The sequence below is a fragment of the Falsiruegeria litorea R37 genome, from assembly GCF_900172225.1.
Lineage (GTDB): Bacteria > Pseudomonadota > Alphaproteobacteria > Rhodobacterales > Rhodobacteraceae > Falsiruegeria > Falsiruegeria litorea.
This window is the reverse complement of record NZ_FWFO01000004.1, coordinates 166,595-222,779: the sequence shown is the minus strand read 5'-3', so window position 1 is coordinate 222,779 and position 56,185 is coordinate 166,595. Positions and strand designations below refer to the sequence as shown.

Below are 56,185 nucleotides of genomic sequence, written 5' to 3'. Positions count from 1 at the left end.
CCTAAGATCAAACTCTATGAAGAAGGATTTAACGATGGCCCAAGTGAGAATAAACACGACCAACTGGGTCGCAAAAAGACCGGGGAGCGGCTTTCCGGCATTGTTGAGAGCATTAGCGAACCACTGGTGATCGCTGTAGACGGCGCATGGGGCAGTGGGAAAACGCACTTTCTCAAATGCTGGGTTGGCGAACACATAAAGTCTAAGCATGGGCGCGATACTCAAACAGTTTACTTCGACGCATTCAAAAACGATTTTCTAGACGACCCTCTAATTGCGTTGACTGCCGAAATTATTGAAAGCAGCAAGCGCACTACCACTCCAACACCTACCAAAATAATCTCCAAGATCCGCGAGTCTGCTCCTAAAGTTGGGCGCAGCTTGTTTCGAGTCGGCGTCGCAGTAGCAACTGCGGGGGTTGTTCAAAACGCGGACGAAATTGGTGATGCAGCTGCAGCCACAATCGGGGGGGAAGTTTCAAGTACCGCAGATGAATTTTGGAAGAGAGAAGATGATAAACGCCAAGCGATGTCGGCTTTTCGAGAGGGCTTGATCGAGCTTACACATACCAGGACGGTCAAGGAGGAAGAAAGCAAAGCAGGCGAGCGGTTCCGAAAGCTCATTATCGTCGTAGATGAACTTGATCGCTGTCGTCCTGACTATGCGCTAGCCCTCCTGGAAGTCATCAAACACGTATTCAATGTGGAAGGAATTCACTTTGTGCTGGGAGTTAACTTAAGTGAATTACAAAACAGCGTTAGGGCACGTTATGGCGCTAGTATTGACGCCGAAACCTACTTGCAAAAATTCATCACGCTTTCGATGGACATAGAAGGCCAGTCTGATCGCACGCAGTTGCAACAAAACTGGCAACGATACTACGATTACTGCTGTGAGAAGATGGAGTTTCCAGAAGGTTCCGAAATCTTGCTGGAACGTCTGAAAGAGCACTTGGAATGTGTAAAATTGGAGCGGACAGTTACATTGCGCGACGTAGAAAGAACGCTAACCGCCATTGCTACTTCGCCCAGTCTCTCCAGTGCCTTCAACTCGGGCTATGCGATAGTTCTCTCAGCTCTCACCGTCTTGAAAGCCCTTAGACCAAATGATTACAAAAAACTACGCTATGCTGCAACATCAGCCCGCTGGCTCAAACACTTTGAATTTCAAAGGCTTGATGATCGCTTCCTCGAAACCTTTGAAATAATTGAGACTTTTGTCGTGGATCGAAATTTACTCACCCAAGAGCAGGAGCAAAGAGGTTTTGCCCTGTTCGACAACTTCCCGCCACTAAACTCTCGAAACTTTCTACGCAAGCTTTCTGACGATCATCTCGAAGCGTTTGATCCATTGCAGTTTTGACGAACCTACTCTCCAAGTTTTGGGGCGTAAGACAGATCAGGAGAGCTTTATCCACGATTGCCCCGCCCCCAACGTTCAGCTACACCACCGCCCAACCTGAATTCCCCACCCCAAAGGACGCACCATGGCTGCCTATCAATACGTCTACCACATGCAGGGGGTCTCTAAGACCTATCCCGGTGGCAAGAAATGCTTTGAAAACATTCACCTGTCGTTCCTGCCCGGCGTGAAAATCGGTGTCGTCGGCGTCAACGGCGCGGGTAAATCGACCCTGATGAAGATCATGGCCGGCCTCGACAAGGACTACACCGGCGAAGCCTGGTCCGCTGAGGGGGCCAAAGTGGGCTACCTGCCGCAGGAACCCCAGCTCGACGAGAACCTCAGCGTGCGCGAAAACGTCATGCTCGGCGTCGCCGAAAAGAAGGCCAAAGTCGACCGTTTCAACGCCATCGCGATTGAGATGGCCGAGAACTACACCGATGAGTTGATGGAGGAGATGACCACCCTTCAGGACGCCATCGACAGCGAAAACCTGTGGGATCTGGACGCCCAAATTGATGTCTCGATGGAGGCGCTGCGCTGCCCCCCCGACGATGCCGACATCAAGAACCTCTCGGGTGGTGAGAAGCGCCGCGTGGCGCTCTGCAAGCTGCTGCTTGAAGCGCCCGACATGCTGCTGCTGGACGAACCGACCAACCACCTGGACGCCGAGACCATCGCCTGGTTGCAGCAGCACCTCATTGATTACAAAGGCACAATCCTGATCGTCACCCACGACCGTTACTTCCTGGACGACATCACCGGCTGGATCCTGGAACTCGACCGTGGCCGCGGCATCCCTTACGAGGGCAACTATTCCGCCTGGCTGGAACAGAAAGCCAAGCGTCTGGAGCAGGAAGCCCGCGAAGACAAATCCAAGCAGAAAACGCTGGAACGCGAGCTGGAATGGATGCGTCAGGGCGCCAAGGCGCGGCAGGCGAAGTCCAAGGCCCGGATCAACGCCTATAACGATCTGGCCCAGCAGTCCGAACGCGAGAAACTCACCCGCGCGCAGATCGTCATCCCCAACGGCCCCCGTCTGGGCGGCAAGGTGATCGAGGTCGACAACATCGCCAAACACTATGGCGACAAACAACTGGTCGAAGGCCTGTCCTTTGCCCTGCCCCCCGGCGGCATTGTCGGCGTCATCGGCCCCAACGGTGCGGGTAAATCGACCCTGTTCCGCATGCTGACCGGTCAGGAACAGCCCGACGAGGGCACAGTGACCTACGGCGACACGGTCAAGCTGTCGTATGTGGACCAGTCGCGTGATGACCTGAACGACAAGGACACCGTGTGGGAATCGATCTCGGGCGGGGCTGAAATCATCGAGCTTGGGGATGCACAGGTGAACTCCCGCGCCTATTGCTCGTCCTTCAACTTCAAGGGCGGCGACCAGCAGAAACCGCTGAACCTGCTGTCGGGCGGTGAACGCAACCGCGTCCACATGGCGCGTCTTCTGAAAGAGGGCGGCAACGTGCTGCTCCTTGACGAACCGACCAACGATCTTGACGTCGAAACCCTGCGCGCGCTGGAAGACGCGCTCGTTGATTTCGCCGGTTGCGCCGTGGTCATCTCGCACGACCGTTTCTTCCTCGACCGGATCTGTACCCACATTCTGGCGTTCGAAGGCGACGCGCATGTGGAGTGGTTCGAGGGCAACTTCGAGGACTACGAAGAAGACAAGAAACGCCGTCTGGGGCCGGACGCCCTGGAGCCGAAGCGGTTGAAGCACAAGAAGTTTGTGCGGTAAAGGAACCTAATTCAGTTTTTATTGCTAGAAATTTCTGTTACCAACGCCGATAATTGGCATTGGTAACAGAATGAGTTTCAGCGTGCTTGATAGAAACAACCTTGAAACAAAGATATTTGATAACTACCTGCACTTTCACAGGCAAATAGACGAAATAGATTACGCGGGAGAACGACCTCACTTAACCTGCGAAGACGTTCTGGATGCGCACTACTTAATCTGCAATCATTTTTACAAGAAAGGCGAAGGGCTAGGTGGATTTGGCCCGAAGGACTTTGGCTTACTATCTTCCGCCGTATCTCGACAAGTCTCCTCCGCTTTCGGGAGCTTTGTTTACGATGATCTTTGGGACATTGCCTCTTCACTTATCTTCGGCTTAATAAACGATCACCCCTTTCATGATGCAAACAAAAGAACAGCCTTTTTGAGTTCCGTTTTCTTCATGATGGAGAACAACTATGTGCCCAAAGTGGACATTATAGAGGTCGAGGACTTCACAGTAGAAATTGCCGAGTTTCATCATCTAAACAATCGACACATGACGATTGAAGAGATTGCGCCTCGCTTCAAAACCATGTTTAGAAGACAGGATAAGCGAATATCTTACGTTGTAACGTTTAATGAGCTTCAAGGCCTGCTAAAGGAACGCGACTGTTCTATCGGAGACCCACGGCACAACCTCATAAACGTATTCAAAGGCAACGACCGAGTTGCTCAAATTGGGTTCCCTGGATGGAGCAAGGAAGTTTCTCGAAACGCAATATCCACGGTAAGAAAAAGTACTGGATTGACAGCAGAAAACGGCTTTGATGCCCAAGTGTTTTTCAAAGGTGCAGACCCATTGAGCGAGCTCATAGGTGAGTATGAAGAACCTTTACGGCGTCTCGCGTACCGATAGCTGCTAGTCTTGCGTTGGAATGCAACACAAGACCCGCGCCTGACCTTGGGGAAGTGCAAAGCGCCTTCCCGGGGGGAAGGTCAGGCGCGGGTCGTGCCACTTTGTGACACGACCTTTTGGGGCAAGACGCGAGCAATCAGAACATCTGACACCTCGCGCATGTCGCGAACTCACCTGCTAAGACCCACAACCCTAGGTGGGCGGCCCCTCGCTGATGGGTTTAACCAATTTAGCGAAAATGCGCCGAACCTACGGGTTTGCCCCAGTTTGAACACAATTCTAGATAACCTATGATTGTACCATACGGTGAATCGTGCACACTCGATGAACGAATGTGCCGACATGCGCAGCAGGAGGTGAGCGTTTGGCTTGGGTTGGTTTGATCTCGGGGTTCTTTGGCGGGCTGTTGGCCGCTGTCCTGGGCTATACCGTCTTTGCCCTGCCGCTGTGGCTGTCGCTGGCGCTTTATCCACTGGTCGGATCGCTCGCGCTCTTTGCCACCATCGGCGTGCTTTTGATGCGTGGACGCACGGACCCACCGCCTCCTCCGGCCGTTCTGACGGCCGAGCTGGAAACGGCGTAAACCTTTAGCGCCCCGTGACCCACCCTTCGATCTGACCGGCCCGCATCGCGCCCGCTTGCCGTTTGCGCTCTTTGCCGCGCTCGAACGCAACCATCGTCGGGATGCCCTTGATCCGATAGCGACCGCCTGTCGATTGGTGCTTTTGCGTGTTCACCTTGACCAGCCGCGCCCGCCCGCTGAGCTTTTTGGCGGCCTTGGAATATTCCGGCGCCATCATCTTGCACGGGCCACACCACGGCGCCCAGAAATCCACAACCAGCGGCAGGTCGTCGTTCTTGCTGGCCTTTTCCAGAACCGCGGGAGACACCTCAACCGCGTCCGCAGGCACCAGCGCCTTAGAACATTTGCCACATTTCGCCCCGGCCCGGAGCTTTGCCTCGGGCACGCGGTTCAATTGCCCGCAGCTCAGGCAGGTCAATGTCTTGTCGCCCATAGATCAGCCCTCAACCGGGCGCGGTTGGCCCTTTTCGTCGATGGCCACGAAGGTAAACACCGCCTCGGTCACTTTCTCTCGGTCGCCATAGCGATCGCGTAGCACCCATGCCTCGATCTCGATCGCAAGCGACGTGCGCCCCACCCGCGCCAGATGGCAATAAATGCACAGCACGTCGCCCACGTGCACAGGCCGGATGAACTTCATCGCGTCCACGGCCACGGTCGCGACCCGCCCATGCGCCTTGTCACCCGCCATGATCCCGGCCGCGATGTCCATCTGGCTGAGCACCCATCCGCCAAAGATGTCCCCGTTCACATTCACGTCCTTGGGCATGGCAAGGGTGCGTAGGGTCAAGTCACCCTTTGGTTCGATCTCATCGGTCATGTCGTGTTCCTTTTGGCGCTGCGGCATGTACAGTAGACCGGGAAAGACGCACAACTGCAACGCAGATCACGAAACCGTCACGCGGGTTTCGTCCATGACGCGCGCTGCTTAGATGTGGGATCATGACACGCGCCCAACAGATCCTCTCACCCCTTGTGCTGTTGCTTGTTTTTGCCGGCCTATCAACCGTGCTCGACCTGCCCAAACAATTGGGGGCGCACCCCAGGTGGTCGACCAAGGTGATCTGGATCGGGGTTCCCGCTGGCTTGGTGCTCCATGCCCTCGGTGCATCAATCAGCACCTCTCCTGTCATCAGGCTGATCAGCTTTCCGGCGCTGACGGGGATTGGTTACACCATTGCCACGGTTGGCAAGAACCGCTTCGCCGCCTCCTACGCCGAGGACACCTTCGCCGGGCACATGTGGTACTTTGGCTGGATCGCCACCTGCGCTTTTGCTGCCGCAGCCCTGATATCACTTTTACGATATTGGCAGCAAAACCGTTGACCTGACCGACCAGACCTTCAAAATTGGGCATATATGCATTCAGAACGAGGTCGGCCATGTTTTCACGACGCAGCTTTCTTGCCGCAACCGCCGCAGCCGGCGCCCTGCCTCAGGTTGCCATGTCTCAGAGTTCCGCTGTTTTCGATCCCACCCCACAAGAGGTTCGGATCAAGAAGGGTTATGAACCCGGTCGATTGCTGATCTTGCCACGTTCGTTCTATCTGTATTTCGTCACCGATGAACGTAAGGCCATTCGCTATGGCTGCGGTGTTGGGAAAGCCGGGCTGGAGTTTACCGGCACCGCCACAATTGACGTCAAAAAAGAATGGCCCACATGGCGCCCGACGCAAGAGATGATCGAGCGCTCGCCCAAGACCTATGCCAAGTTTGCGAACAACAAGTATGTGCAGCCAGGTGGCCCTGATAATCCGCTAGGCGCGCGCGCGCTTTATCTGTTCCAGAATGGGGTCGACACTTATTTCAGGATCCACGGAACGACTCAGCCCGAGACCATCGGACAAGCGGCGTCAAATGGCTGCATCCGAATGATGAACGAACACGTCAGGGATCTGTATGCACGTGTCCCCTTGGGCACAGTTGTGACTGTTCTCTGATAAACATGCCCCAAAATCACTCGGCGGCGGGTCGTACTCTAAGCCGCCGAACCTGTTGCAAAGGGTAGTTTCTTCTTGAAAATGCCCCCTAATCGCTCCACATTCCGGATGCGACGTTACGCTATCGACCCTACTGCTCCTACACCGGCACAGTCTTCGATCTTGCACTGACTTAGCCGGGTTGCCGCATTCCGTGGGCAGCACAAAACAGGAGAATACGACGATGGCAAATGGCACCGTCAAATGGTTCAACACCACCAAAGGCTACGGCTTTATTGCACCAGAAGATGGTGGACGCGATGTGTTCGTGCACATTTCGGCTGTTGAGCGCGCAGGCCTGACCGGCCTGGCTGACAACCAGAAAGTTACTTTCGACATCGAGCCCGGCCGTGACGGCCGTGAAGCGGCTGTAAACATCGCAGTTGTTTGAGCTCTTATATTGAAGGGCGGGTCAGTTGACGACCCGCCCTTTACGGACCTGACCAGTTCACATCCACGGCTTCGCGGATATTAAGTAGGCCGTTGGGCAAGGGCCGCATCAGTTTGCGAGCAACGCCCTCATCTTCTGACAGCCAAGTTTGCACGTCATCGACAGGCAGGATGACCCCCATCCGGTGATGAATGGGCTTTACATCCGCATTTGGGTCACAGGTGACCGCTGCGGCCTGCGGAACCTGCAGCCCGCCCGGAGCGGTCCAGACATCGGTGATGGCCGCAAAATACAGCGGTTGCCCATCCTTGGCCGACAAACGCCAAGGCGTTTTGCGCCGCTTCTCACCGGTCCACTCGTACCAACCATCGACCGGAATGACGGCCCGTCCGACCCCATCAAAGGCTGATTTATCAAACACGGTTTCCGAACGCGCATTGATGATCGTTTCCATCACCGGTCGCCCGCGTGCATTGACCCGGCCAACCGGGATCATGCCCCACCGCATGCGGGTCAAACCCTGCGCGGTCAGCACAACGATTTCTTGACCCGGCTGAATATTCTGGCGAGGCGGTTCGTCCTCCAGATCGCCAGCCGGTTTACCCAACCGTTCAGCAACCTCGGCCATCGGCGTGGTCAGGAAAAATCGCCCCGGCATCCTATCCCCCTTTTAGGTGTTGGGATAAGCCTGACGGATCGGATCACCTTATGGCAAGTCAGTTTGCGGCTTTGGCAAGTTCCAGCACCTGAGGTCCCAATCCTTCGACGATCAAGTTCACACCTTCAGGGTTCGGATGAATGCCGTCCGCCTGCATCCATTGTTGCACTGCAGACGGATCGTCGTTCACTGGAAAGCCCTGGAAAAAGCTTTCGGCCCGCAAAACCCCGAACTCGTCCGCCAATTCAATGTAAGCGTTGTCGAATTCCGCTTTGTATTCAGGGCCATAGTTGCCCGGCGCCTGCATGCCGACCAGCAGCACCTGCACATCCGCATCGCGCGCAGCGGTCAAGATCGTGGTCAGGTTTTGTCGAACAGCTGCCGGGTCAATCCCGCGCAGCATGTCGTTGCCGCCAAGCGTCACGATCATCGCGTCCACCTCGGGCGTCAGGGTCCAGGCGACACGCGCGGCCCCACCGGCGGTGGTGTCGCCAGAAACGCCCGCGTTCACCAGCTCTACGTCGACCCCTTGCTTGTCCAGCCATTCCTGCATCTGAGGCACAAACCCCTGTCCCTGCGGCAGGCCATATCCTTGGGTCAGGCTGTCCCCCAAAGCGGCGATCACCACCGGTTCTGCCGTTGCCGGAAAACCGCACAAGACAAAAAGCCCAGCAATCAGAACCTTGCGCATTTCGCAGTAAACTCCATATCCCAATGAACACCCGACAACAGGACAGCTTACATGACTCAGCCCATTCTCACCCTCCAAGATGCGAGTTTGTCGCTGGATGGCAATGCCGGACGTGTAGATATTCTGCACGGGATCTCGCTTGAAGTCTCGAAAGGCGAGACTTTGGGTATGATCGGGCCGTCCGGATCGGGCAAATCCTCGCTGCTGATGCTGATCGGCGGATTGGAGCAGGCGACAGGCGGCAAAATCACCGCTTTGGGCAAGACCTTGACCGACATGTCCGAGGATCAACTCGCCACCTTTCGCCGGGCACATATGGGCGTGGTGTTTCAGAACTTTCACCTGATCCCGACAATGACGGCGTTGGAAAATGTCGCCACCCCGCTTGAGCTGGCTGGGCATCGCGACGCATTCGACCGGGCCGAGGCCGAATTGGAGGCGGTGGGGCTTGCCCATCGAACCCATCACTACCCGACCCAGATGTCGGGCGGCGAACAACAACGCGTGGCGCTCGCCCGCGCCATCGCGCCACGTCCCGACATCCTGCTGGCGGATGAGCCGACCGGCAATCTGGACGGCACCAACGGCAATGCGATCATGGATCTGCTGTTCGACCTGCGAGACCGCCACGGCGCGACCTTGGTCCTTGTCACGCACTCGCGCGCCTTGGCGGCGCGGTGCGACCGGGTGATCCGCCTGCGTGACGGGCGCATTGACGAAAGCGCCGCACAAGAGGCCGCTGAATGAGCCTGCGTCTGGCGTCCCGCTTTGCGGCCCGAGAACTGCGTGGCGGACTGCGCGGCTTTCGCATCTTCCTGGCCTGCCTCGCTCTTGGGGTTGCAGCCATCGCCGCCGTTGGGTCGATCCGCGCGGGCATCACCGAGGGGTTGACGCGTGAAGGGTCTGCCATTCTGGGTGGCGATGCCCAGATGGAATTCACCTATCGCTTTGCATCCGAGCTCGAACGGGCCTGGATGGCCGAAAACGCCAACCAAGTGTCCGAGGTGACCGATTTCCGGTCCATGGCTGTGGTGGACAACAACGGTGTGACCGAACGCGGGCTGACGCAGGTTAAGTCAGTCGATGAGCTTTATCCGCTGGTGGGCGCTGTACAGCTTTCCCCCGAAATGCCGCTGGCCACTGCCTTTGACGGGGCCGAGGGACTTCCCGGAGCGGTCATGGACCGCGTGCTGATGGACCGTTTGGGGCTGACCCCCGGCGCTACCTTCCGTCTGGGTACACAGGACTTTGTCCTGATGGCGGAACTCACCCGCGAACCCGACGGGGCCGCAGACGGCTTTGGCCTGGGACCCAGAACCCTGCTGCGCACCGCAGACCTGCAAAATTCAGGGCTGCTCGCGCCGGGATCACTGTATTCAACCAAATACCGCATGGACCTGCCGGATGAGGCCGATCTGATTGCCCTATCCGAACAGGCGAAGGACGCCTTTACAACATCCGGAATGCGTTGGACGGACGCCCGCAACGGCGCGCCCGGCGTGGCTGAGTTTGTGAACCGGTTGGGCGCGTTTCTTATCCTGGTGGGTCTCGCAGGTCTCGCCGTCGGTGGTGTCGGCGTGTCAGCTGCCGTGCGATCCTATCTCGCAGGCAAGACCAGCACGATTGCCACCTTCCGCACGCTGGGTGCAGACCGGGCCACGATCTTTCAAACCTATTTCCTGCAGATCGGCGCCCTGTCGATCCTCGGCATCGCGATGGGTCTGGTTCTCGGGGGGCTAGTCCCCGTCCTGCTCGCCCCTATCATCGAAGCACGCCTGCCCATCCCCGCCGCTTTTGCGATCTATCCCGGCCCACTGGCCGAGGCCGCGCTGTACGGTATGTTGACGGCCTTTGTCTTCACCCTCTGGCCTCTGTCCCGCACGGCCGAGATCGGTCCAGCCGCGCTTTACCGTGATGCGCTGAGCCGCGCACGTCTGCTGCCCCGGATTGGCTATGTCTTGACCACCCTGGGCGGTTTGGGATTGCTCATCGGTCTTGCGGCCTGGTTCAGCGGTTCCGCGGAGTTGACGCTCTGGGCCGCAGGCGGGTTGATCGGCACCTTGTTACTGCTGTCTCTCTCTGCCGTTGGATTGCGGAAACTGGCCCGCGTCAGCGCCCGCTCGGCCCGTGGCAAACCCGCCCTCAGGTGGGCATTCGCCGCCATCTCGGACCCGCGCGAAGGGGCCGCCTCAGTCGTGTTGTCACTGGGTCTTGGCCTGTCTGTTCTGGCCGCTGTCGGACAGATTGACGGCAACTTGCGCAATGCCATTTCCGGCAACCTGCCCGATATCGCGCCGTCGTATTTCTTTGTCGACATCCAGAAAGACCAAATGCCAGGTTACATGGAGCGGTTGGAAAACGACCCCGCCGTCAGCAAGATCGAAAGCGCCCCGATGCTGCGCGGCGTGATCACCCAGATCAACGACGAATCCGCCATCGAGGTCGCTGGTGATCACTGGGTCATCGAAGGCGACCGTGGTATCACCTATGCCGCCGACATGCCGGGCAACACCCGCCTACTGGAAGGCGAATGGTGGCCCGAGAATTACACTGGCCCGCCCCAGATCAGCTTTGCCGCCGAAGAGGGCGAAGAGCTTGGTCTGTCGCTTGGCGACAAACTTACCGTCAATATCCTGGGCCGCGATATCCAGGCGACGATCACCTCGTTCCGCGAAGTTGATTTCTCGACCGCCGGGATCGGCTTTGTGATGACAATGAACCCCTCGGCCGTTGCCGGTGCTCCGCACAGTTTCATCTCGACCGTTTACGCCGAAGAAGAGGCCGAAACGCAAATCCTGCGTGATTTGGCCGAGGCCTATCCCAATATCACCGCGATCCGTGTCAAGGATGCCATCGACCGGGTCTCGGATGTTCTGGCCGGCTTGGCAGCGGCCACGTCCTATGGCGCGGGCGCATCCCTGCTCACCGGCTTCCTGGTCCTGATCGGAGCCGCCGCTGCGGGCGAGGCCGCACGCACGTACGAGGCGTCGATCCTGAAAACTCTGGGCGCGACACGCGCGCGGGTGTTGTCCAGCTTTGCGCTACGTTCCGCCTTCTTAGGTGCCGCAGCAGGCTGCATCGCGCTTTTGGCAGGCGTATTGGGCGGATGGGCTGTCAGCAACTATGTGCTTGAGACGGATTTCACCGTGATCTGGCCCTCGGCCGTAGCCATCGTATCGGGCGGCGTGTTCGCCACCTTGCTTGCAGGGCTTGCCTTTGCCTGGCGGCCCCTGTCCGTTAGCCCGGCCCAAAATTTGCGGGCGCGCGAGTGATCAGCGCCCGCAGGTAACCGGTTGCAAGATCTTGAGCAGATCGGCGTTGTCGCAAACCAGCGCATCCAGCGTGATCTCATCCAGCGAGGCATAAAATGCCTGTGCCGCATCACTCAGCGCCACGCGCAGGCGGCAGGCGTCCGTCAGCGGGCAAGTGTTGTCGACATCGGCAAAACACTCGGCAATCGGAAGGTTGCCTTCGATGTGGCGGAACACTTCTCCAATGCGGATCTGATCCGCAGTGCGTGCGAGGCTCATGCCACCATTGCGGCCGCGCTGCGTGCTCAGGAAGTTCAACTGGCTGAGCTGGTTGATGACCTGCGCCAGATGGTTCTCCGAGATATTGCAGACCTCGGCAATCTCGGATTTGGTCACCAGCCGGTCAGTGTGCGCGGCGCAATACATCAACAACCGCACGGCAATGTTGGTTCTCTTGGTGATACGCATGACAACGCCTCCTCGGTCCTTGGCTGCGTCCTGTATTGCACATCCCGCAAAAAAGCGGTTTGACATACATCAATGGAGCTTTGTGACGGGATCGCAGATGACCGCCCCCTATTTCTTTGGCTACGGCAGCCTCGTGAACCGCGCCACGCATGATTACCTCGACCCACAGCCCGCCCGGCTGCGCGGTTGGCGACGGGCCTGGCGGCATACCGACCTGCGCCCGGTGGCCTTTCTGACGGCTATCCCGTGTGAGGCGTCCGAGATTGACGGGCTGATCGCACATGTGCCGGACAATGACTGGGCGGCACTGGATGACCGGGAATGGGCCTATGATCGCCATTCTGCCACGCAGTCCATCAGCCACGATCTGACACACCCCGCAGACATCGCCGTTTACGCCGTCCCGGTTGAACGACAGTCAGCGCCGGATACGCGCCACCCGATTCTGCTCAGCTATCTGGACGTCGTTGTACAAGGCTACCACCAGATGTTCGGCTTGACCGGCGTCGCTGATTTTTTTGCCACGACTGATGGTTGGGACGCACCTATTCTCGATGACCGCGCTGCGCCCCGCTATCCGCGCCACCAGAGCTTGACCTCAGATGAATCCGCTTTGGTGGATCACCACCTGTCGCAGCTGAACGCCAATCTCATCCAGACGACATAAGAAAAGGCGGCGCTTGTCTCGCACCGCCCCTTGTTCTTTTTGTTCCAAATACGGCCGCCGGAGGCGGATTTAACCGCGGGCCTTGATCACCTGCAGCAGCGGCAGCAGAGCTGCCATCTCCGGCCCGCGCTCCTGCCCGGTCAACGCCTTGCGCAGCGGCATGAACAGCCCCTTGCCCTTGCGACCTGTGGCTTCTTTTACGGCTTTGGTCCAGCTGCCCCAGGTTTCGCCGTCCACGTCGGCAGGCAACAGAGCCATGGCTTCGGCAATGAAGTCGCTATCTTCGTCGTCGATCAGCGGCTCGGCGCCATCCCGACACAGGTCCCACCAGGCGCCCAGATCCCCCAACGTGGTGATGTTGCCACGTGCCATCAGCCAAAATGCCTCGGCCAGGTCAGCCGGAACGCCAACGCCTGCCACGGTCGCAGCCACGGCGTCCAACGGCAGTGTCTGTAGGTAGTGCGCGGTCAGCGGGTACAGATCCTGCTCGTCGAACTTGGTCGGCGCAGCACCGAACCGGTTGATGTCGAACCCGTCGATCAACTCGGCCATATCGGTACGCAATTCCACCGGGTCGGACGACCCCAGACGCGCCATCAACGACAACAGCGCCATCGGCTGCACGCCCGCCTCGCGCAGGTCGCGCAGAGCCAGTGTACCCAGACGTTTCGACAGCGCCTCGCCCTGCGGGCCAGTCAGCAGCGAATGATGCGCAAAGCGCGGGCAGTCGCCGCCAAGCGCCTTGATGATCTGGATCTGGGTCGCGGTGTTGGTCACGTGATCAGACCCACGCACAACATCCGTCACGCCCATTTCCGTGTCATCGACAACCGACGCCAAGGTGTAGAGCAATTGCCCGTCGCCTCGAATCAGAACCGGGTCCGATACGCTGGAGGCGTCGATCGAGATGTCGCCCAAAATGCCGTCGGTCCATTCGATCCGTTCGTGATCCAGCTTGAAGCGCCAGACACCATTGCCACGCTCGGCGCGCAGAGCATCCTTTTCGGCATCCGACAGGTTCAGCGCGGCGCGGTCATAGACCGGCGGCTTGCCCATGTTCAGTTGCTTCTTGCGCTTCAGGTCCAGCTCGGTCGGTGTCTCGAACGCCTCATAGAACCGGCCCATTTCACGCAACTTGTCAGCCGCAGCGTTGTATTGTTCCAACCGCTCGGACTGCCGCTCGACCCGGTCCCAGTGCAGGCCCAGCCATTCCAGATCCTGCTTGATGCCATCGACGTATTCTTCTTTCGACCGTTCCGGGTCGGTGTCGTCGATGCGCAGGATAAAGGTACCGCCCGCCTTGCGAGCGATCAGATAGTTCATCAGCGCGGTGCGCAGGTTGCCCACATGGATGTAACCGGTGGGCGAAGGGGCAAAACGGGTGGTGGTCATGACGATCTCCTGTTGCCGCGTCCCTTGTCACAGGCCCGCGGTTTTGTCCAGTAGAGGGCACGGTGACTGTGCCGCCCGCGGCCGTATTTGAACCAAGAAGAAGGCTCAGGTCGGCTCGACCGGCCAATGGGTCGCCAGATCTTTCAGCCCTGCGCGGATGAGTTCACCCAGAACATCCAGGTCGATATCCGCCAGTTTGTTCACATAGAGACAGGATTTGCCGATCTTGTGCTTACCAAGACGCGCCAGGATGTCCCCAAAATCCGCATAGCCCGGCATGATGTAGATCGAAAGGGCCGCTTTGCGCGGCGCAAATCCGGTGGCCAGAAAATCGCCTTCGCGGCCTGACTTGTAACGATAGTGATACCGCCCGTATCCTACGATGGATTCGCCCCACATCACCGGTTGAAACCCGGTGACCTCGCGAAACAGCTGATCCAATCGCACGGCGTCGGCCGCCTTTGACACGGGCAGCACCCCGGCAAGATAAGCGGCGACATCTGCGTCTGTGGGCTGGGTCTTGTTGGCGCTCATGGCGTCACTTTAGGCGCCATCAAACCGCCAAGCCAGAAAAAGCACACGCGAAGGTGATGGTCTTGTCACGGAACCGGACTAGCTTTGGCGATATTGGACCCGCACGTTGAAAGACCAACAAGGAGTGACCCGATGACCCTGAACATGACCCGCCGCGCCGCACTGACCGGTGCCGCCGCCCTTCCGCTTGCTGCCGCTGCTTCGCCTTTGCTGGCAGGTGGACATGGTGGCAAGGCCCCGGCCCCACTGGCACACAGCTTTAAACTGGGCGACATGTCCGTTACAACCTTGCTGGATGGCAGCGCCATGCGCGAAGGTCCAAAGGATCTGTTCGCCAAGGCCGCATCAGACGAGGAGTTTGCAAATCTGTCCGCCGAAAACTTCGTCCCCTCGGACAGCGTGCAGTTCTATTTCACACCAACCGTGATCGACACTGGCAGCGAACTTGTGCTGTTCGACACCGGCCTGGGCCAAGGCGGTATTGCCAAAGCAATGGCACAGGCCGGCGTTTCCGCAGACGCCATCGACGTTGTTGTGATCACCCACATGCACCCCGACCACATCGGCGGCATGATGACCGACGGTGCGCCGACCTTCCCCAATGCCCGCTATGTGACCGCCGCGGCCGAATACAACTTCTGGTCCAAGATGGAGGCCGGAAACCGCGTTGGGGACATGGTGGCCAAACTGGTCACGCCGTTGGCCGAGAAAATGACGTTCCTCAACGACGGCGACAGCGTCGTGTCCGGCGTGACTGCGGTGGCCAGCCATGGCCACACGCCCGGTCACACCTGCTATATGCTGGAAAGCGGCGGGCGGCAGCTGGTGCTGACGGCGGATCTGGCCAACCATTATGTCTGGAGCTTTGCGCGCCCCGACTGGGCCTTCAGCTTTGATGCCTCGCCCGAGGATGCCGCCGCCTCGCGCCGTCGTGTTCTGGGCATGCTGGCCGCCGACAAGATCCCGATGATCGGCTATCACATGCCCTTCCCTGCCGCAGGATTCGTCGAAACCCGCGACGAGGGCTTCCGTTATGTGCCGGTCAGCTATCAGTTGATGGGCTGATGTTCATGCGGTGGCCTGCCAGTTGGGCCACCGCGCCACTACGAATGCCACGTTCGCGCCAGAACGTTCAGCCAGTTTCGGTGACAGATCTTATGGATTAGTTCTGTACCAAACCCCGCGTCCTTCATCGCGGACCTGAGCACGTCCAGACCGCCTGCATCCCCAATTGCCTCGGGCACTGTGGCGCCGTCAAAATCAGACCCAAGCGCGACCCCATCTTCTCCGAGAAAACCCAACAAATGCTCCAAATGCCGGATCATCTGAGACACTGGTGTATCGGCAACCATGCGACCGTCTGCCCGCAGCATCGCCGTGGCGTAGTTGAGACCAACCACCCCGCCGCTTTCCGCAATCGCAGCGAGCTGTTTGTCGGTCAGATTGCGCGAATGGGGGCAGATCGCATGGGCGTTTGAATGGGTCGCTACGATTGGCGCACCCGTGGTAGCTGCCAAATCCCAAAACCCGGCTTCATTCAGATGTGACACATCAAGCATGATCCCAAGCGAGTTGCAGCGACGTACCAGATCGCGCCCCGCCCCTGTTAGTCCACCTCCGATGTCAGATGTTGAAGGGAACCGAAACGGCACCCCCTCGCCAAAGATGGTGGGTCTGCTCCAAACCAGCCCCAATGAGCGCAAACCAGCCGCATACAGCGCATCAAGTTGAGCCAAGTCCGGGCCGATGGCCTCTGCCCCTTCCATATGCAGGATCGCCGCCATCGTTCCGCCAGCAACGCTGTCGTTTATCTGCGCGACGCTGGTGCAAATGTTGATCAGGCCATAGGCCTCGAGCGTTTTCAGAATTTCGACCTGCTGCCATGCGATTGTCTCAGCCTCGGCCTGCTGCAACGGGCTTGGCAATGGCAGGTCATACTCTGCGCCTTGCATCAGATCGAGGATGCTACCGCCAAGATCACCAGAAGAGACAAAAACAGCGAAGAACCCTGCGCCCAATCCTCCGGCCTCGGCCTTGAGCACGTCGATGTGGCCATCCCAACCATGCGCGAACGCCTCTTGATAACTTGACGGTGACTTCGACAACATCCGGCTGAGAACATCGTTGTGACCGTCGAAAATGTAAGGGCGCTGAAGCTGCATGGCGGACCGAAAACCTCTGGGTTGTTCTTTGACTGCCACGTTGCCGACGGAGGCATTCAAGATCAATGGCATCCAGCAGAAAGTCTGGCTTTTTCAGCCAGACCAGCTCAAGGCCTAGTACCCTGGATCAGGGGCGACACGAGTGCCATCCGTGAACCGCGACAGGCGAAATTCCCACGGATCGACCAGCGGGGCAGCCCCCGTGACCACATCGGCCATCAGACGGCCAGCGCCGGGGCCTATGCCGAAGCCATGGCCGGAAAAACCGGTCGCGATGTGCATACCTGGCAGATCATCAACCTTTGAAATGACAGGGATCGCATCAGGGGTCACATCAATCATGCCGGCCCAGCTTTGCACGATCTCAGCCTTTTCCAGCGCGGGGAACGCCTTGCAGGCACTGGCCCAGGCTTTGCGCAGTGCTTTGTCTGACGGCTCCGGGTCCAGGATGCGGCATTGCTCGAACGGCGTCACATCCGACGGTTGCCAACGGCGATCCTGGCGTGCCTCCTCCAGCCAACGTTTGGAAAGGCGGAACCTGAGCGAGCGCCACTCTTGCCGAAAGGCAGGCAGAAAGGACCACGCCAGCCACAGGCTGTCCGGCACCAGGTCCACAGTGTTTTCGTGTCCCGATGCAATGGTGTATCCACCATCCTCCCGTTTGCGGATCGCAAATTTGTCGGACCACAAGGCGACGTCGGGGCCGTCTTTGACCGGCGAGGTGCGCATGACCGTGTTCAGCACCTTGAGCTGTGGCAGATCGATCCCCGCATTCCCGGCAAACAGTCGCGACCATGCCCCACCGGCCAACACGACCTGATCACAGGCCACACGCCCACGTTCTGTCATCACCCCGGCCATCTGACCGCCCTGGACATCCACCGATCGCACGGCACAGCCCGTCAGGATCGAGGCCCCTCGATCCCGCGCACCTTCTGCAATCGCGGGCGCCGCCCATTGGGGTTCGGCCCGACCATCGCCAGGCATGTACAGCCCCCCGGCCAAGCGCATCTGATGACCGGCCAGCACATCGTCCAGATCAACGCCCTGTGCAATCCGGTCGCCCACTTGCAGGCCTGCCACATGCCCGGCCCACCGTTCCAAACCGGCGAGATCTCGCTTTCCCGACGCACCGAATATGATGCCCGATTGAGTATATCCCGTCTTCCGACCCAATCGCTCGTCCAGCTCATGCCACATCCGAATGGCTTCGACCATCAGGGGGATCTCACGCGGGTCGCGCATCCCCAATCTCACCCAACCCCAGTTGCGCGAGCTCTGTTCGGCCCCGATTTGCCCCTTTTCGCACAGCAGGACCGAGACGCCCCGCTCGGCCAATTCCAATGCAGTCGACACGCCAATGATACCGCCGCCGATCACGACGACGTCGACCTTTTTGGGCAGAGCAAGGTCCGAGTAGAATTCTGTCAGGCGGGGTCCGGGCATGGTTGGAAAATCACTTCTGGCAACTCAGGAGATATGGAGTGCACGACCCGCCCGGGACAAGACCCAGGTGCATCTTTCGCTCTACTGTGGTTTTGTGGACTCAGTCTGGCACAGCACCACGGTCCCGCCAGCGATTGGCGATGGGATAGCGGCGATCCAACCAGAACGCGCGACGGCTAAGGCGTGCCCCCGGTGCGGACTGAAACCGCTTGTACTCACTGATGTAGAGCAGATGCTCGACCTTGCGGGCCACATCCGCGTCGAACCCAGCCGCGACGCAATCGGCGATCGACCCATCCTGATCGACCAGAACATCCAGAATCGCATCCAGCACCGGATAGTCAGGCAAGCTGTCGCTGTCCTTTTGATCTTCGCGCAGTTCGGCGCTTGGGGGTTTGTCGATGATCGAAGGCGAAATCACCTCGCCATCTGGTCCGAACATCCAAGCACGGTGGGTTTCGTTGCGCCATCGGCAAGTATCGAACACACGTGTTTTATACAGGTCCTTGATGGGGTTATAACCACCGTTCATGTCGCCATAGATGGTCGCATAACCCACTGCGACTTCGGATTTATTGCCGGTGGTCAGCAGCATCTCTCCAAATTTGTTCGAGATCGCCATCAACAGCAGTCCGCGCAGCCGGGATTGGATGTTCTCTTCGGTCAGCCCCGGCGCGGTTCCGGAAAAAAGAGGTGCCAGAGTATCGGTGATTGCCGCACGCCCTGCCGCAATCGGAACAGTGTCATATCGCACACCCAAAGCGTCCACCACAGCGCGCGCATCCCCCAACGAGGCCTGGCTGGTATATTCCGATGGAAGCATTACACAGCGCACGCTGTCTGCGCCAAGCGCATCGACTGCAATCGCTGCAACCAAAGCGGAATCAACCCCGCCCGACAGCCCCAGAACCACCTTGGAAAACCCGGTTTTGCGCATGTAATCGCGCAAGGCCTCGACCATGACGCGATAATCCTGTTCGATCTCGGGCGGGTGGCTTGCCCTGGCTCCATCAACCACGCGCCAGCCGTCCGCCTGCCGCTCCAGGTCAATATGGCTGACCTCCTCGTCGAACACCGGCATCTGCCATGCCAGGGCCCCGCCCGGGTTGAGTGCGAAACTGCCCCCGTCGAAAACCTGGTCGTCCTGCCCGCCAACCATGTTCAGATAGATCAGCGGCAGCCCCGTTTCGACCACCCGCGACACCATATGACTGAGCCGCACGTCGTGCTTGCCGCGGTAGTATGGCGAGCCATTGGGCACCAACAGGAACTCGGCCCCGGTCTCTTCCAGGGTTTCGGCAACATCCTCGTGCCAGGCATCCTCGCAGATGGGCGAGCCAATGCGCACACCATCAACCGAAAATGGCCCCATGATCGGACCCTCTTCGAATACACGCTTTTCGTCGAACACCGCCTCATTCGGCAAATGGTGCTTTTGCACAACGGCGCTGACCTCACCGTTTTGCAGGACAACATAGGCGTTAAACAGCCGACCCTCGATCACCCACGGCGCACCGATCGCGATGGCTGGCCCATCCGAGCAGTCCCTGGCCAAAGCGTGTACCTGATCCATTGCAGCCTGTTGAAAAGCGGGTTTCAGCACAAGATCCTGCGGATTGTATCCGGCGATGAACATCTCAGGCAGGGCCAGTAGGTTGGCCCCTGCCGCGCGTGCTTGCAGCCAAGCTTGGCGCGCTTTGGCGGCATTTCCTGCCAGATCGCCAACAGTCGGGTTGAACTGGGCAAGTGTAACACGGAAGCGGTCGGTCATCTGGCTCTCGTTTTCGCTGATGTTTCCAGCGATGTAGCAGATCGCGGGCGCATGAAAACCCATCTGCGGCAAAAGGCGTTGCTCATGATCGCGACCTGACATAATTTTACGTTGTCAGCCACACGGTTGGCCACAGATAGGGCAGGCAGAACACTCATGAACCAGATCCGCATCGCAACAATCGGTGTATCCGCTTTGACCGTGACCACAGCCGTTTGGGCGCAGGACTCGCAGGTTCTGACCACCCAAGATGCCATCGGCGGCGTGTACGAGGGCACCTTTCGCGGCGGGTTGCAGCATGGCAGCGGCACCTATCGTCTGCCCAATGGATATGAATACACCGGCCAATGGGTCGATGGAGAGATCAAGGGCAGCGGTGTTGCACGCTTCCCCAACGGTTCGGTCTATGAAGGTGAGTTTTCCAAGGGCAAACCCGAGGGCCTGGGCCTTATCACCTTCTCGGACGGCGGCACCTATGAGGGTGAATGGAAAGACGGTGTGATCAATGGCCAAGGCGTCGCCGTCTACGCCAATGGCGTGCGCTACGAGGGCAGCTTTCTGAACGCGCAGCACCACGGCAAGGGCGTGATGCAAAGCCCCGGCGGCTATATCTATGACGGCGATTGGGTCGAAGGGCAAAAGCAAGGGATCGGCAAGGTCACCTATCCCGATGGCGGTACGTATGAGGGCGAGATTCTGAATGGCCAGCGGCATGGCCAAGGCACGCTGACGCTGTCTGATGGGCTAGTCTATGTGGGTCTTTGGGCGGACGGGCAGATCAGTGGCCAAGGCAAACTGACCCAACCCAACGGCGATGTCTACGAGGGTGATCTGGTCGCCGGGCGTCGCGAAGGCAACGGCAAGGTCATCTACGCCAACGGAGACGTCTACGAAGGCCAGTTTGCCGACGACCGCCGCGAAGGGACCGGAACCTTCACCGGCACAGATGGCTATGTCTACACCGGCAATTGGGTGGCCGGACAGATCGAGGGCCAGGGCCGCGTGACCTATCCTGATGGATCAATGTACGAAGGCAACTTCCGCGCAGATCTGGCCGACGGGATAGGCAAGATCACATACACCAATGGCTCGACTTACGAAGGGGATTGGGTCGCAGGCGTGATCGAGGGCACAGGCACCGCAACCTATGCAAATGGCATCGTCTACAAAGGCGAATTCAAGAACGCCAAAAACGATGGCAAGGGCGTCATGACCTATGCCGACGGCTATCGCTATGACGGCGATTGGAAAGACGGGGTGCGCCACGGCCAAGGCACCGCAACCTACCCCGATGGTTCGGTCTATACCGGGCAGTTCTTCAACGGACAGCGCGAAGGCACCGGCGAAATCGTGATGGCCAGCGGCTTCAAGTATGAAGGGGCCTGGTCCGGCGGCAAGATCAGCGGCTATGGCGTCGCGACCTATGTTACTGGCGACGTGTACGAGGGCAATTTTCTGAACGGCAAACGCCAGGGCAAGGGCATCATGCGCTATGCCAGCGGGCAAGAGAAGCAGGGCGACTGGGAAAACGGCGTAATCAAAACCGACGGCGCCTCGGACGGGTGACCCTCAAGCGAGGCTGAGACGCAGTAGACGCCCACGCAGCGTCAACACCGCCACAAACACCAACACCAGCAGCGCCGTTGTCAGGATGGTGGTATCCAGTCCGATCAGATCGACGGATGCCCCCATAGCAAACGTGCCCAAAGTGGCCAGCCCCCAGAAGGCCGTCTGCTCGACCGAGATCAGAACACCGCGCGCCCTGGACGGGCAATTGTGGATGTATTTGCCATAGACCATCGCCTTGCCAACCTTGACACTGCCAAGAACCATCACGACGAGGCACAGAGCTGCAAAACTGCCCACCAGCGTCAGCGTGGTCAGCATCACGGCATACCCGCCCCACACCACCAGCGAAACCAAACCTGGCTTCAGAATGCGCCTGGAATAGCGGCCCGCCATGGCGGTGGCCGAGATTGCCCCGATCCAACTGGCGATGTTCACCAGCGCAATCAGATCACCATATTCGGGAAAGCGCTCCCGCAGGGTCAGCGGCCACAGGATGTAGCCTGTTGGCACGATCAGCAGCCCCAACATGGCGCTGGACAGCAGGATGTCAAAGTTCTCGGGGCATGCGCGATAATGCTGCCAGACCCGCGACCAAGGTGGCCCCTCTCCCGCGGCATGGACCTGCAGTTGTTCGCTGTTTTGACGCAGATGTTTGCGCAGGAAAGCGACGCTCAGCAGCATCAGAACACCGTTGACGACAAAGCCTCCAAACGCTGCCAGCATTGGCAGTAGCAATCCGGTGATCGTGCCGCTCAGCTTTGCCAGGTTGTGGGCTGTCGCCGCCAGCACCCCGTTTTCATATGCCGTGCCGGGACCCGCTTCGGGGATGAAAGTGTCGATGGCCGGGTTGGACACGGCACTGACCACACCTGCAGCCAGGCAATAGACGAAGAACAGAACCGGCACGAACCCCATCGCATGATCCAGCACCCCGTACCCGAACAGCAGCAGGCCAAACAGGGTGGTCGAGCCCACATAACTAACCCCGGCACCGATGCGATCCGTCAGCATCCCGCCTGCGATGGTGAACACCAGAAAAGGCGACAGGACCAAGGCCTGGTAGAAGCCGATCTCGCTGGCCGACAACCCGGCGTGAAAGGTCATATACCAGGTGAACAGAACCGTCTGCAGTCCTTCACCCCAGTGCCAGAACCCATAGGCTCGAAAGAATGGCCTGCGGAACATGACACCTCCTTTATCTGAATTCTTGGATGCGATATGATTCCTTATCATAATTTGTGACATAAAATTTAGATGAGTCAATGACGGACACCTCGCCTCGCCAAACCACACCGATCATCGGCGCCCGCATGCGCGAGCTGCGCAAGGCGCGCGGCATGACCCTGAAACAGCTGGCAGGTGAAACCGCCCTGTCGGTCGGCTACCTCAGTCAACTGGAGCGCCAGGATGCTGACCCTTCGATCCGAGCGCTCAACGTGATTGGCAAGGCGCTTGGGGTCGGGATCAACTGGTTCTTTCCCGACCCCGAAACCGAAGCCGACCCCGAAGCTGACCTGATTGTCCGCGCAAACCGCCGCCGGGCCTTGCGGTTTTCATCAGGGTTGAAGGACGAACTGCTCAGCCCGTCGCTGGCCGGGCAGTTGGAGTTGGTGCTGACGACATTCGAACCAGGCGCAAGTTCCGGCGAAGAACTGTTTTCCCACAAAGGCGAAGAGGCGGGTTATGTCGCCGAAGGCCAGTTGGAGGTGACGGTGGACGATCAAACCTATCTGTTGGGGCCCGGCGACACGATCCAGTTCGCCTCGACCCGCTCACATCGCTATCACAACCCCGGCCCGGACAGAACGGTTCTGGTCTGGGCGGTCACACCGCCGCACTACTAGGGTCAGACCACCTCGCCCGCGGACATCCGGCCCAGAAACTGTTCGGCCTCGGCGAGGATCAGCGCGCGTTTGTCCGGATCCATCCGCCCCCACGTGCGATACATGTTGCCCATGCGAGGATTGGTTTCAAAGCGCAGCTTGTGCCGATCCAGAAAGTGCCAATACAGCAGGTTGAACGGGCAAGCATCGTTGCCTGTTTTTGCCGCAACGGAATAAGCGCAGCTTTTGCAATAATCCGACATCCGATTGATGTAGGCCCCGCTCGAGATGTAAGGCTTGGATCCGACCACCCCGCCATCGGCAAACTGGCTCATGCCTACGGTGTTCGGCGCTTCGACCCATTCGAACGCATCCGCATAGACCGCCAGATACCATTCATGCACCTCTTCCGGGTCGATCCCGGCCAAAAGCGCGAAGTTGCCTGTCACCATCAGCCGTTGGATGTGGTGGGCATAAGCTTCTTCTCGTGTCTGTTCGACCGCCTGAGACAGGCAGCTCATCCGCGTCTCGGCCCCCCAATAGAGTGCAGGCAAGGCCCGATCGTGCCCCAAAGCGTTGCGTGTCACGTAGTCCGGGCCTTGCAGGAAATAGATCCCGCGCACGAATTCGCGCCACCCGATGATCTGTCGGATGAACCCTTCGGCGGCGTTGATCGGCACAGCGCCGTCCCGCCAGGCGGCTTCGACCCGCTGGCAGACGGTAAGAGGGTCCAACAGCCCGATGTTGAGGTAAGATGAAATCACAGCGTGATAAAGGAACTGCTGCCCGCTGACCATTGCGTCCTGATAATCACCAAAGTTCGGCAAGGCATGGGTGATGAAATGATCCAGCGCCATTTCGGCCTGCTGGGCATCCGTCGCAAACCAAAAGGGGCGCAGATTGCCGAAATTTTCCCCGAACCGCGCTTCGACCAGATCAAGAACCTCTTGCGTTACCTGATCTGGCGGGAACTGCGGCGGCTCGGGCGGGTTCAAACCCTTGGGCGGCGCTTTGCGATTGTCGACATCATAGTTCCACTTCCCGCCTGCGGGCTGATCCCCATCCATCATCAGGTCCGTCTTGCGCCGCATCTCGCGATAGAAATACTCCATCCGCAGCTGCTTGCGCCCTGACGCCCAGGCTTCGAAGTCGGCGCGGCTTGCAACAAACCGGTCATCCGCCAGGAAATGAACCTCCAACGGGGACGCACGCAGGGCCTTGATCAAGCGCCATTCGCCCGGTGTTGTCACCAGCACGTCACTGGCGCCGGCCTCTTGGGCACGGCGCAGTAATTCACCGGGGATCGAGCCTTCGTTTTCAGGATCATCCAACCGGGTATAGGCCACGGTCCAACCCTCATCCGCCAACCGCGCCGCGAATTTGCGCATGGCTGTCAAAACCAGGGCGATCTTCTTCGGGTGATGAGGCACATATTCAGCTTCAACCGTGACCTCAGCCATCACCACAATGTCGCGGTCCTTGTCCGCGTGCGTCAGTGCTGCGAGGACGGGAGACAATTGATCTCCCAGCACCAGAACCATCCGCGTCACCAAGGCACCGCCTTGCCCGCCCAATCAAAGAACTGGCCTGTATGCTCGGGCGTCAACCCCTCTATCACATTAATCAGGTTGGCTGCGGCCTCTGCCGGGGGAACCGAGGGGTGACGGCCAAGGTACTTTTCAGTAAACGCAGTCGCCACAGTGCCTGGATGCAGGGAAACACAGATCGACTGTTTGTGAGTGCGCGCAAGTTCAATCGCCGTGGTGCGCACGATCTGGTTCACTGCCGCCTTGGCCGCGCGATAGCTGACCCAACCGCCCAGGCGATTGTCGCCAATCGACCCCACCCGCGCCGACAACACCGCCACCACCGCGCGCCTATCGCGCGATAATAGTCGTGCGGCGTGGCGCAAAACCAACGCAGGCCCCACGGCGTTGACCGCAAACTGATCCACCATCGCCTGCGCGGTGATGGATTTGATCGACTTCTCAGGCGCCGCGCCCGCAACCTCCAACGCGCCCGAGGTCACCAGGATGGCATCAAATGGCCCCTCGACCTGACCCAAAATCCGCTCCACCGCATCTGGGTTCGTCAAATTCAAACCATCGCCTGAGCGCGACAGCCCCTGAACTGCAACTCCACGCGCCGTCAGCTCAGCAACAACGGCCTGCCCGATCCCGCCAGAGGCTCCAATAATCAACGCTTTCTCCATGACGGCTCACCTAGCGGGGAAAAGCGCAACTTCAATCTTCTTCTTGGTCAGTTTTCGGAAACTGCGCCCCCTTTGAGGCACGCGCAACATTGGGGCATTTTGCTCTTTCCATTCCCAATTCGCCCTGTATAAACTTTCCCCATGATCAACCGCGCACATAATTCGACCCTGACCGCTGAATGCGGTGCGTCGCTGCGTGGCCTACTGATCCTAATCCGCCTCTGAGCGTGCCATCCGGCGCGCCCGCTCAGAGGAGGCAGCCTGCGCGCCACATGGCTTTAGGACAGATACGAGAGATACCAAAATGACCAATATTCCTGACCAAGATCGCGTCGTGATCTTTGACACCACGCTCCGTGACGGCGAACAAAGCCCCGGCGCGACCATGACCCATGCCGAAAAGCTCGAGATTGCGGGGCTGCTGGATGAGATGGGCGTCGACATCATCGAGGCGGGGTTCCCAATCGCCTCTGAGGGTGATTTCAAGGCCGTGTCCGAGATCGCGATGAATTCCAAGAACAGCCGCATCTGCGGTCTGGCGCGTGCAAATTACGCCGACATCGACCGCTGCTGGGAAGCGGTGAAACACGCGGAAAAGAACCGCATTCACACCTTCATCGGCACCTCGCCGCTGCACCGCGCCATCCCGAACCTGACCATGGATGAGATGGCTGACAAGATCCACGAGACTGTCACCCACGCCCGCAACCTGTGCGAAAACGTGCAATGGTCGCCGATGGACGCGACGCGGACGGAATGGGACTACCTCTGCCGTGTGGTCGAGATCGCGATCAAGGCCGGCGCCACCACGATCAACATCCCCGACACCGTGGGTTACACCGCCCCTGTTGAATCCGCCGATCTGATCCGCAACCTGATCGAGACGGTTCCTGGCGCAGATGAGGTGATTTTTGCCACTCACTGCCACAACGACCTTGGCATGGCGACCGCGAACTCTCTGGCTGCTGTTGCTGGTGGGGCGCGTCAGATCGAATGCACCATCAACGGTCTGGGCGAACGCGCAGGCAACACCGCGCTTGAAGAGGTCGTAATGGCCCTGAAAGTGCGCAACGACATCATGCCCTGGCACACGGGCATCGACACCAAAAAGCTCATGCACATTTCGCGCCGCGTCGCGACCGTTTCGGGCTTTCCGGTGCAGTTCAACAAGGCCATCGTCGGCAAGAACGCTTTTGCCCATGAATCCGGCATCCACCAGGATGGCATGCTCAAGAACAAGGAAACCTTCGAGATCATGCGCCCCGAGGATGTGGGCCTTGCGGGCACGTCGCTGCCGCTTGGCAAACACTCGGGCCGGGCCGCGCTGCGCGACAAGCTGGAAACCCTTGGGTTCGAGGTGGGCGACAACCAGCTCAAGGACATTTTTGTCCGCTTCAAGGAACTGGCCGACCGCAAGAAAGAAGTGTTTGACGACGATGTCGTCGCGCTGATGCGCTCGGGTGAGGATGCGGAAAACGATCACCTGCAACTGGTATCGATGAAGGTTGTCTGCGGCACTGGCGGTCCAGCCGAATCCACCGTCGAGATGGAGATCGACGGCAAGGACGTCAGTGCAACCGAACACGGTGACGGCCCAGTTGATGCAACGTTCAAGGCCGTTCGCACCCTCTATCCCAACACCGCGCGCCTGCAGCTGTATCAGGTGCACGCCGTGACGGCGGGCACCGACGCGCAGGCCACGGTAGCCGTGCGCCTGGAAGAGGACGGCGTAATCGCAACAGGCGAATCCGCCAACACCGACACTGTGGTCGCCAGCGCGCGCGCCTACATCAACGCGCTCAACCGGCTGATCGTGCGCCGCGAGAAATCCGGTCCGGGCGTGGATGCCCGCGAGATTTCGTACAAAGACGTGACCTGAGGCGGGACTGCCACGCAAACAAAAAGGGCGGCCCGCTTGAGCCGCCCTTTCTCATTGCAGGCTGACTTACTGCCAGTAATAGAACGTCAGGTCGACCTTGCCTGGTTCGACCAGCGAGTATTCGAACACCGGATCGCTATACAGGTCATTCGACCCCGAAATCGCATAGCCTTCGGTCGGCAAATAGGTCTCGTCATAGTTCAACTCATAGTCACCGTTTTCATCATGTATGGCGACAATGGCGTAGTAGCTGTTGTTGAGTTCAGGAAAGTCCAGCCGCTGTGGATAGGTGCTGGCAGGCACCTCCAGATAGCCGACGGCATTTTGGTAATCCATGTTGGCAAAGGGTTCGGCCCGGTCAAACACCATGACGATCAGGTTGCCCGTGTCATTGCGTGCGCCATGCAGGTTAACGGTCAGTCCTGCGTCCGAGGTCGCACCTGAAGTCGATACGGAAGCGTCCGGCAGATCAACCGAGAACCCGGCGGCGAGCCAGGCGCCGCCCACGAACAGGGCGGCCGTGGCCATGGCGGCGGTGATGCGTTGTACGTTGGATGGCATCTGTGCTGTCCTTGTGGCTTATTCTGCAGGCGAGGTGTCTTTGCGGTCTTTGGGCTGCCAGCCGGGCGGGCCAAAGAACACACCCAACTTGTTCATCAACCCGGGCATCTTCCAAACATCCGCAGCCAGCCGCGTGAACCCGTGGAAGAAGGCCACGAAGGGGTTGATCGAGTCGATCGGTGTCACCAGGCCGTAGACCACCTCTTCTTCTTCTTCCTCAAAGGTGCCAAACATGCGGTCCCAAATGATGAAGATCCCAGCATAGTTCTTGTCCAGGTATTTGCGGTTCGACCCGTGGTGCACGCGGTGGTGCGACGGCGTGTTCATAATCAGCTCAATCGGTTTCCACAGCTTGCCGATGACCTCGGTGTGCAACGCGGTCTGATACAGCTGCACCAGCAGTTCAACAACCAGGATCAAGATCGGGTTGAAACCCAACAAAACCAGCGGCAGGTGGAAGAACAGCGGCCAGAACCCATCGAGTGGACCATGACGGTAGGCGACCGAGATGTTGAAGAATGGAGAGCTGTGATGAACCGAATGCGTGGCCCAAAGGAAGTTGATCCGATGTAGAATCCGGTGCTCCCAGTAGTAGGCAAGATCAGCCAGAACCAGCGCAATCAGGAACGAAGCCCAGGTCGTGGGGATTTCAAACACGGCAAACTGCGCCGCATAAAAATAGGCGCCAACATAAAAGGCGGCCATGCCCAAAAAGGTGATGCCGATGAAGAAGGCCAACGTGATAAAATTGGTGACCGTATCACCAACCATTTCCCAGTTCAGCCTTTTTACAACTGCATAGCGGATCAGCTCGAATACCAAGAAGGCCAAGGCAAAGACGAGAAACCATTCATCGATCAGAGTTTCCCAATGGGTCAGCTGAAAATCGCTGATGTATTGGCTTAGGAATTCCATGGAGTGCCTCGTTCGTGTGGGGAGAGGTTTGCTGTCATATCTGACAACTTAATTAGTGAACGCTACCTCTTTTGCAATACCAAAGATGAAGGAACTTGTAAAAAACGCTTGATCACACCCACGTTTTCAGGGGTTTTTGCCTCGGCCGGTTGACAGCAAAGCCCCTGATTTGAACACAACGTAGCGAAACGGGCTTGGAATTGGCGGAAACGCGCTGTTTCCGATGATTCTGCACTTTCACCCTCACCTTGGGACGCCTATAAGATCATCGTCTCGCACTGTCAGAGTCGCGGGACCAATCGGCAGCTCTCAGCAGGATCACACGTATATGTCAGTGTTTGGAAATCTCGGCGGCTTGTTCACATCGGACATGGCCATTGACCTCGGCACGGCAAACACACTGGTCTATGTCAAAGGGCGCGGTGTCATCCTGTCGGAACCGTCCGTGGTGGCCTATCACGTCAAGGATGGCGTGAAAAAGGTGCTGGCCGTAGGCGAAGACGCCAAGCTGATGCTGGGCCGGACACCGGGCAGTATCGAGGCGATTCGCCCCATGCGCGAAGGTGTGATCGCGGACTTCGACACCGCCGAAGAAATGATCAAGCACTTCATCCGCAAGGTTCACAAGCGCTCGACCTTTTCCAAACCCAAGATCATCGTCTGCGTGCCCCACGGGGCAACCCCTGTTGAAAAACGCGCGATCCGTCAGTCGGTTCTGTCGGCGGGTGCGCGTCGCGCGGGCCTGATCTCGGAACCGATCGCTGCGGCCATTGGCGCGGGCATGCCAATCACCGACCCGACCGGCAACATGGTTGTCGACATCGGCGGCGGCACCACCGAGGTTGCCGTTCTGTCGCTGGGTGACATCGTGTACGCCCGTTCGGTCCGCGTAGGTGGCGACCGCATGGACGAGGCGATCATCAGCTATCTGCGCCGCCAGCAGAACCTGTTTGTGGGCGAAGCCACGGCCGAGCGCATCAAGACATCCATCGGCACCGCCCGCATGCCCGACGACGGGCGCGGTCAGTCGATGCACATCCGGGGGCGCGACCTTCTGAATGGCGTGCCCAAGGAAATCGAAATCAGCCAGGCCCAGGTTGCCGAAGCCTTGGCTGAGCCGGTGCAGCAGATCTGTGAAGCGGTGATGACCGCGCTTGAGACGACGCCGCCCGATCTGGCCGCCGATATCGTCGACCGTGGCGTCATGCTGACCGGTGGTGGTGCGCTGCTGGGTGATCTGGATCTTGCCCTGCGCGAGCAGACCGGCCTGGCCGTGTCGATCGCTGACGAAAGCTTGAACTGCGTGGCCCTGGGCACCGGCAAGGCGCTGGAGTACGAAAAGCAACTGCGCCACGCGATTGACTACGACAGCTAAGGGGCGCACCCTTTAGGGCACAGTATGGTGCATCGGCCCTAGTTCAGGACCAAACGCGCGCCGAAAGGGAGTCTCGTGGCCAAGGACCGTTCACAGCGCGAAGACTACACTGCCCCACTGCGCAGGCTGCTGCTTGGGGCTTTGTTGTTGTGTTTGCTGGGAATTTTTCTTGTATGGCGGATCGACAGCCCCCGCGTTGAACGGTTCCGTGCGCAGGTGACGGACAAGGTCGTGCCGTCAATGGAATGGGCCATGGTGCCGGTGACGGCCACGATCAACTTGTTCCGCGACTTTCAGAGCTATCAACGCCTGAGCGAGCAGAACCGCGAATTGCGCAGCGAGCTGCGCCAGATGCGTGCCTGGAAAGAGGCCGCGCTGCAGTTGGAGCAGGAAAACGCCCGCCTGCTGGACCTCAACAACGTGCGCCTTGATCCGCAACTGACCTATGTGACCGGCGTTGTGATGGCTGACAGCGGCTCTCCCTTCCGTCAATCCGTACTACTCAATGTGGGCGCCCGCGATGGCATTGTCGACGGTTGGGCTGCGATGGATGGCATCGGGCTAGTTGGGCGAATTTCCGGCGTGGGTCAAAATACTGCGCGAGTCATCCTGCTGACCGACGCGGCCAGTTCAATTCCTGCAGCGATCCAGCCTTCGGGTCAGACCGCTCTGATTGCCGGTGACAACACAGCGGCTCCGGTGCTGGATTTCCTGGAAAACCGCGAATTGGTCCGCCCCGGTGATCGTGTCATCACATCCGGAGATGGTGGAGTGTTCCCGGCCGGGTTGCTGATTGGCCAGGTCGCCCAAGACCCCTCGGGCCGGTTGCGGGTGCGCTTGTCCGCTGACTACGAGCGCCTGGAGTTCCTGCGTGTCATCAGGCATTTGGGCAACGAAAACATTAAAACACCTGGTGACATCGTCACCACAGACCCAATTGACGACACCACCCAAATCACCGAGGGCGAGGAGGCAGTTGATGGATAGCCTGTCGACCTCACGCATTTGGACCATGCGCCTGATGTATGTGGGGCTGGCGCTTCTGATCCTGTTTTTCCACCTGTTGCCACTTGATACATTGCCCAGTCGGTGGGCCCCGCCTGATCTGCTGATCGCCTTCACCTTTGCCTGGTCTCTGAGGCGTCCGGATTTTGTACCGGTTCTGCTGATCGCCTGCGTCATGTTGATCGCAGATTTCATGCTTCAACGGCCGCCCGGCTTGCTGTCCGCTTTCGTTGTCGCAGGATCAGCCTATCTGCGCAATTGGTCTGCCGGTCTGAGTGACGCGAGTTTTCTGGGCGAATGGGCCTCGGTCGGGTTGGTGTTGGTTTCGATCATGGTGCTGAACCGAATGATCCTGGGCCTTACAGCAGTTGTGCAAGCCCCGCTGTGGTTGGTGTTGATCCAGCTTGTCCTGACAATCGCGATCTATCCGTTGGTCGCGTTCATCAGCCAAAGCCTCTTTGGTGTGCGCAAACTGACCCCGGCGGATGTCGACATTCTAGGAGGCCGGTCATGAAACGCCCCCCCCGCGACGTCGAAGGCACCCATCGTAAACTGACACGCCGTGCGCTGCTGCTTGGGGGCATGCAGGCCGCATTCATTGGCGGGCTGGCAATGCGGATGCGATACATGCAGGTCGATCAGGCCGATCAGTTTCGGCTGCTTGCAGAAGAAAACCGCGTCAATATCCGCCTTATCCCACCCACGCGCGGCGAAGTTTTTGACCGAAACGGCGCCATCCTGGGTCAGAACATCCCGCTGTACCGCATTATCATCGTGCGCGAGGATGCGGGCGATGTGGACAAGGTGATCAGCGACCTGTCCAAATTGGTCTCCCTTGACCCCGAAGAAGTTGAACGCGCTCGCGCCGAAATGCGCCGCTCGCCCCCCTTCTTGCCAGTGACCCTGGCCGAGCGTGTTACCTGGGCCGACATCTCAAAAGTTGCGGTCAACGCCCCCGCCCTGCCTGGTATCACCCCCGAGGTCGGCCTGACCCGCGTCTACCCCCAAGGCCCTGATTTTGCGCATGTCCTGGGTTATGTCGGCCCGGTCAGCGACTATGACCTCAGCCAGATCGAAGACCCCGAACCAGTGCTGCGTATTCCGCGTTTTCAAATCGGTAAGGTTGGGGTCGAAGCCAAGCGCGAGCGCCAATTGCGCGGAAAAGCTGGCGCCAAGCGAGTTGAGGTCAACGCCACCGGCCGCGTCATGCGCGAGCTTGACCGGCGTGAGGGACAGCAGGGCTCAGACCTGCAATTGTCGGTCGATGCAGATCTGCAGGAATACGTGCAAGCCCGCCTGGGCAACGAAAGTGCCAGTGCTGTTGTCGTCGACTGCGAAACAGGCGATCTGCGAGCGATCTCATCCGCGCCCTCGTTTGATCCCAACCTCTTTGTGCGCGGTATCTCGGTCGCCGACTATCGGTCGCTGACCGAAGACAAATACCGCCCCCTTGCCAACAAAACAGTCCAAGGCACCTACCCGCCCGGCTCGACCTTTAAGATGATCACGGCTCTGGCCGCGCTTGAAGCCGGGATCGTCGGCCCAGACGACACCGTGTTCTGCCCCGGCTATCTGGAGGTCAGCAGCCGCAAATTCCACTGTTGGAAGCGTGGCGGCCACGGGCATGTGGACCTACTCAATTCACTCAAGCGCAGCTGTGATGTCTACTACTACGACGTGGCGCTAAAGGTCGGGATCGACCGGATTTCCGCAATGGCCAAGAAGTTCGGCCTGGGCGTGCGCCACGATCTGCCGATGTCTGCCGTGGCCAGCGGACTCGCCCCCAATCGCGACTGGAAATCGCGAGTGCATGGCCAGGATTGGCTGGTAGGGGACACCGCCAACGCCTCGATTGGGCAAGGCTATATGCTGGCTTCTCCGTTGCAGTTGGCGATAATGACGGCGCGGCTTGCCACCGGGCGCAGCGTAACGCCCCGGTTGGTCAAATCCATCGATGGTGTTGAACAGGCAAGCGGTGCGGGCGAAACGATCGACGTCAACGAAAACAACCTACGTAAGCTGCGTCGCGCCATGTTCTCGGTTAGCAACGACCGGCGCGGTACGGCCTATGGCAGCCGGATCATCGACGATGCCTTCCGCCTGGCAGGCAAGACAGGCACCAGCCAGGTCCGAAACATCACTGCGGCCGAACGCGCAGCCGGTGTGATCCGCAACGCCGATCTCCCGTGGGAGCGTCGCGACCACGCACTGTTTGTCTGCTTCGCCCCCTACGACAACCCCAAGTACGCCGTATCCGTTGTCGTCGAGCATGGCGGCGGCGGTTCAAAGGCTGCCGCACCGGTTGCGCGGGACATCATGTTACAGGCGCTTTTTGGAGGAACACCGCCGCTTGAGGCCTATCCCCGCAAAGACCGAGGCCGCATAGAAGCCCAACAAGAGCGGATGAAACGCGAGCGCCGACCCCGCGCCCGGACCGACGGAAAGGACCGCGCATGAGTTATCTCGAATACACGGTCAAATCCACGCCGACCGGTCTGCGCAAGGTGTTCTACATGAACTGGGCGCTGACTGTGCTCTTGGTCAGCGTGGCCGGAGTCGGGTTTCTAATGCTCTATTCGGTTGCGGGCGGGTCGTTCACCCCTTGGGCCGAACCGCAGATGAAACGCTTTGCACTTGGCCTTGCTGCTATGATGTTTGTGGCCATGGTCCCCATCTGGTTTTGGCGCAACATGGCTGTAGTGGCCTATCTGATCTCGATAATCCTGTTGATTGCGGTCGAGTTCTTCGGTGCGGTTGGCATGGGCGCGCAACGTTGGATCGACGTCGGTTTCATGCGCCTGCAACCCTCGGAATTGATGAAGATCACGTTGGTCATGCTGCTTGCGGCCTATTATGATTGGTTGCCCGGCAACAAGACCTCGCGCCCGTTTTGGGTGCTGGTGCCGGTGGTGATGATCCTGTTTCCGACGTTTCTGGTGCTGCGCCAGCCCGATCTGGGCACTTCGATCCTGTTGATGACCGCAGGCGGCGGGCTCATGTTTCTGGCGGGCGTGCATTGGGCCTATTTTGCCGCCGTGATTGCCGCCGGTGTTGGTCTTGTCACGGCCGTGTTCCAAAGCCGTGGCACCGAATGGCAGTTGCTCAAGAACTATCAATACCGCCGAATTGACACGTTTCTCGACCCGTCTTCGGATCCGCTTGGCGCTGGCTATCACATCACCCAATCCAAAATCGCACTTGGCTCGGGCGGCTGGACCGGACGTGGTTTCATGCAAGGCACACAATCGCGCCTGAATTTTCTGCCCGAAAAACACACCGATTTCATTTTCACCACGCTAGCGGAAGAGTTCGGATTTGTGGGCGGTTTTTCCCTGCTGGGCCTCTATACCCTGATCATCGTTTTCTGCATTTCGACCGCGCTTGCCACAAAGGACCGGTTTTCGTCGCTGGTCACCCTGGGTATCTCGATCAACTTCTTCCTGTTCTTTGCCGTGAACATGTCGATGGTCATGGGGCTGGCACCGGTTGTCGGCGTGCCGCTGCCCATGGTCAGCTATGGCGGGTCAGCCATGCTGGTGCTGATGGTGGCATTCGGACTGGTACAAAGCGCGCATATCCATCGACCTCGTCTGGGATCCTGACATCATGACAACCAACATCCTGTTTGCCGCCAAGGCAGAACGCTGGACGACCTATGAACAGCCGTTGACCAAGGCCCTGACAGAGGCAGGGATCGCGTTCGATCTGCGAACCGAGTTCGCCCCCGATCAGGTCGATTACATCGTCTATGCCCCCAACAGCGATGTACAGGACTTCTCGCCCTACACCCGCCTACGGGCCGTGCTGAACCTGTGGGCGGGGGTCGAGGATGTGGTCGGCAACACGACCCTGACCGTACCGCTGACACGCATGGTGGATCATGGGCTGACGCAGGGCATGATCGAATGGGTGATGGGACACACGCTGCGCTATCACCTCGGGATAGACGGGCATATGAACGGCCAGGACGGCATGTGGCGCAACGTGGCGCCTCCGCTGGCTCAAGATCGCAAGGTGACCGTTTTGGGCTTGGGCGCGTTGGGAGCAGCTGTTGCGCAAGCGTTGGCAGGGCTGGGGTTTGACGTCAGCGGTTGGAGCCGGTCAGCCAAGGATATCGACGGCATTCTCTGTCTGCACGGCACAGAGGGGCTGCGTTCTGCTCTATCAGAGGCTGAAATCGTCGTTCTGTTGCTGCCAAACACGCCCGCGACCGCAAATACGTTGAACGCCCAAACGCTGGCACAGCTACCGAGTGGCGCCTGCATCATAAACCCCGGCCGAGGGCCATTGATCGATGACGACGCTCTGCTCGCGGCCTTGGACAGCGGCCAGATCGCCCATGCGACCCTGGATGTGTTCCGCATCGAACCCCTGCCCGCCGAGCACCCCTATTGGGCGCACCCTCAGGTGACAGTGACGCCCCATATCGCATCCGAGACCCGTGCCAGCACCGCCAGCCAGGTCATCGCGGAAAACATCCGCCGCGACCTGAACGGCGAGCCTTTGTTGCATATCGTGGATCGGTTCCTCGGGTACTGACCCATCGGATCAGCTTCGGGGGTACTCCCGCCCGTCGTCCATGTTTCTGGCGAAACATCTCCTCCCGTTGGGCCAGGCTCACGCGGGCTTTGCCCGCGTGAGCCTGGCCCCCTGCCGTCCGCAGGACGCAAGGCCGATAGGCCGCGCAGTTAGGCAGCGATGAGCCCGCGTCCTTTGAGCAGTGCCTCAACCCCGGGCAGCTTGCCCCGGAACGCCAGGTAGAGCTCTTCGGCTTCACGCGAACCGCCAGTGGACAGGATGTGCGTCTCAAGCGCGTTGGCTCGTTCCTCGTCGAATGCTCCCCCTGCCTCTTCAAAGGCAGCAAAGGCATCCGCATCCATTACTTCGGACCACATGTAGCTGTAATAAGCCGAGCTATACCCGTCGCCTGCAAAGACGTGGGCAAACTGCGGGGTCGCGTGGCGCATGCCGATGGCGTGGGGCATGCCGATCTGTTCCAGAACCTCGGCCTGTTTTGCCATCGGATCAACGGGGGCTGAACCGTCGTGGAACTCCAGATCCACCAATGCCGACGCGACATATTCCACCGTCTGGAACCCCATGTCGAAGTTCGCAGCCTTGAGCACCTTTTCCAGCATCTCTTTCGGCATCGGAGCACCAGTTTCAGCGTGTGTGGCAAACTCGGCCAGAACCTCGGGCACCTCGAGCCAGTGTTCATAGAGCTGGCTGGGCAGTTCGACAAAGTCGCGTGCCACGGACGTACCTGAGATGCTCTCATAAGTCACATTCGACAGCATCTGGTGCAAGGCATGGCCGAATTCATGAAACAGCGTGCGTGCGTCATCATAGGACAAGAGCGCCGGATCGCCCTTGGCGAAGTTGCAGACGTTGATCACGATCGGTGCCTGCTCCTTTGGGAATTTGGCCTGGGCGCGCATGGCGCTGCACCAGGCGCCCGAACGTTTCGAACCGCGGGCGAAATAGTCACCGATGAACACCGCGACATGCTTGCCATTTCGGGTCACCTCCCATGCGCGGCAGTCTTCGTGGTAGAGCGGGATGTCGAGCGGGGCAAAGTCCAAGCCAAACAAGCGGTTTGCGCAAGAAAAAGACGCCTCGATCATGCGGTCGAGCTGCAGATAGGGCTTGAGCTCGGCCTCATCCAGATCATGTTCGGCCTTGCGACGCTTTTCTGCGTAGTAGCGCCAATCCCAGGCTTCGAGCGGGCCGTTGATGCCGTCAGCCTGCATCATCTGGGTCATGGTTTCCGAGTCCGCATCCGCCTGTGCCTTGGCCGGTTCCCAGACCTGCATCAACAACTCGCGCACCCGTTCGGGCGTGCGCGCCATTTCGGTTTCCAGCTTGTAGGTGGCGAAGTTGTCATAGCCCAATAGATGCGCGCGTTCCTCACGCAGTTTCAGCGTCTCGGCCGCAATCTCGCGATTGTCCGTCTCGCCACCGTTGGCGCCGCGCGCGGCCCAGGCCTTATAGGCCCCTTCGCGCAAGTCGCGGCGGGGCGAGAATTGCAGGAAGGGCACGATGATCGAGCGGGACAGAGTCACAACAGGGCCATCGACGCCCTTCTCTGCCCCAGCGGCGCGGGCGGCTTCGACGACGAAGTCGGGCAGCCCCTCCAGATCACCTTCGGACAGTTTCATGAACCACTCGCGCTCATCCGCCAGCAGGTTCTGGGTGAAGGAAGTGCCAAGGGTGGCCAGACGGGCCTTAATTTCTTGCATGCGTGTGTCGTCCTCGCCCTCGAGCGCGGCACCGGCACGGACAAAGCTGCGGTGGGTCAACATCAGGACACGGGACTGTTCTGGTGTCAGGGTCAGGTCATCCTTGCGCGCCCAGAGATCAGCCACCCGGCGGAACAGCGCTTTGTTCGACGAAATCGCCGAGAAATGCGCCGCCAGCTTTGGCGAGAAATCTCGTTGCAACTCTTCGCGCTTGGGGTTGCTGTCGGCGCCCGCGACGGTGAAGAACACCGAAAGTACCTTGTCGAGCGCCTCGCCCGCCGCCTCCATCGCGCCGATGGTGTTGTCGAAATCAGGTGTTTCGGTGTTGTCGGCTATTGCATCGATCTCCCCAAGGTGGGCAGTCAGAGCTGTGTCCAGAGCCGGGGCAAAATCGTCGTCGCTGATGGCGTCAAAGGGCGCGATTTCAAATGGGGTTTGCCACTGGGCAAGGATCGGATTGGTCATGGGTGTCTCCTTTGCGCTCAAGCTAGGTGCGCGCTTGCAAATGGTCCAGAGGGCGTGTCGCGATTTGGCAATACGTGTCGAGAAGCCTCTTGCCCGGAGGACGGCGTCCGCCCACTGTGCCCCGAAACATGGGAGATGATCATGACGCAAAGAAACCGCCCCCTGGGGCCAATGACAAAAGCCATTCACGCGGGCGAAGGGCCGGATCCTGCGACGGGCGCCTCGGCACCGCCATTGCATATGTCATCGACCTTTGTCACCGATCAGGTGGCCGGGTTTTCCGCGCATGATCTGGAAAACGGTCCCGAGGGGTTTCTGTACGCCCGGTGGGACAATCCGACCGTTGCAATGCTGGAAAAGAAGATCGCGGCGATGCAGGGAACCGAGGCCTGTTTGTGCACGGCCTCTGGCATGGCGGCGGCAACTGCGATCTTTCTGACGTTCTTGTCGGCGGGTGACCATGTGGTGGTCTCGGATGTGTCCTATGCCGGGGTCGCGGAACTGGCGCGCGAGACCCTGCCGCGTCTGGGGATCGAGGTGAGCACGATCAACATGTCGGATCTGGAGGCGGTTGCGGCGGCAATTCGGCCAAACACCCGGCTCATCCATACGGAAACTCCGGTGAACCCAATCGGGCGACTGACGGATCTGGCGGCAGTGTCGAAGCTGGCGAAGGAAGCGGGCGCATTGCACAGCTGCGATGCAACCTTTGCCTCGCCTTTGGGCATGGACACGGTTGGTTTGGGCGTGGACCTGACAATGCATTCGATCACCAAATACATCGGCGGGCATGGCGATGCGGTTGGCGGAGCAGTTGCGGGGCGCGCAGATCTGATCGCCAAGATGCGGGCCGAGGCGTCGATCCATCACGGGGGCATCCTGTCGCCCTTCAATGCCTGGCTGATTGCGCGCGGAGCCTCAACCCTGCCCCTGCGGATGAGGGCGCATCAGGTCGGCGCACAGGCGGTGGCCGAGTGGTTGGAGAGCCATCCATCAGTTACACGCGTGATCTATCCGGGGTTGGCATCGCATCCGCAAGCGGCGTTGGCGGCGCAGCAGATGTCGAACACCTCGGGCATGATCTCGTTTCAAGTGGGTGATGCGGCAGCGGGTCAGAGGGTGGCACAACAAATGATCGACCGCCTGCAAGTGATCCACTATGCGGTGTCACTGGGTCATCACCGGTCGCTGATTTTCTGGATGGAGACAGCCGGCCTGATGGAGACGTCGTTCCGCCTGGAAGGTGCCCAGTTGGACGCGTATCGCGCCTATGCGGGGGACGGGATTTTCCGCTTGTCGGTCGGACTGGAAGACGCCGAGGATCTGATTGCCGATCTGGATGTGGCGTTGTCGTAGCCGGGGGTACTCCCGCCCCCGCGCATGCATCACAGATGCCCGCTGGCGGGGTTGGGCCGGGCCGCGCGCCTAGCGGCGCGCGGCGGTTGTGTTACGCCGCCTCTGTTCCGCAGATGGGGCAATCGGCGCGTTTGGACAGGGTGATCTTGCGACTTTCGCCGTAAAGCGCGTCATAAATCAGCATCTCACCTTTGAGCACCGCACCGGCCCGCGTGATCAGCTTGATCGCCTCGACCGCCATCATGGACCCGACCACGCCCGGCAGTGGGCCGATTACCCCGGCCTCAGAGCACGATGGTGCCAGCCCTGGGGGCGGCGCTTCGGGGAAGATGCATTGGTAGCAGGGACCTGTGTCAGCCGGGTGGAACACGCTCAGCTGCCCCTCCCATTGGGCCAAAGCGCCTGAAATCAGGGGTTTGCCCAGCTTTACCGCCGTTTCATTGGCCAGATAGCGGGTCTCGAAATTGTCGGTGCCATCGAGGATCAAATCATAGTCCGCAAAAAGCTCGGCCGCGATGTCGGCTGTCAGGCGTCGGTTGTAGGGGCGCACGGTGACGTTGGGGTTCTGCGCCTCCATCGCCATTTGGGCCGAGAACACCTTGGGCACACCAATGTCTGCATCGCGGTGGATCACTTGTCGTTGCAGGTTGGCGTTTTCAACCACGTCATCGTCGATCACACCGATGGTGCCGACACCAACCGCCGCCAGATATTGCAACGCAGGCGCGCCCAGGCCACCTGCCCCGATCACCAGAACACGGGCCTGTTTCAGGCGTTTCTGCCCCGGCCCACCCAATTCGCGCAAGACGATGTGGCGGGCATAGCGTTCAAGCTCGGTATCGGAAAAACTGCCTGTTGGTTTGGGTGGCTGCTTGGTTGCCTGGGGCGCACTCCGGGTCCGCAACGCCCGAAGGAAACGCGAGTATCCGAGGATCAGAGCAACGGCACCGGTCAGGATAAGCCACAGTGCCGGGGACTGCCCGGTGGCCTCACGCACCGGGTGGCCGTCTGGCAGTGCAAACTGCAGCAACAACACCAGCGCCAGCAACCCGCCCATGAGCGTCAGCCGCGCCTGACGGGATACTCCCATCACCATGCCGATGCCCCAGAGCATCGCGGCCATGCCCAGAACCAGAAGCATCAGCTGCGCCCGGTCGAGCCGAAGCCGCCAGTGCCGCGCTCGGTGTCACTCAGACCGTCCACAAGGTCGAATTGCGCCTGTAGAACAGGGGCCACGATCAGCTGTGCAATGCGCTCGCCATGCGTCACCTCGAACGGCTCGGTGCCCGCATTCAGCAAGATCACCCCAAGGGGCCCGCGATAGTCGCTGTCGATGGTCCCGGGCGTGTTGGGCAATGTGATGCCGTGTTTCAGCGCAAGGCCCGAGCGCGGACGCACCTGAACCTCGTACCCAGCCGGGATCTCAAGCCGCAGACCGGTGGGGATCAGCGCCCGTGCACCGGGGGCCAGGACCACACCGGTCCGGTCCGGGAAATTGGCACGCACGTCGGCACCCGCCGCCCCCGCTGTTTCATAGCTGGGCAGTGCGATCTGCGGATCGCTGTCTTCGTCTCTGATGACCCGGATGGCTATCATCTGCTGGCCTCCTGCTTGCATGTTCTCTTAGCCCACCAGCTTTGCTGCGATCCGCTCGGCCAGTTGCGTAGCCACGTCGGATTTGCTCATGCGGGGCCATTCTTCGGCACCTGTGTCCGAGATCAGGATGACGGCGTTTTCAGCCCCGCCCATGATGCCGGTCGCCGGGCTGACGTCATTGGCGACGATCCAATCACAGCCCTTGCGCAGCCGCTTGGCGGTGGCGTTTTCGATCACATCGTTGGTTTCTGCGGCAAAGCCCACAACCAGCCCCGGTCTGCCCTGCTCCATCCGCGAGACGGTTTTCAGGATGTCGGGGTTTTCGGCAAATTCCAATACGGGCAAGCCATCCTTGCTTTTCTTCAGCTTCCGGTCCGAGGCACTGGCGACACGCCAATCAGCAACGGCAGCGGCGAAGACACCCGCATCCACAGGCAAAGCAGCCTGCACCGCGTCGGCCATTTCGCGGGCGCTTTGAACGGCCACAACCTCGACCCCATCAGGTGGGGGAACGTCAGCGGGACCCGTCACAAAGACCACATGAGCCCCCAAAGACGCCAATGCCCGAGCCACTGCCGTTCCTTGCGCGCCGGACGATCGATTGGCGATGTAGCGAACGGGATCAATGGGTTCGTGCGTCGGGCCGGATGTGACCAGGATACGTTTGCCTTGCAACGGACCGTCGGCAAAATGCGCCTCGACAGCGGCCACAATTTCAAGCGGTTCCGACATGCGGCCAGGACCGTATTCACCGCAAGCCATGTCGCCGTCGTTGGGACCAACAAATGCAATACCGTCAGCCGCCAGCGTGGCCCGGTTGCGCTGTGTTGCAGCATGCTCCCACATGCGAACGTTCATGGCTGGGGCCAGCAGAACGGGCGTGTCCGTGGCCATCAACAGGGTCGAGGCCAGATCATTGGCCAGACCCGACGCCATCTTGCCCATCAGATCAGCGGTCGCGGGTGCAACCACCACCAAATCGGCAGAGCGCGACAGTTGAATGTGGCCCATCTCGGCCTCGTCGGTCAGATCAAAGAGATCGCGGTAAACTTTGGTTCCGGCAAGGGCCGATACAGACAGCGGAGTCACAAACTCTTCGGCTGCCTTAGTCAGGACCGCCGTCACCTCGGCACCGCGTTCCCGCAGGCGGCGGATCAGGTCGAGGGACTTATAGGCCGCAATGCCACCTCCGATGATCAGAAGTATGCGCTTGGATGCCAGCATGGCTGCCCCCTTCCCGTTTCGGATGCCCCGTAATCAGCCCGGCAGACATTAGGCAAAGCCCGCCATAACCGCCAGCCGATTTTCGCGGGCCTCAATCAGTAGCTTTGTGAAACGCCGCACAGGGATCATCTCGTTCGACCTCAGGCGCATCCAGAACGGCGTCAAACGTCCCTTGGATCGCCCCCGCTTCGGATTGCCCCAACACAAACACGCGCAAACCCGGCTGCATGCGGGCCAGGAAGCTGGGAATGCCCCAATCCTTGCGCGCATGACCATTCCCAGTGATCACAACAACAGGACCGCCCGTGTCCTCAATCGCGGTAAGGATCGCGCGGGTCAGCACCGCATCCCGCAGGCGTTGGATTTGAACCAGTACCGGAGCCATCTCGGCAGGCAGTGCGTCACAGTGTGCTGCCATCTGCCCAGCTTCGCGCGCGGACTTTTCCTCGTCTGGAAGGGGAACGGTCAACCCATAGCGCGCTGCATCTGCACCAAGTGCCACGGCGGGGCCCGCATCCATCGCCGCCATCGCTGCCTCACGCGGAACAAGGGCGCCGTAGATGGGGGCGTCGGGCGCTGCATTGAAGATCGGAAGGTACATGGACAGCGGCGGCCACCCCAACTCGGCCCAACGGATCGCAGCCGCCAGTTTTTCCGGGTCAGAAATGAGCTTGCGGTTGATCCTCTTCGCACCCTCGTCTGTCAGCATCTCCCACACCATGGCACGGGGTTCCAGCGCGGCCACAACGTCGCGTTGAACGCGGTGATGCACGGGATTGTCGTGCACCTCGCCCACAATCACCACATCAGCGCCCGCCATCTTCAGCATAATCTCGTCCGGCACCAGTTCATACGCCAAGGCCGCCCGGATCGGGGCGGCCACAAACGCCACACAGGCGCAGATCAGAATCGTCATGTGTCTCATACGAGGAAGTGTTGCACCTCGTGCGATTCAGCTTCAAGGCTTTTGCGCATCTTGGCAAAAGCGGCGGCTTCAAGTTGCCGAACCCGCTCTTTGGACAGATTTAGTTCCTGCCCCAAACTCTCGAGCGTGCGGGGCGTATCGCGCAGTTTGCGTTCGCGGATGATGAACTGTTCACGCGCGTTCAATGCACCCATAGCCTTGAGCAGCCATTCCCGCAGTTGCGCTGTATCATGGGCGTTTTCCACATGCTCGGCGGCCTGTTCGCTTTCATCCTCAAGCGCATCAATCCACTCGCGGCCTTCTTCATCCGCGGACTGCACAGCGTTGAGAGAGAAATCAGATCCGGCCAAACGTCCATGCATCATTTCCACATCGCGCAGGGGTACACCGATTTCCAGAGCGATCATCTGATGCAATTGATGCCGATCCAACGCCCCCCCTTCGCTCGCAGCCTCGCGTTCAAACTTGGCCTGGACGCGACGCATGTTGAAGAACAGCGATTTCTGGGATGAGGTCGAACCGGTTCGAACCATTGACCAGTTGCGCATCACATAGTCCTGGATGCTCGCCTTGATCCACCAAACCGCATAGGTCGAAAAGCGCACGCCCCGATCCGGGTCGAATTTGTCGGCCGCCTTCATCAGTCCCAGTCCAGCTTCCTGGATCAGGTCATTCATTGGTGCGCCGTAACGCTTGAACTTGGCCGCCATCGAAATAGCTAAACGCATATATGCGTTGATCAACCGGTGCAGCGCCTCTTCGTCGCGGTGGTCCCGCCACGCATAGGCCAGCGCCCGTTCGGTTTCAGCATCCAGCAGTTCTGCCTTCATCGCTTTGCGCGACATTGACGTGTCGCGTGCATTGTCCAAGGCCATACATCTCTCCCCAAATGTCCGGCACGCCTGCCGTGGCTTGTTTTGCGCGTACACAGTCGATACGCAGGGAAACGTCAGGCGGATCAAAATTAAGGTAAGAACTTGTTTCCAAAATTCACCTTTATCTTTGGGGGTGCCGCATCAGGCAAATCGGCCTATGCCGAGCAACTCGTTGTTTCGTCAGAAAAAAACAGGATCTACCTGGCCACATCACAAGTATTTGATGCTGAAATGCAGGCCAAAATCGACCGCCATCTTGTGCAGCGCGGGTCTGGTTGGCGCACAATTGAAGCCCCGTTAGAGCTGGCAGACACCCTGTCCGAGTTGACCGCAGACGACATCTGCCTGATCGACTGCGCCACCATGTGGCTGAGCAATCATCTGCTGGCCGAAAGCGACATGAACGCGGCCCAAGACCGATTGCTGGCCGCCATCTCGGGCACCGCTGCCAGGGTGGTCGTCGTCTCAAACGAGGTTGGCCAAGGGATCGTTCCGGGCAACGCCCTGGCCCGCCAGTTCCGCGAGGCGCAGGGGCGACTCAATATCATCTTGGCCGCCCAAGCCGATCTCGTGATCTCGGTCACGGTCGGCCTACCTCATGTCCTGAAAGGACAATTGCCATGACCACAACCCGCCTTCATATGGTCCGCCATGGGCCAACCCATGCCAAATCCATGGTGGGGTGGTCCGATTTGCCCGCTGATCTGAGCGACACCGCGGCCATCACACGCCTGTCTGATCATCTGCCGCATCCAGCAACGGTGATTTCATCGGACCTCTCGCGGGCTGCAGACACTGCAAGCGCGATCCAGGGCAGTCGCACGCGTCTGCCGCACCATGCTGATCTGCGCGAAATCAACTTCGGCGATTGGGAACTCCGGCGCTTTGCCGAGATCGAGGCCGAAGACCCGGCCCGCATCCGCGCCTATTGGGAAACACCCGGCGATGTGCGCCCCCCAAATGGCGAGAGCTGGAACGAGGTCTGCGCCCGTGTGGATACCGCCGTCGACACGCTGATTGCAGACTATGGGGGCCGTGACCTGATCATCGTGGCGCATTTCGGGGTGATCCTGACCCAAGTTCAACGCGCGCTGCGGCTGGACGCCAACGAGGCCTTTGGCCATCGGATCGACAATCTGTCGGTGACAGAGCTGTCCCATCGCGCGGATGGCTGGGACGTCCACCGGATCAATCACCTTCCGTGATGTAAGGGCGCACAAAAATCCAATTTACCGATAGGTTCGGTGAGTTTTACCCTCGCGCGTATGACTTATGACCTTTTCATCGGAGATCGGCTGTTTTCCAGCTGGTCCATGCGCGGGTGGCTGATGCTCGAGAAATTCGGCATCCCCCACCGGACCCACATGATCGGCCTTTATTCCGGAACCATGGCAGCCGATATGACCCCTCTGGCCCCGGCTCGTCTGGTCCCGACACTGCGCACGCCAGCCGGGACGGTTGTCGGAGAAAGCCTGGCCATGGCCGAGACACTGGCCGAGGAAAACCCCAACGTGGGTCTTTGGCCTTCGGACCCCGCCGCCCGTGCCGCGGCACGGTGGCTCTGTGCCGAGATGGTTGCAGGTTTCAGTTCCTTGCGGGGTGAATGCCCAATGCAGCTCTTGCAGTGTTACGAGGGGTTCACCCCCTCGCCTGAAACTCTGACCGATCTGGCGCGGATCGAAACCCTTTGGGCGCATGCGCGCGCGGTGTCTGGTGATGAAACCGGGCCACTCTTTGGGGCCTATTCTCTGGCGGACGTTTTTTACACCCCCGTAGCGGCGCGGATTATCGGTTATGGCTTGCCCGTGTCGGCCGCGAACCGGGCCTATTGTCTGGAACTGCTGTCGGATACCTCGGTGCGGCAATGGCGGGCGATGGGGATGACCAAAAGCTATGACCCCTGGCCCTATCCCGTCGACCTGCCGACGCAGCCTTGGCCGGTTGGTACGGATCGCAAAGCGGTTGCCGTCTACTCTGGCCCATCCGTTAATGACAATTGCCCCTACTCGGGCAAGCCAGTGCAGGATTTCCTGGAGCTCGACGGACAGATCTGGGGCCTGTGCAACCCGTTCTGTCGGGACAAAACCGTGGCCGACCCCGAGGCCTGGCCCGCGTTCGTGGAAATGATCGGGGCGCGTTAACCTTTCCTAAACCACGCGGGCGCTAGCAATGTCTTGTTAACCAATGAGCAGGACTGAAATGGTCGCCCGCGCTTACACTGTTGCTTTCCAAGGCGTTGACGCCCGACTGGTCGAGGTGCAATGCGCCGTGACCCCCGGCCTGCCTGCCTTTTCCATCGTCGGCCTGCCTGACAAGGCCGTGTCAGAGGCCCGCGATCGGGTGCGCTCGGCGCTCAGTTCGATGGCCATCGCGCTGCCATCGAAACGGATCACCATCAACCTGTCGCCCGCCGATCTGCCCAAGGAGGGGAGCCATTTCGATCTACCTATTGCGCTGTCTTTGCTGGCCGCCTTGGAGATTGTCCCGACCGAAACCGCCGAACAGACCGTCGCCTTGGGGGAATTGTCCCTCGACGGGTCGCTGGTTCCTGTCGTAGGAGCCCTGCCGGCCGCTATGGCGGCTGCCACCGACGAGCGCATGCTGCTCTGCCCGCAAGCCTCCAGCGCCGAGGCCGCCTGGGTCGATGCGGCACAGGTGATCGGCGCGGACACATTGGCTGCCGTGGTGCGCCACTACACCGGGCAGGCGCCGCTTTCGCCCGCGACACGCGGCGAGGTTCACACCGATCCATTTTCCAAAGACCTGCGCGACGTCAAGGGGCAGGAACGCGCCAAACGTGCGCTGGAAATTGCCGCCGCCGGCCGCCACCACATGATCATGATCGGCACGCCCGGATCGGGCAAATCCATGCTGGCAGCGCGCATCCCGGGCATCCTGCCGCCGCTCACAGCGATGGAGGCGCTCAGCACTTCGATGATCCACTCGCTCAGCGGTTTGTTGGACGAGGGTGGCATTTCCCGCACCCGCCCGTTTCGCGAACCCCATCACACCGCCTCCATGGCGGCCATCGTGGGGGGCGGCAAAGGAGCAAAGCCGGGGGAGATTTCGCTGGCTCACAACGGAGTGCTTTTCATGGACGAGTTCCCCGAGTTCTCGCGCACCGTATTGGAAACCCTGCGCCAGCCCATCGAGACCGGGGAGGTCATGGTCGCCCGTGCCAATGCGCATGTGAAATACCCCTGCAAATTCATGCTGGTGGCCGCCGCCAACCCTTGCAAATGCGGATACATGACAGACCCCGCCCGCGCCTGTTCCCGCGCGCCGGTCTGTGGCGAAGATTACCTGGGGCGCATCTCTGGCCCCTTGATGGACCGGTTCGATCTGCGGATTGAGGTACCCCCAGTGGGCTTTGCCGATCTCGACCTGCCGCCTTCAGGCGATACATCCGAAACCGTCGCCGCCCGCGTGGCCGCGGCGCGTCAGGTACAGACCGAGCGGTTCAAGGACACGTCCGATGCCGCCCAAAACGCCGATGCCGAAGGCAAGGTGCTGGAAGAGATCGCGACCCCAGATCCCGAGGGCAAAGAGATCCTGCTCAAAGCCGCCGACCGCTTTGGCCTGTCGGCGCGCGCCTATCACCGCATCTTGCGGGTGGCGCGCACGATTGCCGATCTAGAAGGGGCCGAAACCGTGCGCAAACCGCATGTGGCCGAGGCATTGAGCTTTAGGATCACAACCAAGGCTTATGCTTGAACCTTGGCCTCAATCGCTTGCCAGATCTTTTCGGCGATGTTGACGCCATCGAACCGCTCCAGCTCTTGAATACCGGTGGGTGAGGTCACGTTGATCTCGGTCAGATAGTCGCCAATAACGTCGATGCCGACAAAGATCTGACCCTTTTTGCGCAACAGTGGCCCGATGGCGGCACAGATTTCCAGGTCACGGTCTGTCAGGCCGATCTTTTCGGGCCGTCCACCGACGTGCATGTTCGAGCGCGTCTCACCTGCCGCCGGGACACGGTTGATCGCTCCAACCGGCTCGCCATCCACCAAGATCACCCGCTTGTCGCCATTGCTGACGTCGGGCAGGAATTTCTGCACGATCAGCGGCTCGCGGCTGAACCCGGTGAACAGCTCATGCAGCGACGACAGGTTGCGGTCGTTGGCGTCCAGACGGAACACGCCCGCGCCGCCGTTGCCATACAAAGGCTTGAGGATGATGTCGCCGTGCTTGGCCTTGAACGCCTTGATGGTGTCCAGATCGCGGGCAATCGTGGTGGGTGGGGTCAGGTCGGGGAAATCCAGAACCAACAGCTTTTCAGGATAGTTGCGCACCCAGAACGGATCATTGACCACCAGCGCCTGCCCCTTGAGCCGGTCCAGCAGATGGGTCGAGGTGATGTAATGCATGTCAAACGGTGGGTCCTGGCGCAGCCAGACCACATCGAAATCGGCCAGATCGACCTCGCGCATCTCTCCCAGAACGGCAGGGTCGCCTGCGACCCGCTGCACGGTCATGTCATAACCGCGCGCAGTGATCCGCCCCTCTTGATAGGCCAGGTGGTCGGGGCTGTAGTAGAACAGCTCATGGCCCCGCGCCTGCGCCTCTTCGGCAAGGCGGAACGAGCTGTCCGCGTTGATGTCCACATTCCCGATCGGGTCCATCTGAAAGGCGATTTTCATGGCGCGTCCTTCGTATCTGATGCCCGATACATGGCTCAGACACGAGGCGGGTTCAATGGCCTTTACCCCAGACCGATTGCGTTCTCATGGATTTGAACGCGTCCCTGCATATCCACCAATGCCACATCGAACCGCGTTTCTGTCAGCTGGCCTTTGGGCTCGCCCGCCAAAAATTCGGCCCCTGCCATGTAGATCCGCTCCATCTGATGCGGACCCAAACGCAACGCCGCCTGCGCAAAGCTACGACTTTTCTTGACCTCGACAAAGATAACCGCGTCCCGGTCCCGCAGGACTAGATCAATCTCTCCCGCGGCGCCACGCCAGCGGGTGTCCGCAACTTGCAGCCCAAGCGCCTCATAGGCGCGCGCAACAATCGCTTCGGCCGCAACCCCACCGTGGTAGGCTGCCTCACCACGCGATTGTCGATTGGACATGTCACCCTTTCCCGATTTTCAGCGCCTTTTGATAAAGCGGCCTGCGCGGAAGCCCGTACATCTTCGACACCAGATCCGCCGCATCCTTTACCGAATGGCTTTCCAGCGCCTGTTTAAGCGCTGTTTCTACGTCTTCTTCGTTAACAGGACCTGAACGGGCGCGGTCCACCAGCACCACGATCTCACCCTTTACAGGGGCATCAGCCAGCGAGTCGGCCAGTTCTTGCAAAGTACCGCGCCGCACCTCTTCGAACTTCTTTGTCAATTCGCGACAAAGGGCGGCCGGGCGTTCAGCGCCCAATACCAGCGCCATATCCGACAGGCTGGCCGCGACCCGTTTGGGCGATTCGTAAAAAGCCAACGTACCAGGGATCTCGCGCAACTCTTCCAAGCGGTTGCAGCGCGCGGATTTGGCGTTCGGCAAGAAACCCGCAAAGAAAAACGCATCCGTCGGCAACCCTGCCAAAGTCAGAGCTGTTACCACCGCCGTTGCACCCGGTGCAGCAGTCACCAGGTGCCCCGCCTCAGACGCCGCAAGGCTCAGGTCATACCCGGGATCGGCGATCAACGGCATGCCTGCCTCGGACGCGTAGGCAACCGATTGCCCAGCCTCAAGCGCCGCCAGGACCTTGGCCCGTGCGCCCGCGCCGCTGTGATCGTGATAGGCAAGAATGTACCGCCCATCCATCGGCACACCGTGGATTTCCATCAACCGGCGCAGGCTCCGCGTGTCCTCGGCCGCGATCATGTCCGCCGAGGCCAGCACGTCCAACGCGCGCAAGGTGATGTCCCGAGCCGTGCCAATCGGTGTGCCGACAAAGTAGAGCCCCGAGGGCAATCTGACCTTTTGGTGATTCAACGCTGGACCCGACCTTTCTGACGTTTATTATCGCGGCTTGTAGAATAACTCGGCTGAACAAGGCCGGATGAGGGAGTTTTGATTTAGATGTTTGCCGCTTTGAAGTCGACCCGCAAGGTGACCCTGTCGATCCTTGGCCTGGCCACCGCCGCATTATTGGCAGCCTGTGAGCCCGGTGGAATCACCAGCGGCGGACCGTCGATCAACACCTCGAAACCCGTGCCAGTGGCCCTTTTGGTACCCAAAGGCTCGGCTCAATCAGGGGATGCGGTTCTGGCGCAGAGCCTGGAGAACGCCGCGCGTTTGGCCATTGGCGATCTATCGAATGTTCAAATTGACCTGCGCGTCTATGACACCGCAGGCGACGCGGGCACGGCATCTGCCGTTGCGCAGCAAGCCGTCAGCGATGGGGCCAAGATCATCCTGGGGCCGGTCTATGCGCAAGCCGCCAACGCCGCGGGTCTGGCGGTTCTGAACAAGAACATCAATGTTCTGTCCTTCTCGAACAACACCAACATTGCGGGCGGCAATGTCTTTGTCCTGGGGCCGACCTTTGACAACACAGCCAAACGTCTGACCAGCTATGCTGCCGCAACCGGCAAGGGCAACATCGTTGTTGTACACAGCAACGACGAGGGCGGCCAATTGGGCCGTACGGCGATCACCAATGCGATCAACTCAACCTCGGCCAGCCAGGGGGGCTCGGTGGCTTATGAGCGGTCGCAACAGGGGGTCATAAATGCGATCCCGCAAGTCAAATCCACGGTCGAAGGCAGCGGCGCGCAGTCGATCTTTTTCACTGCAACCACTGCTGGCGCGCTGCCGCTGTTTACACAACTCCTACCCGAAGCGGGCGTGTCAAACGTAGATACCCAATACATTGGTCTGACCCGCTGGGACATTCCCACGCAGACGCTTGAACTGCCCGGTGTTCAGGGCGGTTGGTTTGCCCTGCCCGATCCCGCCAAATCGCAGAACTTCAAATCCCGTTATTCAGCCGCTTACGGCGGGGCCCCGCATCCCATCGGTGGGCTGGCTTATGATGGAATCGCTGCAATTGGTGCTTTGGTTGGATCCGGCAACTCGAACGCGTTGACCGGGGCTGCCCTGACACAAAGCGCCGGTTTCCAGGGTGTCAGCGGCATCTTCCGCTTGCTGCCCAATGGCACCAACGAGCGCGGCCTTTCGGTCGCTACAATTCAAGACAAGCAGGTTGTCGTGATCGACCCTGCGCCACAGAGCTTCTCCGGTGCCGGTTTCTGAACTAACCCCATCAAACCCGTTGGTGCCCCAGTCTGCGGGCACTTTGATCTGCGAACCAAATGACATCTTTGACGCTGACACCATCCGTCAGCGCATTGATGCCATCGTAGACGATACATCCGACAACGCTGCCATCCGCAATCAGGTGGTTGGTGTGCTGCGCGACGTGCAAAAGGCAGGTCGCGCCAAAATAGCCGAGGCTTTTGCCACAGCGCCCTTCGCCGCCCGCCCCCTGACCCGGTCCTATACCTATCTGACCGATGGTTTGGTGCGTGCGACGCTATATGTTGCAAGCGAAATTCTGCACCCGCTCGCCAACCCGACCCAAGGCGAACGCATCGCCGTGATGGCCGTTGGGGGGTATGGACGCGGAGAGATGGCACCATTTTCGGACGTCGATCTGCTGTTCCTGACGCCCTACAAGATCACCGCGTGGGCCGAGAGCGTGATTGAATCCATGCTCTACATGCTGTGGGATCTACGCCTGAAAGTCGGCCACTCCTCCCGCACCATCAAGGACTGCCTGCGCCTTGGGGCCGAGGATTTCACCATCCGCACCGCGATGCTGGAACAACGGTTCCTCGCCGGTCACGCCCCCTTGGCCAAAGAATTGGACGAGCGCCTGAAGACTGAGCTGTTCAAAGGTTCCGGCCAGGAGTTCATCGAGGCAAAGCTGGCCGAAAGGGACTTGCGCCACCGCAAGCAGGGCGAGCGGTACATGGTCGAGCCCAATGTGAAAGAGGGCAAGGGTGGCCTGCGCGATCTGCAATCGCTCTATTGGATCGCCAAATACCTCTACAGCGTGCAAGACGTGGAAGAACTGGTGCCCCTGGGCCTGTTCACCCCGGACGAGTTTGACACATTTGTTCAGGCCGAAAGCTTTCTGTGGGCCGTGCGCTCACACCTGCATCTGGTGACCAACCGCGCCACCGAACAGCTGACTTTTGACCTGCAGGTCGAGGTGGCCGCGCGCATGGGATACGAAGATCGCGCCGGACGTCGCGCGGTCGAGGTCTTTATGCAGAAGTATTTCCGCGAGGCGACCCGGGTTGGAGAACTCACGCGCATTCTGCTGACCAAACTGGAAGCCGCACATATGAAAAGCGAGCCATTGCTGGAGCGCATTTTCCGTCGTCGCCCCAAGGTCAAGGCAGGCTACAAGGTTGTGCATGGGCGGCTGGATGTGGCTGACCCGAAAAAGTTTCTGTCAGACAAGCTGAACTTGCTGCGGCTGTTTGACGAGGGGCTCCGCACCGGCATGCTGATCCATCCTGACGCCATGCGTCTGGTGACGGCGAACCTGGCGCTGATCGATGACGAGATGCGCGGCGACAAGGAAGCACAGCGGATATTCCTCGATCTGATGCTCAAGCACGGCAATCCGGAACGCGCCCTGCGTCGGATGAACGAGCTTGGCGTTCTGTCGGCGTTCATACCCGAGTTCGAGCCCATCGTCGCGATGATGCAGTTCAATATGTATCACAGCTACACGGTGGACGAGCATACGATACAGTGCATCACCAACCTGGCGATGATCGAGAAAAGCGAGCTGGTCGAAGAGCTGCCGCTGGCTTCGAGCATCCTCAAAGAGGGGGTGAATCGCAAGGTGCTTTATGTGGCACTGCTGCTGCACGACATTGGCAAGGGCCGCTCCGAGGACCACTCGATCCTGGGGGCCAGGATCACCCGCAAGGTCGCACCGCGTCTGGGGCTGAACAAATCCGACTGCGAGACAGTCGAATGGCTGGTGCGGTATCACCTGCTGATGTCGGACATGGCGCAGAAACGCGACATCTCGGACCCACGCACAGTCAGGGACTTTGCCAAGGCGGTGCAGACGGTCAAACGCCTCGACCTGCTGACGGTTCTGACCGTGTGTGACATTCGGGGCGTCGGCCCTGATACCTGGAACAATTGGAAAGCCACCCTGCTGCGCGCCCTGCACAGCGAGACCAAGCGTGCGCTTGAGACAGGGATGGAAGACCTCAACCGCGAGAACCGTGGAACCGAGGCCAAGAAAGCTCTGCGCGCTGCTCTGGCGGATTGGAGCAAAGCAGAGCTCAAGGCGGAAACGGCGCGCCATTATGACCCCTATTGGCAAGGGCTGCAGACAGAAACACAGGTCGAGTTTGCTGACATGCTGCGCGCGCTTGAAGCTTCGGGTGATCCCGGCGACATCGAAATCCGGCTTCACCCTGATGAAGATCGCGACGCGACCCGCGCTTGTTTCGCGATGTGGGATCACCCGGGCATTTTCTCGCGGGTTGCCGGGGCTTTGGCGTTGGTCGGGGCGAACGTTGTGGATGCCCGCAGCTATACGACCAAAGACGGCTATGTCACCGATGCGTTCTGGATCCAGGACGCCGAGGGGCGCCCTTATGAAACCGATCGCCTGCCGCGTCTGACGCAGATGATCCACAAGACCCTCAAGGGCGAAGTGGTGGCACGGGACGCATTGAAGTCCCGGGACAAGATCAAAAAGCGCGAAAAGGCGTTCAACGTTCCGACACACATCACCTTCGACAACGAAGGGTCCGAGATCTACACGATCATCGAGGTTGATACCCGCGACCGGCCCGGCCTGCTCTATGATCTGGCGCGTGCGCTTGCCGGAACCAACGTGTACATTGCCAACGCGGTCATTGCGACCTACGGCGAGCAGGTGGTCGACACGTTCTATGTCAAGGACATGTTTGGGCTGAAGTACCACGCCGAAAGCAAACAACGCACATTGGAAAAGAAGCTGCGCGAGGCAATCACCGAAGGCGCAAAGCGGGCCAACGCATGAAGGCGTCACGTCTGACCTCGGGTTTTCTGACGGTGGGGTTCTGGACGCTGGCCAGCCGCGTTCTGGGCTTTCTACGGGAAATCCTGCTTACCTCGCTGATCGGTCCGGGGCCTGTGATGGACGCTTTTGTGGTGGCCTTTCGCCTACCCAATATGTTCCGCCGCTTCTTTGCCGAAGGTGCGTTCAACGCGGCCTTTGTGCCGATGTTTTCGAAAAAGTTCGAAGGCGGCGAAAATGCCGAAGGCTTTGCAAATCAAACCCTGAACGTGCTTGGCCTGATGGTTCTAGCCTTGGTGGGTCTAGGCATGGTGGCGATGCCCGCCTTTGTCTGGTTGACCGCGAATGGCACCTATGGGGACGAGCGGTTCGATCTGGCCGTTGGATACGGCTATGTCGTTTTTCCCTACATCTTTTTCATGGCACTTGCGGCGCTGTTTTCGGGTGTCCTGAACTCGGTAGGCCGGTTTGCTGCCTCTGCTGCGGCGCCTGTGCTGCTCAACATCTTTACCTGCAGCGCTATGATTCTTGGCGCCATCCTGGGCGGAGAAGTCATCACCTGGCTGATCTGGACCATTCCCGTCGCTGGGGTGGCGCAATTGGCACTGGTGTGGATTGCGACCGAACGCGCGGGGATCTCCTTGCGCCCCAGCCTGCCCAAATGGGGACCGGAGATGTCGAACCTAGTGCGGATCGCGATCCCGGCTGCCCTGGCTTCGGGCGTGGTGCAGGTGAACCTGCTGGTTGGGCAATTCGTGGCTTCGGGTACCGAAAAAGCCATGAGTTGGTTGTTTGTAGCGGACCGTCTGTACCAGTTGCCGCTTGGCGTTGTGGGCATTGCCGTCGGCATCGTCCTGCTGCCTGAATTGTCGCGCCGATTGCGCGCGCAAGATGATACCGGCGCGCGCGATGCCTATTCCCGCGCCGGAGAGTTTGCGCTGATGCTCACGGTGCCCTCGGCCGTCGCGTTCATGGTGATGCCACTTCCGTTGGTTTCGGTCCTGTATGAGCGCGGGCAAACCACGTCTGACGATGTTGCAGCCATTGCCGTTGCAGTTTCGATCTACGGCGTTGGCCTGCCTGCCTTTGTGCTGCAAAAGCTGCTGCAACCGCTGTACTTCGCGCGTGAGGATACGCGGTCGCCCTTCCGTTATGCAGTTGTGGCCATGGTCGTGAACGCGGCGTTGGCTTTTGGATTGCAGCCATGGTTGGGGTGGCTTGCCCCGGCAATCGCGGCAACGGTTTCGGCTTGGGCGATGATCGGGCTCTTGATGTGGGGGGCGCGTGGCTATGGTTCAGTTGCCCGATTCGACGCGCGTTTCAAATCCCGCGCCTGGCGGATCATCGTGGCTTCGGCCGTTATGGGCATTGCTTTGTGGTTTGCGGCTTTGACATTCGCAGCCCCCCTGCAAGCACCAGGCTGGCGGTATCTGGCGCTGCTCTGTCTGGTCCTCTTTGGTGCTGCGGTCTATTTTGGTGTGGGTCAGTTGATCGGCGCCTTTCGGCTGGCCGAGTTCAAACGATCCTTGCGGCGCGGTTAAGCGTTAGTCGCGCTGCAACAAACGTCGGATCCGCGCCCACCCGCCCGGAACGAACAGGAACGACAGTCCAAACCCGGTTGCAAAACCGCCCAGATCAGCCACCCAGTCCTTTGTCCCGCCAAAGATCAGGCCAAACACAAGCTGGATCCCCATCAGCATGGCGATCAGAGAAAACGCCCGGCTTTGGTTTTCCCCGACCAGTGACAGGTTGACCCAAAGCAGAAAAGTGAACGCCCCGATCAGGCCATACACGGCGGGAAACCCACCGACCAACGGATAGGGTTCGGTCAGAAGGATGGCATAAAGCAGCGCACCACCGATCCCGGACAGAACAAAGATCAGCAGCATGGCAACGCTGCCGAACACCTCGGCCACCATCTTGCCCATGGCCAGCACAAAGACGCACACGAAAATGGTCTGCGTGAACGAGCCATGCACAAACGGATAGGTCACGAACCGCATCATCTGGTCCAAGGGCCAACGCCCGGTCTCCCACATCCAGGCGAAAATCTCGCCTGAAAACGCATAGGTCTGGATCGCGCTCAACCGCCACCCGACCGCCTCGGGTCCGCCGACGATGCCCCGCGACCCCAAGG

The 56,185-nt window shown here is 59.7% G+C and carries 53 protein-coding genes (2 of these 53 cut by a window edge); 28 read left to right on the top strand and 25 right to left on the bottom strand.

The genetic code is table 11. From position 1 onward, the window contains the following. The 4 genes from TRL7639_RS19195 to TRL7639_RS19180 all read left to right on the top strand — a co-directional run. Positions 1-1,362 carry the 3' portion of a KAP family P-loop NTPase fold protein gene (locus tag TRL7639_RS19195; protein ID WP_085797489.1) on the top strand. Its footprint begins 21 nt before the window's first position, so only the last 1,362 of its 1,383 coding nucleotides appear in the window; the start codon falls outside the window, past its left edge; it ends in the stop codon at positions 1,360-1,362. A gap of 124 nt (positions 1,363-1,486) precedes the next feature. Then, positions 1,487-3,154 carry an energy-dependent translational throttle protein EttA gene (gene ettA / locus TRL7639_RS19190; protein WP_085797488.1) on the top strand — a complete coding sequence of 556 codons (1,668 nt, stop codon included), beginning with the start codon at positions 1,487-1,489 and terminating at the stop codon, positions 3,152-3,154. Between the two features lie 70 nt (positions 3,155-3,224). Further along, complete coding sequence (locus TRL7639_RS19185; protein ID WP_085797487.1) at positions 3,225-4,052, top strand: type II toxin-antitoxin system death-on-curing family toxin; 828 nt, start codon at positions 3,225-3,227, stop codon at positions 4,050-4,052. Positions 4,053-4,416: 364 nt separating this feature from the next. Further along, positions 4,417-4,635: a hypothetical protein gene (locus TRL7639_RS19180; RefSeq protein WP_085797486.1), complete on the top strand. Its 219-nt coding sequence runs from the start codon at positions 4,417-4,419 to the stop codon at positions 4,633-4,635. Positions 4,636-4,639: 4 nt separating this feature from the next. On the opposite strand, the gene trxC is transcribed toward TRL7639_RS19180, so the two are convergent. Beyond that, positions 4,640-5,068 (bottom strand): thioredoxin TrxC, encoded by a 429-nt coding sequence (trxC, locus tag TRL7639_RS19175; RefSeq protein WP_085797485.1) that lies wholly within the window; start codon positions 5,066-5,068, stop codon positions 4,640-4,642. Positions 5,069-5,071: 3 nt separating this feature from the next. Continuing rightward, positions 5,072-5,455: an acyl-CoA thioesterase gene (locus TRL7639_RS19170; RefSeq protein WP_085797484.1), complete on the bottom strand. Its 384-nt coding sequence runs from the start codon at positions 5,453-5,455 to the stop codon at positions 5,072-5,074. A 122-nt stretch (positions 5,456-5,577) separates the two neighbouring features. Here TRL7639_RS19170 and TRL7639_RS19165 point away from each other — a divergent pair, with 122 nt between their 5' ends. The 3 genes from TRL7639_RS19165 to TRL7639_RS19155 all read left to right on the top strand — a co-directional run bounded on the left by TRL7639_RS19165 (position 5,578) and on the right by TRL7639_RS19155 (position 7,005). Then, on the top strand, positions 5,578-5,961 hold the full coding sequence (locus TRL7639_RS19165; protein WP_085797483.1) for a hypothetical protein: 384 nt from the start codon (positions 5,578-5,580) through the stop codon (positions 5,959-5,961). Positions 5,962-6,017: 56 nt separating this feature from the next. Continuing rightward, positions 6,018-6,575, top strand: coding sequence for a L,D-transpeptidase (locus tag TRL7639_RS19160; RefSeq protein ID WP_085797482.1), 558 nt, complete (start codon positions 6,018-6,020; stop codon positions 6,573-6,575). Between the two features lie 223 nt (positions 6,576-6,798). Continuing rightward, on the top strand, positions 6,799-7,005 hold the full coding sequence (locus TRL7639_RS19155) for a cold-shock protein (protein WP_085797481.1): 207 nt from the start codon (positions 6,799-6,801) through the stop codon (positions 7,003-7,005). A gap of 40 nt (positions 7,006-7,045) precedes the next feature. Here TRL7639_RS19155 and TRL7639_RS19150 read toward each other — a convergent pair whose 3' ends face one another. Together TRL7639_RS19150 and TRL7639_RS19145 are read right to left on the bottom strand one after the other, a co-directional pair. Further along, entirely contained in the window at positions 7,046-7,663 is a 618-nt protein-coding gene (locus TRL7639_RS19150; protein ID WP_085797480.1) for an SOS response-associated peptidase, read from the bottom strand. Positions 7,664-7,721: 58 nt separating this feature from the next. Next, positions 7,722-8,354, bottom strand: a complete 633-nt coding sequence (locus tag TRL7639_RS19145) for an arylesterase (RefSeq protein ID WP_085797479.1) — start codon at positions 8,352-8,354, stop codon at positions 7,722-7,724. A 51-nt stretch (positions 8,355-8,405) separates the two neighbouring features. Between TRL7639_RS19145 and TRL7639_RS19140 the strand changes: the two genes are divergently transcribed. Beyond that, the gene (locus TRL7639_RS19140; RefSeq protein ID WP_085797478.1) at positions 8,406-9,101 is read left to right on the top strand and encodes an ABC transporter ATP-binding protein; all 696 of its coding nucleotides are present in this window, start codon (positions 8,406-8,408) and stop codon (positions 9,099-9,101) included. Next, positions 9,098-11,626 (top strand): ABC transporter permease, encoded by a 2,529-nt coding sequence (locus TRL7639_RS19135; protein ID WP_085797477.1) that lies wholly within the window; start codon positions 9,098-9,100, stop codon positions 11,624-11,626. Before TRL7639_RS19140 ends, TRL7639_RS19135 begins: the two co-directional genes overlap by 4 nt. Here TRL7639_RS19135 and TRL7639_RS19130 read toward each other — a convergent pair whose 3' ends face one another. Next, positions 11,627-12,073: an RrF2 family transcriptional regulator gene (locus tag TRL7639_RS19130; RefSeq protein WP_085797626.1), complete on the bottom strand. Its 447-nt coding sequence runs from the start codon at positions 12,071-12,073 to the stop codon at positions 11,627-11,629. Positions 12,074-12,170: 97 nt separating this feature from the next. Between TRL7639_RS19130 and TRL7639_RS19125 the strand changes: the two genes are divergently transcribed. Further along, positions 12,171-12,740, top strand: a complete 570-nt coding sequence (locus TRL7639_RS19125; protein WP_085797625.1) for a gamma-glutamylcyclotransferase family protein — start codon at positions 12,171-12,173, stop codon at positions 12,738-12,740. A gap of 69 nt (positions 12,741-12,809) precedes the next feature. On the opposite strand, the gene gltX is transcribed toward TRL7639_RS19125, so the two are convergent. Next, positions 12,810-14,132, bottom strand: a complete 1,323-nt coding sequence (gltX, locus tag TRL7639_RS19120) for a glutamate--tRNA ligase (protein WP_085797476.1) — start codon at positions 14,130-14,132, stop codon at positions 12,810-12,812. Between the two features lie 105 nt (positions 14,133-14,237). After that, positions 14,238-14,666, bottom strand: coding sequence for a DUF1801 domain-containing protein (locus TRL7639_RS19115; protein ID WP_085797475.1), 429 nt, complete (start codon positions 14,664-14,666; stop codon positions 14,238-14,240). Between the two features lie 132 nt (positions 14,667-14,798). On the opposite strand from TRL7639_RS19115, the gene TRL7639_RS19110 reads away from it, so the two are divergent. Next, the gene (locus TRL7639_RS19110) at positions 14,799-15,731 is read left to right on the top strand and encodes an MBL fold metallo-hydrolase (RefSeq protein WP_085797474.1); all 933 of its coding nucleotides are present in this window, start codon (positions 14,799-14,801) and stop codon (positions 15,729-15,731) included. A gap of 38 nt (positions 15,732-15,769) precedes the next feature. Here TRL7639_RS19110 and TRL7639_RS19105 read toward each other — a convergent pair whose 3' ends face one another. From TRL7639_RS19105 to TRL7639_RS19095, 3 genes are all read right to left on the bottom strand, one after another. Further along, complete coding sequence (locus TRL7639_RS19105) at positions 15,770-16,828, bottom strand: dipeptidase (RefSeq protein ID WP_085797624.1); 1,059 nt, start codon at positions 16,826-16,828, stop codon at positions 15,770-15,772. Positions 16,829-16,942: 114 nt separating this feature from the next. Next, entirely contained in the window at positions 16,943-18,274 is a 1,332-nt protein-coding gene (locus tag TRL7639_RS19100; RefSeq protein WP_085797473.1) for an NAD(P)/FAD-dependent oxidoreductase, read from the bottom strand. A gap of 100 nt (positions 18,275-18,374) precedes the next feature. Continuing rightward, entirely contained in the window at positions 18,375-20,045 is a 1,671-nt protein-coding gene (locus TRL7639_RS19095) for an NAD+ synthase (RefSeq protein ID WP_085797623.1), read from the bottom strand. Between the two features lie 156 nt (positions 20,046-20,201). On the opposite strand from TRL7639_RS19095, the gene TRL7639_RS19090 reads away from it, so the two are divergent. Next, complete coding sequence (locus tag TRL7639_RS19090) at positions 20,202-21,611, top strand: MORN repeat-containing protein (protein WP_085797472.1); 1,410 nt, start codon at positions 20,202-20,204, stop codon at positions 21,609-21,611. Between the two features lie 3 nt (positions 21,612-21,614). Here the strand turns inward: TRL7639_RS19090 and TRL7639_RS19085 are convergent, their stop codons facing one another. Then, positions 21,615-22,799: an MFS transporter gene (locus TRL7639_RS19085; RefSeq protein ID WP_085797471.1), complete on the bottom strand. Its 1,185-nt coding sequence runs from the start codon at positions 22,797-22,799 to the stop codon at positions 21,615-21,617. Between the two features lie 77 nt (positions 22,800-22,876). On the opposite strand from TRL7639_RS19085, the gene TRL7639_RS19080 reads away from it, so the two are divergent. Beyond that, on the top strand, positions 22,877-23,458 hold the full coding sequence (locus TRL7639_RS19080) for a helix-turn-helix domain-containing protein (protein ID WP_085797470.1): 582 nt from the start codon (positions 22,877-22,879) through the stop codon (positions 23,456-23,458). Between the two features lie 2 nt (positions 23,459-23,460). On the opposite strand, the gene TRL7639_RS19075 is transcribed toward TRL7639_RS19080, so the two are convergent. Together TRL7639_RS19075 and TRL7639_RS19070 are read right to left on the bottom strand one after the other, a co-directional pair. Then, positions 23,461-24,978 (bottom strand): cryptochrome/photolyase family protein, encoded by a 1,518-nt coding sequence (locus tag TRL7639_RS19075; RefSeq protein WP_207559698.1) that lies wholly within the window; start codon positions 24,976-24,978, stop codon positions 23,461-23,463. Between the two features lie 5 nt (positions 24,979-24,983). Continuing rightward, positions 24,984-25,649 (bottom strand): SDR family NAD(P)-dependent oxidoreductase, encoded by a 666-nt coding sequence (locus TRL7639_RS19070; RefSeq protein WP_085797469.1) that lies wholly within the window; start codon positions 25,647-25,649, stop codon positions 24,984-24,986. A 304-nt stretch (positions 25,650-25,953) separates the two neighbouring features. Here TRL7639_RS19070 and TRL7639_RS19065 point away from each other — a divergent pair, with 304 nt between their 5' ends. Further along, positions 25,954-27,528, top strand: coding sequence for a 2-isopropylmalate synthase (locus TRL7639_RS19065; protein WP_085797468.1), 1,575 nt, complete (start codon positions 25,954-25,956; stop codon positions 27,526-27,528). A gap of 66 nt (positions 27,529-27,594) precedes the next feature. Here the strand turns inward: TRL7639_RS19065 and TRL7639_RS19060 are convergent, their stop codons facing one another. Both TRL7639_RS19060 and TRL7639_RS19055 read right to left on the bottom strand, forming a co-directional pair. Further along, entirely contained in the window at positions 27,595-28,089 is a 495-nt protein-coding gene (locus tag TRL7639_RS19060; protein ID WP_085797467.1) for a DUF2141 domain-containing protein, read from the bottom strand. A gap of 18 nt (positions 28,090-28,107) precedes the next feature. Further along, positions 28,108-29,004: a sterol desaturase family protein gene (locus TRL7639_RS19055; RefSeq protein ID WP_085797466.1), complete on the bottom strand. Its 897-nt coding sequence runs from the start codon at positions 29,002-29,004 to the stop codon at positions 28,108-28,110. A gap of 328 nt (positions 29,005-29,332) precedes the next feature. Between TRL7639_RS19055 and TRL7639_RS19050 the strand changes: the two genes are divergently transcribed. The 6 genes from TRL7639_RS19050 (at position 29,333) to TRL7639_RS19025 (ending at position 35,923) form a co-directional block, all read left to right on the top strand. Further along, positions 29,333-30,379, top strand: coding sequence for a rod shape-determining protein (locus TRL7639_RS19050; RefSeq protein ID WP_085797465.1), 1,047 nt, complete (start codon positions 29,333-29,335; stop codon positions 30,377-30,379). 75 nt (positions 30,380-30,454) lie between these two features. Then, complete coding sequence (gene mreC / locus TRL7639_RS19045; RefSeq protein ID WP_085797464.1) at positions 30,455-31,366, top strand: rod shape-determining protein MreC; 912 nt, start codon at positions 30,455-30,457, stop codon at positions 31,364-31,366. Further along, positions 31,359-31,898, top strand: coding sequence for a rod shape-determining protein MreD (locus tag TRL7639_RS19040; protein ID WP_085797463.1), 540 nt, complete (start codon positions 31,359-31,361; stop codon positions 31,896-31,898). The genes mreC and TRL7639_RS19040 overlap by 8 nt, the downstream gene beginning before the upstream one ends. Further along, positions 31,895-33,841 (top strand): penicillin-binding protein 2, encoded by a 1,947-nt coding sequence (gene mrdA / locus TRL7639_RS19035; RefSeq protein WP_085797462.1) that lies wholly within the window; start codon positions 31,895-31,897, stop codon positions 33,839-33,841. Before TRL7639_RS19040 ends, mrdA begins: the two co-directional genes overlap by 4 nt. Beyond that, entirely contained in the window at positions 33,838-34,986 is a 1,149-nt protein-coding gene (rodA, locus tag TRL7639_RS19030) for a rod shape-determining protein RodA (RefSeq protein WP_085797461.1), read from the top strand. The genes mrdA and rodA overlap by 4 nt, the downstream gene beginning before the upstream one ends. 4 nt (positions 34,987-34,990) lie before the next feature. Then, positions 34,991-35,923, top strand: a complete 933-nt coding sequence (locus TRL7639_RS19025) for a 2-hydroxyacid dehydrogenase (RefSeq protein WP_085797460.1) — start codon at positions 34,991-34,993, stop codon at positions 35,921-35,923. Between the two features lie 149 nt (positions 35,924-36,072). Here TRL7639_RS19025 and TRL7639_RS19020 read toward each other — a convergent pair whose 3' ends face one another. Next, positions 36,073-38,088, bottom strand: a complete 2,016-nt coding sequence (locus TRL7639_RS19020) for a M3 family metallopeptidase (RefSeq protein WP_085797459.1) — start codon at positions 38,086-38,088, stop codon at positions 36,073-36,075. Between the two features lie 141 nt (positions 38,089-38,229). On the opposite strand from TRL7639_RS19020, the gene TRL7639_RS19015 reads away from it, so the two are divergent. Continuing rightward, positions 38,230-39,444 (top strand): trans-sulfuration enzyme family protein, encoded by a 1,215-nt coding sequence (locus TRL7639_RS19015; protein WP_085797621.1) that lies wholly within the window; start codon positions 38,230-38,232, stop codon positions 39,442-39,444. A 91-nt stretch (positions 39,445-39,535) separates the two neighbouring features. Here the strand turns inward: TRL7639_RS19015 and TRL7639_RS19010 are convergent, their stop codons facing one another. The 5 genes from TRL7639_RS19010 to TRL7639_RS18990 all read right to left on the bottom strand — a co-directional run bounded on the left by TRL7639_RS19010 (position 39,536) and on the right by TRL7639_RS18990 (position 44,064). Next, entirely contained in the window at positions 39,536-40,585 is a 1,050-nt protein-coding gene (locus tag TRL7639_RS19010; protein WP_085797458.1) for a HesA/MoeB/ThiF family protein, read from the bottom strand. Next, the gene (dut, locus tag TRL7639_RS19005; RefSeq protein WP_085797620.1) at positions 40,585-41,040 is read right to left on the bottom strand and encodes a dUTP diphosphatase; all 456 of its coding nucleotides are present in this window, start codon (positions 41,038-41,040) and stop codon (positions 40,585-40,587) included. Before dut ends, TRL7639_RS19010 begins: the two co-directional genes overlap by 1 nt. Positions 41,041-41,067: 27 nt before the next feature. Beyond that, entirely contained in the window at positions 41,068-42,264 is a 1,197-nt protein-coding gene (coaBC, locus tag TRL7639_RS19000) for a bifunctional phosphopantothenoylcysteine decarboxylase/phosphopantothenate--cysteine ligase CoaBC (protein ID WP_085797457.1), read from the bottom strand. Between the two features lie 91 nt (positions 42,265-42,355). Next, positions 42,356-43,180 (bottom strand): ChaN family lipoprotein, encoded by an 825-nt coding sequence (locus TRL7639_RS18995; protein WP_235820459.1) that lies wholly within the window; start codon positions 43,178-43,180, stop codon positions 42,356-42,358. A gap of 5 nt (positions 43,181-43,185) precedes the next feature. Beyond that, the gene (locus tag TRL7639_RS18990; protein ID WP_085797455.1) at positions 43,186-44,064 is read right to left on the bottom strand and encodes an RNA polymerase factor sigma-32; all 879 of its coding nucleotides are present in this window, start codon (positions 44,062-44,064) and stop codon (positions 43,186-43,188) included. 102 nt (positions 44,065-44,166) lie between these two features. Here TRL7639_RS18990 and cobU point away from each other — a divergent pair, with 102 nt between their 5' ends. Genes cobU through TRL7639_RS18970 form a run of 4 tightly spaced genes read left to right on the top strand, consistent with a single transcriptional unit; the run spans position 44,167 to position 47,778 of the window. After that, on the top strand, positions 44,167-44,688 hold the full coding sequence (cobU, locus tag TRL7639_RS18985; RefSeq protein ID WP_085797454.1) for a bifunctional adenosylcobinamide kinase/adenosylcobinamide-phosphate guanylyltransferase: 522 nt from the start codon (positions 44,167-44,169) through the stop codon (positions 44,686-44,688). Continuing rightward, positions 44,685-45,269, top strand: coding sequence for a histidine phosphatase family protein (locus TRL7639_RS18980; protein ID WP_085797453.1), 585 nt, complete (start codon positions 44,685-44,687; stop codon positions 45,267-45,269). The genes cobU and TRL7639_RS18980 overlap by 4 nt, the downstream gene beginning before the upstream one ends. Before the next feature lie 60 nt (positions 45,270-45,329). Then, positions 45,330-46,205: a glutathione S-transferase gene (locus TRL7639_RS18975; protein ID WP_085797452.1), complete on the top strand. Its 876-nt coding sequence runs from the start codon at positions 45,330-45,332 to the stop codon at positions 46,203-46,205. A 58-nt stretch (positions 46,206-46,263) separates the two neighbouring features. Continuing rightward, the gene (locus tag TRL7639_RS18970) at positions 46,264-47,778 is read left to right on the top strand and encodes a YifB family Mg chelatase-like AAA ATPase (RefSeq protein ID WP_085797451.1); all 1,515 of its coding nucleotides are present in this window, start codon (positions 46,264-46,266) and stop codon (positions 47,776-47,778) included. On the opposite strand, the gene gshB is transcribed toward TRL7639_RS18970, so the two are convergent. From gshB to rsmI, 3 genes are all read right to left on the bottom strand, one after another. Next, complete coding sequence (gene gshB, locus TRL7639_RS18965; RefSeq protein WP_085797450.1) at positions 47,769-48,707, bottom strand: glutathione synthase; 939 nt, start codon at positions 48,705-48,707, stop codon at positions 47,769-47,771. The two genes, TRL7639_RS18970 and gshB, sit on opposite strands and share 10 nt — an antisense overlap. A 62-nt stretch (positions 48,708-48,769) precedes the next feature. Then, on the bottom strand, positions 48,770-49,141 hold the full coding sequence (locus TRL7639_RS18960; protein ID WP_085797449.1) for a YraN family protein: 372 nt from the start codon (positions 49,139-49,141) through the stop codon (positions 48,770-48,772). Position 49,142: 1 nt separating this feature from the next. Next, positions 49,143-50,000 (bottom strand): 16S rRNA (cytidine(1402)-2'-O)-methyltransferase, encoded by an 858-nt coding sequence (rsmI, locus tag TRL7639_RS18955; RefSeq protein WP_085797448.1) that lies wholly within the window; start codon positions 49,998-50,000, stop codon positions 49,143-49,145. An 87-nt stretch (positions 50,001-50,087) separates the two neighbouring features. On the opposite strand from rsmI, the gene TRL7639_RS18950 reads away from it, so the two are divergent. The 3 genes from TRL7639_RS18950 to murJ are packed head-to-tail and all read left to right on the top strand — an operon-like array spanning position 50,088 to position 55,589. Beyond that, complete coding sequence (locus TRL7639_RS18950) at positions 50,088-51,263, top strand: penicillin-binding protein activator (protein ID WP_085797447.1); 1,176 nt, start codon at positions 50,088-50,090, stop codon at positions 51,261-51,263. A gap of 19 nt (positions 51,264-51,282) precedes the next feature. Further along, the gene (locus TRL7639_RS18945; protein WP_442345764.1) at positions 51,283-54,051 is read left to right on the top strand and encodes a [protein-PII] uridylyltransferase; all 2,769 of its coding nucleotides are present in this window, start codon (positions 51,283-51,285) and stop codon (positions 54,049-54,051) included. Next, positions 54,048-55,589 (top strand): murein biosynthesis integral membrane protein MurJ, encoded by a 1,542-nt coding sequence (gene murJ / locus TRL7639_RS18940; RefSeq protein ID WP_085797445.1) that lies wholly within the window; start codon positions 54,048-54,050, stop codon positions 55,587-55,589. The genes TRL7639_RS18945 and murJ overlap by 4 nt, the downstream gene beginning before the upstream one ends. Before the next feature lie 3 nt (positions 55,590-55,592). Here murJ and TRL7639_RS18935 read toward each other — a convergent pair whose 3' ends face one another. Further along, a protein-coding gene (locus TRL7639_RS18935; RefSeq protein WP_085797444.1) for a rhomboid family intramembrane serine protease crosses the window boundary here: on the bottom strand, positions 55,593-56,185 show its 3' portion. It continues 94 nt past the right edge of the window; 593 of the gene's 687 nt are visible here — the last part of the coding sequence; the start codon falls outside the window, past its right edge; its stop codon occupies positions 55,593-55,595.

Coding starts and splice junctions, on each gene's coding strand:
- TRL7639_RS19010 (WP_085797458.1), bottom strand. CDS start 40,585: ATGCTTCTGGTTCTGGGCATGGCCGCGATGCTCTGGGGCATCGGCATG.
- TRL7639_RS19110 (WP_085797474.1), top strand. CDS start 14,799: ATGACCCTGAACATGACCCGCCGCGCCGCACTGACCGGTGCCGCCGCC.
- TRL7639_RS19115 (WP_085797475.1), bottom strand. CDS start 14,666: ATGAGCGCCAACAAGACCCAGCCCACAGACGCAGATGTCGCCGCTTAT.
- TRL7639_RS19015 (WP_085797621.1), top strand. CDS start 38,230: ATGACGCAAAGAAACCGCCCCCTGGGGCCAATGACAAAAGCCATTCAC.
- TRL7639_RS18995 (WP_235820459.1), bottom strand. CDS start 43,180: ATGACGATTCTGATCTGCGCCTGTGTGGCGTTTGTGGCCGCCCCGATC.
- TRL7639_RS19085 (WP_085797471.1), bottom strand. CDS start 22,799: ATGTTCCGCAGGCCATTCTTTCGAGCCTATGGGTTCTGGCACTGGGGT.
- TRL7639_RS19025 (WP_085797460.1), top strand. CDS start 34,991: ATGACAACCAACATCCTGTTTGCCGCCAAGGCAGAACGCTGGACGACC.
- TRL7639_RS19155 (WP_085797481.1), top strand. CDS start 6,799: ATGGCAAATGGCACCGTCAAATGGTTCAACACCACCAAAGGCTACGGC.
- gshB (WP_085797450.1), bottom strand. CDS start 48,707: ATGAAAATCGCCTTTCAGATGGACCCGATCGGGAATGTGGACATCAAC.
- TRL7639_RS18980 (WP_085797453.1), top strand. CDS start 44,685: ATGACCACAACCCGCCTTCATATGGTCCGCCATGGGCCAACCCATGCC.
- gltX (WP_085797476.1), bottom strand. CDS start 14,132: ATGACCACCACCCGTTTTGCCCCTTCGCCCACCGGTTACATCCATGTG.
- TRL7639_RS18950 (WP_085797447.1), top strand. CDS start 50,088: ATGTTTGCCGCTTTGAAGTCGACCCGCAAGGTGACCCTGTCGATCCTT.
- TRL7639_RS19140 (WP_085797478.1), top strand. CDS start 8,406: ATGACTCAGCCCATTCTCACCCTCCAAGATGCGAGTTTGTCGCTGGAT.
- TRL7639_RS19070 (WP_085797469.1), bottom strand. CDS start 25,649: ATGGAGAAAGCGTTGATTATTGGAGCCTCTGGCGGGATCGGGCAGGCC.
- TRL7639_RS18975 (WP_085797452.1), top strand. CDS start 45,330: ATGACTTATGACCTTTTCATCGGAGATCGGCTGTTTTCCAGCTGGTCC.
- TRL7639_RS19020 (WP_085797459.1), bottom strand. CDS start 38,088: ATGACCAATCCGATCCTTGCCCAGTGGCAAACCCCATTTGAAATCGCG.
- TRL7639_RS19050 (WP_085797465.1), top strand. CDS start 29,333: ATGTCAGTGTTTGGAAATCTCGGCGGCTTGTTCACATCGGACATGGCC.
- rodA (WP_085797461.1), top strand. CDS start 33,838: ATGAGTTATCTCGAATACACGGTCAAATCCACGCCGACCGGTCTGCGC.
- TRL7639_RS19105 (WP_085797624.1), bottom strand. CDS start 16,828: ATGCAGCTTCAGCGCCCTTACATTTTCGACGGTCACAACGATGTTCTC.
- TRL7639_RS19130 (WP_085797626.1), bottom strand. CDS start 12,073: ATGCGTATCACCAAGAGAACCAACATTGCCGTGCGGTTGTTGATGTAT.
- TRL7639_RS19145 (WP_085797479.1), bottom strand. CDS start 8,354: ATGCGCAAGGTTCTGATTGCTGGGCTTTTTGTCTTGTGCGGTTTTCCG.
- TRL7639_RS19055 (WP_085797466.1), bottom strand. CDS start 29,004: ATGGAATTCCTAAGCCAATACATCAGCGATTTTCAGCTGACCCATTGG.
- TRL7639_RS19150 (WP_085797480.1), bottom strand. CDS start 7,663: ATGCCGGGGCGATTTTTCCTGACCACGCCGATGGCCGAGGTTGCTGAA.
- coaBC (WP_085797457.1), bottom strand. CDS start 42,264: ATGCTGGCATCCAAGCGCATACTTCTGATCATCGGAGGTGGCATTGCG.
- TRL7639_RS19165 (WP_085797483.1), top strand. CDS start 5,578: ATGACACGCGCCCAACAGATCCTCTCACCCCTTGTGCTGTTGCTTGTT.
- TRL7639_RS19065 (WP_085797468.1), top strand. CDS start 25,954: ATGACCAATATTCCTGACCAAGATCGCGTCGTGATCTTTGACACCACG.
- TRL7639_RS19185 (WP_085797487.1), top strand. CDS start 3,225: ATGAGTTTCAGCGTGCTTGATAGAAACAACCTTGAAACAAAGATATTT.
- TRL7639_RS19095 (WP_085797623.1), bottom strand. CDS start 20,045: ATGACCGACCGCTTCCGTGTTACACTTGCCCAGTTCAACCCGACTGTT.
- TRL7639_RS19060 (WP_085797467.1), bottom strand. CDS start 28,089: ATGCCATCCAACGTACAACGCATCACCGCCGCCATGGCCACGGCCGCC.
- TRL7639_RS19075 (WP_207559698.1), bottom strand. CDS start 24,978: ATGGTTCTGGTGCTGGGAGATCAATTGTCTCCCGTCCTCGCAGCACTG.
- TRL7639_RS18990 (WP_085797455.1), bottom strand. CDS start 44,064: ATGGCCTTGGACAATGCACGCGACACGTCAATGTCGCGCAAAGCGATG.
- TRL7639_RS18960 (WP_085797449.1), bottom strand. CDS start 49,141: ATGTCCAATCGACAATCGCGTGGTGAGGCAGCCTACCACGGTGGGGTT.
- TRL7639_RS19040 (WP_085797463.1), top strand. CDS start 31,359: ATGGATAGCCTGTCGACCTCACGCATTTGGACCATGCGCCTGATGTAT.
- TRL7639_RS19100 (WP_085797473.1), bottom strand. CDS start 18,274: ATGCCCGGACCCCGCCTGACAGAATTCTACTCGGACCTTGCTCTGCCC.
- mrdA (WP_085797462.1), top strand. CDS start 31,895: ATGAAACGCCCCCCCCGCGACGTCGAAGGCACCCATCGTAAACTGACA.
- trxC (WP_085797485.1), bottom strand. CDS start 5,068: ATGGGCGACAAGACATTGACCTGCCTGAGCTGCGGGCAATTGAACCGC.
- TRL7639_RS19170 (WP_085797484.1), bottom strand. CDS start 5,455: ATGACCGATGAGATCGAACCAAAGGGTGACTTGACCCTACGCACCCTT.
- TRL7639_RS19125 (WP_085797625.1), top strand. CDS start 12,171: ATGACCGCCCCCTATTTCTTTGGCTACGGCAGCCTCGTGAACCGCGCC.
- dut (WP_085797620.1), bottom strand. CDS start 41,040: ATGATAGCCATCCGGGTCATCAGAGACGAAGACAGCGATCCGCAGATC.
- TRL7639_RS19080 (WP_085797470.1), top strand. CDS start 22,877: ATGACGGACACCTCGCCTCGCCAAACCACACCGATCATCGGCGCCCGC.
- TRL7639_RS19090 (WP_085797472.1), top strand. CDS start 20,202: ATGAACCAGATCCGCATCGCAACAATCGGTGTATCCGCTTTGACCGTG.
- ettA (WP_085797488.1), top strand. CDS start 1,487: ATGGCTGCCTATCAATACGTCTACCACATGCAGGGGGTCTCTAAGACC.
- murJ (WP_085797445.1), top strand. CDS start 54,048: ATGAAGGCGTCACGTCTGACCTCGGGTTTTCTGACGGTGGGGTTCTGG.
- TRL7639_RS19160 (WP_085797482.1), top strand. CDS start 6,018: ATGTTTTCACGACGCAGCTTTCTTGCCGCAACCGCCGCAGCCGGCGCC.
- TRL7639_RS19135 (WP_085797477.1), top strand. CDS start 9,098: ATGAGCCTGCGTCTGGCGTCCCGCTTTGCGGCCCGAGAACTGCGTGGC.
- TRL7639_RS18970 (WP_085797451.1), top strand. CDS start 46,264: ATGGTCGCCCGCGCTTACACTGTTGCTTTCCAAGGCGTTGACGCCCGA.